The organism is Nesterenkonia sandarakina (assembly GCF_014138825.1).
Lineage (GTDB): Bacteria > Actinomycetota > Actinomycetes > Actinomycetales > Micrococcaceae > Nesterenkonia > Nesterenkonia sandarakina.
The window spans coordinates 1,480,468-1,537,227 of sequence record NZ_JACJIH010000001.1; the positions used below are offsets into that span (position 1 = coordinate 1,480,468).

Here is a 56,760-nt window from a genome sequence, read left to right on the forward strand (position 1 = left end):
TGATGTTCCCGACCCGGCGCCCGAAGTTGATCGATCCCAGACGCATGGACTCGACCACCTGGACCCCGGTGAAGGGCAGGATGCGGCGCGGGATCAGATCATCCAGCCGGGCACGCATGGCGACCACGAGCAGTCCGCCGAGGACGATCACCGCGGAGAGCATCAGTTCGGTGTTGAATCCGTGCCAGAGGGCGAACTCCGCCTCATAGGTCCCGGTCTGGGCGTCCTCGCCGGCGCGGGTGATCAGCCCGTCGAAGACGAAGGGGATGAAGCCGAGCACCAGGCCTGCGACGGCGGGCAGCAGCGCCGGGAGGTAGAAGCTGGCGGGGGCCTCGTGCGGGGTGGTGGGGTCGATGGGTTCGTGGTGTTCGTCCTTGGACCCGGCGCCGGTGTAGCTGGTGAATGCGCCGAGCACGATCCGCCCGCAGTAGGCGAAGGTGCCGATCGCGGCGAGCACCGCCATGAGTGTCAGCGTCCAGGTCAGGACGGTGGGCATATCCGCGGAGAGGAACCCTGCGAGCAGGTGCTCCTTGGAGACGAAGCCCAGCAGCGGCGGGACCCCGGCCATGGAGAGCGAGGAGATCAGGGTGATCACCAGCGAGATCCGCATGGTCTTGCTCAGCCCGTTGAGTCGGCGGATGTCTCGAGAATGCGCCTCGTGTTCGATGATGCCCACCATCATGAACAGCGCGGACTTGAACAGCGCGTGGGCGACCACGTGGATCGTGGCGGCCACCAGTGCGGTGGGGGTGCCGATGCCGATGACGGCGACCAGGAAGCCCAGCTGGGAGACCGTGGAGTAGGCCATGATCTCTTTGATGTCGTGCCGCTGCAGGGCGAAGAGCGCACCCATCAGGGCGGTGGTCAGACCGGCGCTGATCAGCAGCACCTGCCATAGCGTGGACTCTTCGAAGACCGGGGAGAACCGCAGCAGCAGGTAGATCCCGGCCTTGACCATGGCCGCGGCGTGCAGGTAGGCCGAGACCGGCGCCGGGGCGACCATGGCATCGGGCAGCCACAGGTGGAACGGGAACTGCGCGGACTTGGTGAAGGCGGCGAACGCGATGAGCACCGCGACCACCGAGGTGAAGGTGGTGTTCTCCGTCCAGGCGCTGTGCGTCAGCGCCTGGGACATCGAGGTGGTGCCGGTCTCCACGATGATCAGCAGCACCGCGGTGAGCAGGCCCAGCCCGCCGGCGGCGGTGATCAGCAGGGTGCGCTGCGCCGGGGCCGGAGCCTTGTCTCCGGAGCGGTTGATCAGGAAGAAGGAGCACAGTGTGGTGAACTCCCAGAACACGAAGAGCAGGATCAGGTCATCGGCGATGACCATCCCGCTCATCGCGAAGACGAACATCAGCATCCACAGGTAATAATCCGAGGTCTTCTTCTTGACCGAGAAGTAGCGGGCGGAATAGGCCATCACCAGCGCGCCGATGAAGAGGATCAGCAGCAGGAAGACCATCCCGAGCCCATCCAGGCGCAGACTCAGCCCGACGTCGACGGTCGGGATCCAGGGCAGGTGCTCCTCGAGCACTCCCCCGTCGAGCAGGGTGCTCAGCCACGGCAGCGTGGCCACGCCGATGCCGGTCAGCGCCACAGCGGCGAAGAATCCGGTGTCTCGACCGAGGGCGCGATGGACCAGGACCGAGAGCGGGACCAGGGCGAGGGTCAGCAGCAGGAGCACCATGAGGCTCATCGGCGGACCACCGCCGGCGCCCACGAGCGCATGGAAGGTCTTCGCGAATGCATGGGGCCTCCAGTCGGTGCGGGTGAAACGGCGCGGAAAAGCTCATCGCCGACCAGTCTTCCCGGCACACCAGTGATCGACTATATCTACCGAGCCGATCCCACAGCAATTGAGTCCAGCTCGTGGGGGCATGCCACGCGCGGCCGAGATTCGTGCTACAGCGCCGGTGCCGTGCCGTCGCCGCAGGCCTCTAAGCCCTCTGATGGCCGGGGGTGGTGCTCACTGCTCTGCGACGACGCCGCAGGCCACTCGGCTGCCGGCGTCACCGTCGGTGAGGGTCTGCGCATCGGGTCCGAAGTAGCGATCCGGAACGTTGCCATGATTGTCCGCCTGGGCGTGGATGATCACGGAGCGGCCTTCGGTGCCGAGCAGGTCCTCGGCGCTCAGCCGATCGCTGACCAGGCTGAGCCAGCCCGTCCGGTCCTGGTTGACCAACAGATTCGGCAGGTCTCCGGCGTGGTCTGGGTGGGTGACCGCCTCCGGCTCGGCCGGTGGCACGTCTTCGGAGAGGTCATCGAGGTCGGTCTCCGGCGATTCCTCCTCGGGGGCCTCCTCGCCGTCCACGATTCCCAGGTCCTCCTCCGCGGTGCCCACGAGGTGTCCCCCGGAGGACTCATAGTCGCCGAAGACCCCGGACTCTGAGCTGGACTGCGGTTCACACACGCCGCGCTCGTGGATGGTGATGCCGCGGAAGCCGGCGTCGAGGTCGAAGACCTCTGCCTCGACGAGCGTGCCGCCGTCGACCTCGGTGAAGCTCACCGTGCCGATCGCGTTCTGGGCCACGTCGCTGATCTCTGCGCTGGCGAAGGGCTCCTCGGTGCTGCCGGGGCCGGTGCCCTGACCCTCGTCGTCGGTCTCGCCGTCAGCGGGCTCGGCGGTGTCGACCTGCGCGGCGTCGTCCTGGGACCCTGCAGCCCCCTCGGTCTCGGGCTCAGACTCGGCATCGCCGCAGCCGGTGACCGCGAGCGCGGCGAGCAGCGCGATCCCGGTCAGCGACATGCCGCGGGACCTGCGGGCTGTGGACCTCAGAGGTGGAGTGCTCATGAGCGCACAGCTTACCGGGCACCCTCAGCGGGAGCTCACCGACCTCGGTTCAGGCGTGTGTATGGGTCTCAGCTGCGGCGATGCTGCGTGGTTCCAGCTGGAAGGTGGAGTGCTCCACGGCCACATCGAAGTGTTCGGCCACGCAGGTCTTCAGCCGGTTCAGGGTCTCAGGGACGCAGCCTTCGCGGAAGCAGGCGTCGTCGAGCACCACGTGGGCCGAGATCACCGGCAGCCCGGTGGCTACGGTGGAGGCGTGCAGGTCATGGACCTCCTGCACATGGTCCTGGGCCAGCATATGCGCCCTGACCTTCTCCAGGTCCAGCCCGCGCGGGGTGAACTCCAGCAGCACTCGGGCGGTCTCACGCAGCAGCAGCACCGCGCGCGGGATGATCAGCGCCGCGATCGCCAGCGCGGCCACGGCGTCGGCCTGCTGCCATCCGGTGGTCCAGATGACGACGGCGGCGATCATCACCGAGAGCGAGCCCAGCGCGTCCGCACTGACCTCGAGGAATGCCGCGCGCATGTTCAAGTTGGCCTTGCGGCCCGAGGCGAGCACCACCAGCGAGATGACGTTGCCCGCCAGGCCCGCCGCTCCGAAGAGCAGCAGCTCCAGGTGCAGGATGACCGGAGGGGCGCCGAGCCGGCTGATGCCTTCCACCGCGGCGTAGATGCCCACGCCCAGCAGCAACGTCGCCTGGATCAGGCCCGCCAGGATCTCGACCCGTCGGAATCCCCAGGTGCGCTGGGCCGTGGCGGCGCGGTACATCAGTCCTGCTGCGACCAGAGCCACGCCCAGACCGATGCTGTCGGTGAGCGAATGCACCGCGTCGGTGAGCAGCGCCAGCGAACCGGTCACCCAGGCGCCCAGTGCCTGGGCCAGGACGATCCCCAGGGTGATCGCGCAGGCAATCCCCAGCCGGCGGCGCTGCGAGCGGGCACGGTCGGGGGTCTCGGCGCTGCTGGTCAGCCCGTGGTCGTGGTGGTGCATGGTTCAGTCATTCTCCTCCGATCCGCCCGGGATCTCATAAGCTGCGAGCCAGACGCAGAAGCGTTCTCAGCAAGGCCGGTGCGCTAGAGTCACCACATGGTTGCTCAAAGAAACTATGTCATCAGCAATGCGCACATCCTGCCCATCAGTGGAGAGCCCTTCGACGGCTCGCTGGTGGTCACCGAGGGCAAGATCGCCGCCCTGGGAGCCGAGGTGGAGCACCCCAAGGGGCATCAGGTCATCGACGCCGCAGGCGGCTGGGTGCTGCCCGGACTGATCGACGCCCACGTGCACCTGGGCGTGCACGAGGAGGGCGAAGGCTGGGCCGGCGCCGATGTCAACGAGACCACCGACCCGGTGACCGCGGCCGTGCGGGCCCTGGATGCGATCAACCCGGCGGAGATCGGCTTCGCCGACGCCCGGGCCGCAGGCATCACCACGGTCAACGTCAACCCCGGGTCGGCGAACCCGATCGGCGGGCTCGCCGTGGCGCTGAAGACCCAGGGCCGGATCGTCGATGAGATGGTGCTGCGCTCGCCCTCGGGCCTGAAGTCGGCGCTGGGAGAGAACCCGAAGCGCGTCTACGGCGAGCGCAAGCAGACCCCGAACACCCGGCTGGGCGTCGCGATGACCATCCGGAAGGCCTTCACGGAGGCCAAGAACTGGCAGGCCAAGGACCCGGCGGACCGGCCCGGAGACCTGGTCTCGGATGCCTTGGCGATGGTGCTGGACCACGAGATCCCATGGCGGCAGCACTGTCACCGCGCCGATGACATCGCCACCGCGCTGCGTCTGGCCGATGAGTTCGGCTACGAACTCGTCCTGGACCACGGCACGGAGGCCTATAAGCTCGCCGACGTCATCGCCGAACGGGGCATCCCGGTGCTCTACGGACCCATGATCGTCTCGCGCTCGAAGGTGGAGGTCCGCGACCGCAGTCCCAAGGCGCCCGGAATCCTCACCCGCGCCGGAGTGAAGGTCTCGATCATCACCGATCACCCGGTGGTGCCGATCGAGTTCCTGATCCACCAGGCAGCCCTGGCGGTGCGCGAAGGGATGGACCCGGTCCAGGCGCTTCGTGCGATCACCATCAACCCGGCCGAGGTGCTCGGGGTGGCGGATCGGGTCGGGACCCTGGAGCCGGGCAAGGACGCCGATCTTGCGATCTGGTCCGGGGATCCGCTGGACACCAGGAACCGGGTGCGCCACACCTGGATCGACGGCGAGCTGGTCTTCTCCGAGGAACCCGCAGACTCGCAGGCCTGATCCGAGTGCCGGGCAGCCCGTGCGGGGGCTCAGCGCTCGGGGCTGGTCGCTGGTCCGGATCAGCCGACACTCACAACCGGCGGGGGTCTGGTGGCTGAAACCTGTGGGTGTTTGACTGGAGCCATGACTGAACCGCATACGCCAGCCGATGCCGAACAGCCCCTCTCCCCCTCGGGCTGCACCACAGGGACCCACGCCCAGATCACCGGTCAGGTCCAGGGGGTGTCCTACCGCGCCGCCGCGAAGGCCGAGGCCGATGACCTCGGGCTGATCGGCTGGGTCAGGAACACCGCCGACGGCGCGGTGGAGCTGCTGGTAGGAGGCGCCGGGCCGGCGGTGGATGCGTTGCTGCGCTGGGCCGAGACCGGACCCGAATCCGCCCAGGTGAGCGACGTCGATCAGCGCGAGGCCAGCGCAGAGGAGCTGGCCTCGCTGCCACAGGCCGGGTTCGAGATCCGCCGCTGACGGCGACGGCGACTCGGCGGCAACGCCCCCGACGGCATCGCCCCGTCGTCGTCGGCATCCTCCGGCAGCCCGCGGTCGGCACCCTCCGACAGGCGGGCGGTTGCATGAGATCACTGGACTGCTACGGTCGGAGGACAGCTCGCAGCGCCCTGAAGTCCATGACACGGGGACCATGGCCACCGGCGGCGAGCGGGAACACCTATGAGAGAACACTGACTGAATACGAAACCAGACACGGTCTCACGAGACTCGAGGAAGGTCGCGAATGACGACGACGATGAATCACCCAGCGGCACTGGCTGACCGCTACCCCACCCGCACCGAGACCGAGACCCAGGTCATCGCCCGCGAGGACGCGGTCGTGCAGGGTTCGGCGCAGGACGGCCCCCTGGACTCCGAGGAGCTCTCCAGCTTCGAGGAGAAGGGCTACCTCAGCATCGATCAGCTGATCAGCCCCGATGAGCTCGCTCTGTTCAAGCGCGAGCTCTCCCGGCTCGCCCAAGACCCTGCCGTGAAGCAGGACGAGCGCACCGTGGTGGAGGCGAAGTCCGATGAGGTGCGCTCGATCTTCGAGATCCACCGCACGAATGAGATCTTCGCGAAGATCGCCAACGATCCACGGGTCGTGGAGCGCGCCCGGCAGATCCTGGGCTCCGAGGTCTACATCCACCAGAGCCGGATCAACTACAAGCCCAGCTTCACCGGCAAGGACTTCACCTGGCACTCGGACTTCGAGACCTGGCACGCCGAGGACGGCATGCCCGCCCCGCGTGCGGTGTCCGTCTCGATCTCACTGACGGACAACTACTCCTTCAACGGTCCACTGATGATCATGCCGGGCTCGCACCAGCACTTCATCAGCGCCGTGGGCGCAACCCCGGAGGACAACCACGAGAAGTCCCTGGTCATGCAGGGCGCCGGAGTCCCCGACGCCGAGACCCTGACGGAGTTCGCCGATCGCTTCGGCATCGACGTGCTCGAGGGCCCGGCCGGCGGTGCCGTGATGTTCGACAGCAACTGCATGCACGCCTCCAACGGCAACGTGACTCCGTACTCCCGCTCGAACGTGTTCCTCGTCTACAACTCCGTGGAGAACCTGCCCACGGACCCCTACGCCGCGGCGAAGCCCCGACCAGAACACCTCGGGAGCCGGGACTTCACCCCCGCCGGCAGCTGACCCGGCCCACTCGGCGCCGGCACCGCATCAGCGCCGCGTCAGCAGCATGAAGGAGCGGCCCTGGTCATCAGACCAGGGCCGCTCCTTCATGTCCGGGGGTTCACCGCCTCAGAGATCCCACCGACCCAAAGGTCCCATCGCTATGCCATGTCCCATGGCTTTGAGCGGAAACAACGATGGGACACGGCATAGGCATGCGACGGACCGCCAAGGAGCCGGGAATGTCAGCTCCCGGGTGGTCAGTCCGCCGCGGGGGCAGTGAGCCCCAGCTCGGCCGGCAGCTCGGACGCTGTGCCCAGCAGGTGCTCGGCCAGGAAGCCGGAGACCACCTGGTACCAGATCTTCGCGTGCGAGGGACTGAGCACCCAGTGGTTCTCATCTGGGAAGTAGAGGAAGCGGTGCGCGGTCTGCCCATCCTCGTCCGCGGGCAGCCCGGACTTCGCGAGCAGCTCATACCAGAGCCGCAGACCCTCCCCGATCGGCACCCGGTAGTCCTTGTCCCCGTGGATGACCAGCATCGGAGTCACGATCTTCTCCACGTGCAGGTGCGGGGAATGCTCGGCCGCCATGTACTCATCGAGCTCATTGCGCCAGTAGGAGGCCATGTCCGTGGTGGGACCGAACTGGTCAAGCGCCCACAGCGAGGCGTGGGTGACGATCGCGGAGAACCGGTCGGTCTGTCCGGCGATCCAGTTCGCCATGTACCCGCCGAAGGAGCCGCCCATCGCCGCGGTGCGGGTGTGATCGATGTCCTCGCGCGCCTCGGTGGCGTCGGTGATGGACATCAGGTCGGTGAACGGGTGACCGCCCCAGGAGTTCCAGCCGCGCTGGACGAACTCCTGGCCATACCCGGTGGACAGGGCCGGGTCCGGCAGCAGCACCGCGTAGCCCTGTGCCACCATCAGCCAGGGATTCCAGCGCCAGGTCCAGGCGTTCCAGGAGTTCAGCGGTCCGCCGTGGATCCACAGCAGCAGCGGCGCCGGATCCTTCGCCGAGGCCTCGGCGGGCAGCGCCAGCCAGGCCCGCACCGGAGCACCGTCGTCTCCCACCGCGGTGACCTCACTCAGGGTGCCGGGCAGTTCGGGACGCTCATGGGGATTCGGCAGCCGGGTGGCCTCCCCGGTGGCCAGATCGATCGAGACCACCTCCTCCGGGTGCGCGTAGCTCGAGCGCACCCCGTAGGCGGTGTGACCCGCAGGGTGCACGAGGACGGCGGAGTAGGTCGCGTCCTCACTAGTCACCTGGTGCACCGCCCCGGACGCGGCGTCCACGCGGAACACCGGCCCGCGTCCACCCTGATCGGCCAGCGCGAGCAGCCCGGAGCCGTCCGGCAGCCAGGTCGCAGGGCTGAGCCACAGGTCCGCCTCGGCTGCGAGCCGGGTCAGCGCGCCGGTCTGCAGGTCCAGCAGGTGCAGCTGGGGCTGCGGCGCCCGCTCCGGGGTCGGCTGGGCCGAGCGCACGACGGCGGCGGTGCGGCCATCGGGGCTGATCACCCCGGCGCTGAAGATGTATCCCGGCTCATCGGCGATCATCCGGCGTTCCCCGGAGGCGACGTCCACCACGGCCAGTGCGGTACGCTGCCCGGCCCTGGCCTCGGGCACGATCACGCTGATCAGCACAAAGGAGCCGTCTGGGCTCAGCTGCACCTCGCCGCCGAATCGGGACCCGAGCCCCTCGGTGAGGTGGCGCAGGTTCACCGCCTCGGAATCTGCGGTGCCCGCTGCGGCGTCGTCGTCGGAGACCGGACTTGTCGCGGAGCCCGAAAGTGTTGCGGAGTCTGAGCTTGCCGCGGAGTCCGGGCTCGAAGCCGCCGCGGGCTCTGAGCCTCGGGTCGCTGCGGGCTCGAGTGCGAAGAGGCTGGGGCGGGCCGGGCCGAGGTCGTGGTCCCAGAACCGGACCGGGTATCCGGTGTGCAGGATCGCCTTCACGGAGGCGTCCTCGCGCCGGCTGTGCAGCTGCTCCTGCTCCTGTTCGCTGCTGGCTCCGGGCAGCAGCGGCGCACTGAGCAGGGTGACCGGGGCCTGCTGCGCGCAGTGCGGCTGGCTCACGCCACCGGCCCGGCGGGTCACCAGCTCCGCTTCGCCCCCCGCGGCGGGCAGCCTGTACAGCGCGGCGCCCTTCTGCTCAGGCTTCTCCCCCGGACGGGATGAGGTGAAATACAGATCCCCCGAGACGCTGAAGGCGGGGGCGGACTCCCCCTTGGCGCTGCGGGTGAGCCGCCGTGCCGGATGCTCCCCGGCAGGGTCGATCTCCCACAGGGCGGCGGAGTAGCCGTCCCCGGCGGTGTTCACAGTGGAGACCGAGGTGACCAGTCGGGAGCCGTCGGGGCTCAGGGTGAGTCCACTGAGCCGGGGGTGGGCGACGTAGTGGTCCAGGTCGGAGAAGATGCGCGAGCTGTGCTGTGTCATGACCTTGTTCTACCAGCGCTGCCCGCTACATGGTTGCATTGTGCAACTACCGGCGTGGTGTGAGCGGACTATCCTGGGTCCGTGACCCCCGATTCGACGCCTTCCCCTGATCCCCACGCGGCACCGACCTCCGGGACGGTGATCGGTGAGGATGGCCTGGCACGAACGCCCTGGGCGCTGGGCAGCGCCATGATGTGCCACTACTACGACACCGAGTGGGGGATGCCGGTCCGCGACGAGCGCGGCCTCTTCGAGCGGCTGAGCCTGGAGGGATTCCAGGCCGGGCTCTCCTGGTCCACCATCCTGGCCAAGCGAGAGAACTTCCGAGCCGCCTTCGCGGGATTCGATCCCGAGACGGTCGCTGGATTCACCGAGGCCGATGTCCACCGGCTGCTCGCCGATGCCGGGATCATCCGGCATCGCGGGAAGATCACCGCGACCATCGGCAATGCTCAAGCCACCCTGGCGCTGCGGGAGCGTGGCGGGCTGCCGGCGCTGGTCTGGTCCTATAAGCCCGAACAGACCCCCACGCCGGAGACCCTGACCGAGGTGCCGACCCGTTCCGCTGAGTCTGAGGCACTCTCGAAGCGACTCAAGGCTGAAGGCTTCCGGTTCGTGGGACCCACCACCGCGTTCGCGCTGATGGAGGCGATCGGGATGGTGGACACCCACCTGGTGGGCTCTCATCGGCGAGGCAGCTCCGGGGTGGCCTTCAGCAACCGGCCCGGCTGAGGCGACAGCCGCTACTGCGGGCGCTGGAGTTCGATGACCCGGTCCATGTCGTCGTCGGGAGCCAGCCGATTCCGGTCCACCTGACCGCATCTGGTGCAGCGGTGCAGCAGCAGGAAGCCTTTCTTTCCACTGTGATCGACCCCCACGGGAGCCATCTCGGCGCCGCAGTTCGCGGCGCGATCGCCTGGCGTGATGTCCACATGTCGGGAGTACAGGCAGTGCGGGCAGTGGTTGCGGTAGCTGCCCCCGCGCTGGGCCGGGATCGACTTGCCGCAGTGCAGACAGTCGAAGCCGGTGTTCTCGGCCTGCCTGCTCATGCCGCGGGTGAGTGCTGAGCCATCGCTGTGGTGTACATGCAGACCGTGGCCGCGGTGGCGACGTTCAACGACTCGGCGGCTCCGAAGAGCGGGATCGCCACACGATGGTCGGCCAGTTCACGCTCGGCGTGGGTCAGCCCGTGAGCTTCGTGTCCGAAGAGCCACAGCGTGCGGCTCGCAGGGGTGGCCAGCTCACCAAGCTGCTTCTCGCCGCGTCCATCGGCGGCGAGCACCTGGAAGCCGTGGGTGCGCGCGGCCTCGCTCAGGTCTGAGGCCTCGACGCCGGTGAAGATCGGCAGGTGAAAGTGCGAACCGGCTGCCGAGCGGACCACCTTGGGGCTCCAGGGGTCCACGGTCCCCGGGGAGAGCACGACGGCGCCGGCCCCGGCTGCGTCCGCAGTCCTAATGATCGTGCCGGCGTTGCCTGGGTCTTGAAGTCGCAGCATCGCGGCCACCTGCCCGGTTCCCTCCGCGATCTTCTGCAGCTGTGCATCCAGCGCCTCACGCTGGGCGGCGGCGTCGGGGATCCGGCAGACGGCGAGCATGCCCTGGGAGGTCTCGGCGTCACCCATGGCGCGCAGCGCCTCGCCGGTGGCCTCGCGCAGGAACACGCGGGCCTTCCCCGGCAGCTTGGCCTCGGGGTTGAAGAGCACGCCGCGCATCCGGTCCAGCAGCGCGAGCACGTCGGGGTGCCGCTGGAGCGCCGCGGGGTCGAAGTAGAGCGCGTCCAGCTCGGGGAACGGCTGCGGCCCCTGTTCCTGCTCCCACTGACGCAGCCAGATGGTCAGGGCTTCGCGCACCGGCTGAGGCCCTTCGGCGAGGAAGAGCCCCTGCTTCTGCCGTGCGGAACGTCCGGCCAGGGCTGCCACGCGGCGGACGCGGTCAGAGCGCGGGTTGTCGACGAGCTCGGGGTCGCTGTGCTGAGACATGGTTCTCTCTTCTTCTGCGTCGTGTCTTCTGCATCGTGGGGTGCGGGCACGCAGAAGGCGCCGCCTCCAGTGCGGAGACGGCGCCTTCGGCCATGCTGATCGAGTCAGACTCGAGCGGCGTTGACATCCTGCGGGAGCGCCTTGCGGGCGGTCTCGACGAGGACGCCGAAGGAGTTCGCGTCATAGACCGCCAGCTCGGCGAGCATGCGGCGGTCAACCTCGACTCCAGCGGCCTTCAGGCCCTGGATGAAGCGGTTGTAGGTCATTCCGTGCGAGCGGGCAGCGGCGTTGATGCGCTGGATCCACAGCCGCCGGAAGTCGCCCTTGCGCTTCTTGCGGTGCTGGTAGTTGTAGACGTACGAGTGCAGCAGCTGCTCTTTCGCCTTGCGGTAGAGGCGCGAGCGCTGTCCGCGGTAGCCGGAGGCCCTGTCCAGGACCTTGCGGCGCTTCTTATGGCCGTTGACGGCCCTCTTTACACGTGCCACGTGATGTCTCCTTGAGTCGTGAAGTCTTCGGTGATGATCGTGCTGAGGCTCAGATGCCCAGCATCCGCTTGATGCGCTTCTCGTCAGCCTTGGTGACCAGGCGGTCACCGGCCAGACGGCGCGTCAGGCGTGAAGACTTGTGCTCCAGGTAGTGGCGACGGTTGGCCTGCTGGCGCTTGAGCTTGCCGGAACCGGTCAGCTTGAAGCGCTTCTTGGCCCCGCTGTGGGTCTTCATCTTCGGCATGGTGCCGTTCTCCTTATGTCGTTCGGACCTGCAGCGCCTGTGCTCTCCAGCGCACGAGCTCGGGGCTCGTTGGCTGACGCGGCGGCGCAGAGGTGGGTCATCGAGGCGTGGCCGCCGCTGCCGAGGCAGCGACGCGGATCCACACCGTGAAACCCCTTTTGAGTGGCGGTGAGAGCACCCGCACGGGGCTCTCACGCAAACCAGCGCACCAGTCTACGCCATGAGACGGGTGCGCGGGTCCACCAGGATCAGCAGAAGGCCTCTAGAGGTTCTTCAGCTCATCCGGGAGATAATCGGCCATGGAGTTCGACAGCGGTGTCGCGTCCTTCTTCTCCGTGGGCAGTCGCTCTGCGTTCTTCCGCGCTCGGCGATCGTTCTTGACCTTGGGCGCCTCGGCTTCAGCCTCGGCCTCGGCCGGCTCCTGGTTCTTGGCCTGGTTCTTCGCTGCAGCCTTGGCCTCGGCCTTGGTCTTCAGCGGTCCGACGACCATCACCATATGCCGGCCGTCCTGGCGCGGGGAGGACTCCACGGCACCGAGATCGGCGACGTCCTGGGAGAAGCGCTGAAGAAGCCGCACCCCCATCTCGGGGCGCTGCTGCTCGCGACCACGGAACTGGATCATGGCCTTGACCTTGTCACCGGCCTCGAGGAAGCGGCGGGCGTGACCGACCTTGGTGTTGTAGTCGTGGTCATCGATCTTCAACCGGAAGCGCACCTCTTTGAGCACCGTGGTGCTCTGGTTCTTCCGGGATTCCCGAGCCTTGACCGCGGCTTCGTACTTGTACTTGCCGAAATCCATCAGCTTGCAGACAGGAGGTTTGGCCTGGGGCGCAACCTCAACCAGATCCAGATCGGACTCCGTGGCGAGACGCAGCGCGTCTTCGATGCGCACGACTCCCACCTGTTCCCCCTGGGGGCCGACGAGGCGGACTTCTGGTACGCGGATGCGTTCGTTGATGCGTGGTTCGCTGATCTGTCTAGCTCCTGTTGTGAGGAATTCGGTGAATGGAGAGACATCGGCCGGACCGCCGGACGAGCCCAACCGGGCTGTGATCGCCGTGTTGAGCGCGTTTAGCGCGGCTGATGAGACTGTGACAAGCTTACCAGCATGCACAGTGAGCAGAATAACCACGCCGAGGAATCCGATCTCGCCCAGGCGGTCAACCAGCGGTCACGCGACATCTCCGAGGTGCCGGCCGTGGAGCTGATCAACACCGTCGCCGTGCATCTGATGAGCGCCGCCGCGGTGAAGACCGGTCTCGCCGATGACCCCAAGGCCGATGAGCTCAAGGACCTCGACGAGGCCCGCAAGCTGATCACCGCGCTGGCCGGGCTGATCACCGCCGCCGCCCCCGAGGTCGGCTCCACCCACGCGGCGCCGCTGCGTGATGGGCTGCGCTCGCTACAGCTCGCCTTCCGCGAGGAGTCCAGCGTCCCGGATGCACCCGGCAAGGGACCCGGCGAGAAGTGGACCGGCCCGGTCAACTGAGGGTTTCATGAGAACTTGATGAGAGCAGGATGAGAGATCTCGGAAGAGACTCTCATAGTGTTCTCATCACTGCCTCACATGGGGTGACCACTATGGTCTTCCATGAGCATCACAGCAGTTCTCTACTCCCACGACTCGGTCGGCCTGGGCCACGCCCGCCGCAACCGGGCCCTGGCCCACGCCCTCGCGGCTGATCTGCCGCGACTGACCGGGCAGCCGGTGCGCGGACTGCTGATCGCCGGACACCCCGATGCGACCGCGGACTCGCTGCCGGAGGGCTGGGACTGGCTGGTGCTCCCCGGGTTCACGCGCACGCCGCAGGGCTATGCGTCGCGGAGCCTGGATGTGAGCAACGAACGGCTCTCGGCGCTGCGCAGCTCCACCGCCGCCGCCGCGATCAAGGCGATGGACCCGGATCTCTTCATCGCCGACCGACACCCGTTCGGAGTGGGCGGTGAGCTGCTGGACTCACTGCGCTGGCTGCACTCCCAGGGCACTCGCTGCGTGCTGGGCATGCGTGAGGTGCTGGACTCCCCCGCCGCCGCCCGCAAGGAATGGGACCGGATCGGCGGGGCCTCGGCCGCCGCTGCGTTCTACCACGCGGTCTGGGTCTACGGAGACCCCTCGGTCTACAACCCGATCAGCAGCGGCGAGATCCCGGCGCCGCTGGCCACTCGGACCAGGTTCACCGGCTATCTCAGCCACGGCCGCCCGACCGATGAGCTGACCGACGCCAGCGTCCGGGCACCGAAGCCCTATGTGCTCTCCATGGTCGGCGGCGGCTCCGACGGCGGCCGGCTGGCCCTTGCGGCCGCCCAGGCGCAGGTGCCGGCCGGTCACCGACACATCATCCTCACCGGACCGCAGATGCCGCCGGCAGACCATGACCGGGTGCAGCGCGCCGCGGCCTCCTCGCCCGACTCCGGCAGCGTCCAGGTCACTCGTCTGGCGCCGCATGTGCCACAGCTCGTCCGCGAGGCGGCCGCCGTCGTGTCCATGGCCGGGTACAACTCCACGGCCGAGATCATGGCCACCACCACGCCGGCCCTGCTGGTGCCCCGCGCCACCCGTCGCGCCGAGCAGCCGCGCCGGGCTCGAGCACTGGCCGCTGTGGGCGCCGTGGACACCCTCCCAGCCGAGGAGCTCACCGCGCAGGCACTGAGCCGCTGGCTCGCCGAGGCCGTGACCCGGCGCTGCGACCGCAGCGCGGTGGACCTCCACGGGCTGGCCAGGATCGGTGGCCTCGCCGCCGCGGAGCTCGCACTGGGCCCCGCCGCTCGGAGGTGCGCGAGAGCCGGCTCCCCCGCCGAGCGTCCTGCACCGGTGCGCGGCCCCGAATGGGCGTCCAGCGAGGACCACGTCCTCACGGCCGCCCCGCCACATCCGAGCCCAGCACATGCCGCGGCGCGCTGCGCCGCCACTCCCCTCTCACCATCAGCCGCCGAAACGAGGTTTGATTCCCATGTCCGCTGAGAACACCATCGCCGACTCCACGCGGAACCCGCGCGAGGGTTCCGCCGAGCACCTCACCGGGATCCACCGCGGGATGTCGAGGATCCCGACCGCAGACGGGTCTGCGGCACCGCAGAGGCAGGTCATCGGGTACGTGCTGAAGATGTATCCCCGATTCTCCGAGACCTTCATCGTCTCGGAGATCCTGGCGCGCGAGGCGGCAGGCGAGCAGATCGTGATCTTCTCGCTGCGCCCGAGCACCGATGCCCGGTTCCACCCGGAGCTGGCGCGGGTCAAGGCCCCGGTGATCCACGTGCCGCGCGGCTCCACCTCCGCGAAGCTCTGGGCGCAGCTCGGGCTCGCCGCAGCGTCCCCATCACTTCGAGAGGGCATGCAGCGCAGCCTCCCGGAGCTGCTCGCCGCCGGTCACGACGATGCGCAGCAGGCCGTGGCGCTGGCCCACGCGGCTCAGCAGGCCGGGGTGACCCACCTGCATGCGCACTTCGCCTCGATCGCCACCACGGTGGCGCGGCTGGCCGGGCAGATCGGCGGTCTGCCCTACTCCTTCACCGCACACGCCAAGGACATCTTCCATGAAGACGTCGATGAGCAGGAGCTGGAGTCGAAGCTGGCACAGGCGCATCACGCGATCACGATCTCCGGCTATAACCTCGATCATCTGCGCTCCCGCTTCCCCGCGGCGACCACCCGGCTGCACCTGGTGCGCAATGGTCTGGAACTCTCCCGCTTCCCGTACGCCCCGACGCGCGGGACGCTCCCGGCAGCAGACTCCGCCCATCCGCACGGTCCGGTCCGGCTGCTGGGGGTCGGCCGACTGGTCGAGAAGAAGGGATTCAGGCTGCTCATCGACGCGGTCTCCCGGTTGCGGGCACAGGGCGTTGAGGTCCAGGCTGACATCGCCGGTGACGGGCCCCTGAGGGATGAGCTCCAGCACCAGATCGACGACGCCGGCCTGCAGGGCTGGGTTCGGCTGCTGGGGCCCTGCACCCAGCAGGAGGTGGGAGAGCTTCTGGGCTCCCACGACGTCTTCGTGGCTCCCTTCGTCATCGGGTCCGACGGCAACGCCGATGGGCTGCCCACTGTGCTGCTGGAGGCCATGGCGCGCGGCATCCGCTGTGTGGCTGCCGAGGTGACCGCCGTGGGCGAGGTGGTGCGCAGCGGTGAGACCGGATGGCTGGTGCCCTCGGGTGACCTCGACGCGCTCACGCAGGCGGTGGCCGACGCTGCGGCCGAGGCCGTCGCAGCTGACCCGGCGAGGGTCAGGGTGCTGGACGCCGCACGCGCCATGATCGAGCACAGCTTCGACTCCGCTCTCCAGGCTCGTCGCCTGCAGGCGCTGATCCAGGATCCGCACGCCCCGGCGTCGCAGGACCGGTTCGCGAAAGTGCAGGTCTCGGCATGAGGATCGGCTACCTGCTCGCGGATCCAGGCATCGGCATCTTCGGCTCCAAGGGAGCCAGCGTGCACGCCCAGGAGATGATCCGGGCGTTTCGAGCCCTGGGGCACGAGGTCACCGTGTTCTGCACCAAACGTGGGGACAGACACGATGACCCGACGTCGGCCTCGGTTCCTTCTGACCTCACCGACCTGCCGGTCTTCGTGGTGCCGGTCTCCGGAGTCAAGACAGCCGCGGCCCGAGAGGTCGCGGTGGCGCGCGCCAGCGCCAGGATGGCCGAGCTGGCCGCCGAGGGAGACTTCGATCTCCTCTATGAGCGGTATTCGCTGTTCTCCACCGCTGGTGCCACAGCCCGACGGCGCGGCGTCGCCCCACTGGTGATCGAGGTCAACTCCCCGCTGCTGAGCGAGCAAAGGCTGCACCGCAGCCTCCACGATGAGCCCACCGCCGCACGCGCCACCCGGGAGTCCTTCTCCCGAGCCGACCTGCTATCCTGCGTGTCTGCCCCGGTGGCCGAGTGGGCGCTGGAGCTCCTGGGCACCGACACCACCTCTGGTGACCGGTCCCCCCGGGTGCGGGTCACCCCCAACGGGGTCGACCCGGCACGGTTCACCCCAGGACCTCGTGACCCGCAGAACCGCGTGATCATCGGCTTCCTCGGCACGCTGAAACCCTGGCACGGCACCGACCTGCTGCTGCGTGCCTTCGCCCGCGTCCTTCAGACGCAGCCTGGTTCAGGACCGCAGCCCGGACTGCGCATCATCGGTGGCGGCCCCGAGCAGGAGCATCTGGAATCCCTCGCCACAGAGCTCGGCATCGGAGGACGAGTGGAGTTCACCGGGCCGGTCTCACCGGCGCAGGTGCCCCAGCTGCTGGCCGACCTGGACATCGCGACGGCGCCCTATCCGGCTCCCGCGGCCCAGGCCGAACACTACTTCTCCCCCTTGAAGGTCTATGAGTATCTCGCCGCAGGGATCCCCGTGGTGGCCTCGGCGCTGGGGGAGCTTCCAGCGCTGCTGGAGGGCCGCCCGTCGACCGTAGAGCGGACCGGGATTCCAGGTGGCACCCGGGCCGAGGAGGAAGCACCCGCGGCCGGCGTGACGGTGACCCCTGGGGATTCCGAAGCGCTGGCCCGGGCGCTCACCCGACTCATCCAGGACCCAGCGCTTCGGGCGGACCTGGGAGCAGCCGGACGCAGACGCGTGGAGGCTGAGCACAGCTGGGTGCAGCGTGCACAGAGTGTGCTCGCGGCCGTGCCAGCCCGGGAGGTGACCTCACGATGAGTCGACGCTCCGAGGCCAAGTCCTCGCGCACCCTGCACCGCCAGGGACTGCGCCGCACCCTTGGCATGGTGCTGCCCCACCTGGGCGAACACAAGATGCTCATCACCCTCGGGCTGCTGGCCCTGCTCGGCGACGTCGCCTTCCGGGTGCTGGAGCCGTGGCCGGTGAAGTTCGCGGTGGACGCCGTCACCGAGGCGCTGGGGGCGCAGATCGACGAGACCATCGACTCCAGCCACAACGTCGAGGGAATGCTCACCTTCTGGGCCTTTTCTCTGGCGCTGATCGTGGGCGGACGCGCCTTCTGCAGCTACGCCTCCACGATCGCGTTCGCGAAGACCGGCGTGAAGGTCGCAGCACGGCTGCGGACCCGGGTCTTCGACCATATCCAGGCGCTCTCGCTGCGCTATCACTCCCGGGCCTCCATCGGTGACACCTCGCAGCGACTGGTCGGGGACATGGGACGGCTTCAGGAGGTCGCAGTCACCGCCGGGCTGCCGATGGTCGGGAACCTGCTGACGCTGCTCACGCTGCTGATCGTGGTGCTGATCCTCAACCCGCTTCTGGCGATCATCGTGCTGCTCACCGGCTCCGGATACCTGCTCTTCAGCCATGTGTTGAGTCCCAAGATCACCGCCGCCTCGCGCTCGACCCGCAAGGGTGAAGGCCAACTCGTCGGCGACGCGGCCGAGGCACTGGGCGCGATCCGGGTGGTGCAGTCCTACGGCCTGGAGGAGACCGTGGCCTCAGGCTTCGCCGCAGGAAACGCCAAGGCGCTCAAGGCCGGCATCAAGGCCCGCAAGCTGGCGGCCCGGCTTGAACGCTCCACCGACCTTCTGGTCGGGATCAGCACCGCCGTCGTCCTGGGGCTCGGTGGATGGCAGGTCCTGCAGGGGACCATGACGCCCGGAGACATGGTGCTGTTCCTGATGTACCTGAAGATCGCGATGAAGCCGCTGCGGGATATGGCGAAGTACACCGGCCGGATCGCTCGCGCCACCGCCTCCGGGGAACGCATCGCCGATCTGCTCGACGAGGAGATCGAGATTCGTGACCCGGACCGTCCACTGCCCCTGTCTCGCGCCTCCGGAGAGCTGACCTTCTGGAACGTCAGCTCCTGTGACCACCGTGGAGCACCGCTGTTCGAGAAGCTGAACCTGTCCATCCCACCGGGTCAGCGAGTGGGTCTGCTGGGGCCCTCCGGCGCGGGGAAGTCCACCCTGGCCGGGTACCTGCTGCGGCTCGCCGATCCGGACTCCGGCTCGGTGCTGGTCGACGGATGCTCCGCGCGCAACGTCACCCGAGCAGATCTCCGGCGCAACATCGCAGTCCTGCTCCAGGAATCGGTGCTCTTCAGCACCTCGGTCCGGGAGAACATCAGATACGGACGGCAGGACGCCTCCGACGCCGAGGTGGAGCAGGCCGCCCGGCGGGCCGGTGCCCACGACTTCATCATGGCCCTGCCAGAGGGGTATGAGACCGAGCTGGGCAACCGCGGTGACACGCTCTCCGGCGGTCAGCGCCAGCGCGTGGCGATCGCCCGGGCCCTGGTCCGCGACGCTCCGATCGTGCTGCTCGATGAACCCACCACGGGGCTGGACCCGGCCTCCCGCGGGGTCGTGGAGAACTCCATCCGAGAACTGACCCGCGGACGCACCACGGTGGCCATCACGCACGACCTCAGCATGATCCAGGGATTGGACCGAGTGCTGTGGCTGCAGGAGGGGCGCATCCTGGAGGACGGCAGCCCGGAGGAGCTGCTGGCAGATCCGCATTCGCAGCTGGCCCGGTGGGCGGCCACCCAGCGAGGTGCTGCAGAATCCGGCGGAGAAGGTCGGCTGAGCTCGGCAGCAGCCGCAGCCGCAGCCACACCGGCACCGGCACCGGCACCGAGGGAATCCGAGCAGACCGAGTGGGTGAGTCGATGAACGCCGCACATCCAGAGTGGACCGAGGCCGACGCGGCCGCCGCCAGGTCCGCCCAGCTCAGCGGGGCGCGCACACTGCTGGACTCCGGCGAGCTCTCCGCCCGGCTCGGCCGCTCGGTGACCATCTCCCGGGTCCGCATCAAGCCCGGACATTCCGTGGTTGCCGGATTCACCGGCGCAGACTCCGAGCCCGGCTGGGCGATGCTGACCTGGGATGCGGACAAGCTCGGCAAGGCCAGGCAGCGTGCCCAGGACAGCGTTCGAGCGGAGATGAACCAGGTGCCGTTCCTCGTCCACGCGGCGCGGCGGCCCTACCTCTTCAGCGGGAGCGTCTGGGCCGACCCGGTCTTGGCCAAGGACCTCACCGAGGCGCGGGCAGCGCTCAACGCGGAGTCCGGAGTGGACCGCCCGTGGACGTTCCTGCGCCAGAATCCGCGCCGTCGGGTGGTGGCCGTGGTGCCACCGGCAGGGCCCGGACACGGAGAGAAGGTCATCCGGGTCGCCGCAAGGAAGACCACCGCTGGCGCCCTGGCTGCCGCGCAGCGGTGGCGGGAGCTGGGGCTGCCCGTGGTCCGCAGCAGCCCGGTGGGAGGACGAGGCACCGCGCTCAGCGCCCCGCTGTGGGGATGGGCGGATCTGAGCACCCACCCGCATGGCCCGGCAGCGGCCACAGCTGGCGCCGCCGTGGGCGAGCTGCACCGGCTCACCTCCGCTCCGCACAGCTCTCCTGTGCCGAAGCGGTCAGGCACGGGGGCAAGCGCCGTCGCTCTGGTGGCGCCGTGGCTGGGACCTCGCGCTGACCGACTCGCACAGACGATCGAGCAGCGATTCGATCGGCTCGGGCCGGGCACGAGCAGCGAGCTCCACGGCGATCTCTCACCCGACCAGGTGGTCCTCGCGACTCCAGGAAGTCACAAGATCCGGCTCATCGATCTGGACCGGTCCACCATCGGAGACCCGATGCGGGACCTGGGCAGCTGGGCCGCCGCCTGCCGACGGCTGGGACACCCGGAGCTCGTCGAGGAGTTCCTGACCGGCTATCTCACTCAGACCAACGCTGACCTGCGCCGAGCGGCGGCCTGGGAGGCTTTCGCGCAGCTGCACGCCGCACCGGACGCGTTTCGGCTCCGGGAGGCGCACTGGCCTGCCGCGATGGAGCGGACGCTGGCACTTGGTGAGGAGGCGCTTCAGAGATGACCCCCATGCCCCTTCCCCCCGAGTTCCTCCCCGTCCCGGGATCCCGGATCCGGGTGACCCGAGCCTGGCCGGTGCCCGATAAAGATCGGCTCGGGATCGAATGTGAACAGGACGGTCAACGTCGGGCGGGGTTCTATGACCACGCCGGAGCCCAGCTGCAGCCTGTCGGGATTGACCGTCGGCTTCCCGGGCTTGAACCTGTCGCCTCCTCCGGCACCGTGGTCTCTCACCGGCCCGGGAAGCGCGCGGTCGTCCGAGATGGTACGAGCTACATCAAGGTGGTGCGCCCCGGGCGGGCTGCGGCGATCCTGGAGGGCATCCGCCGAGCCGGCGCGTTCACCGCGTCCTTCCGCACCCCCGAGGTGCTCGCCCAGGACGACTCCACCGTGACCTTCGCAGCATTGCAGGGAACAAGCCTGCACGACCCCTCGCAGTTCACCGCAGCGCACTGGAGACGGGCTTGGACCGAGGTGCTCGACGCCTGGGTCCATGCAGTGCTCCCCGGACAGTCCGCGGTGATCACACCCCCGGGTGGAGATCGCGGTCCCGCCGCGGAACCCGTGATTCCTCAGCACACGGCGCAGGATGAGGCCGAGGTGCTGCGGCGGTGGGCACGCCTGGTGACCCCCTACCTTGATCGCTCGGAACCATTGGAACGCCTGGCCCAGGAGGTGGCAGCCCAGCTGCAGCAGCTGCCGGAGGCACCGGTGCGACCCGCCCACCGGGACCTCCACGACAAGCAGCTGCTGTGGAGCCCGCAGGCGGGACCAGGCCTGCTCGATGTGGACACCGCCTGCCGTGCCGATGCTGCCCTGGATCTGGGGAACCTGCGCGCCCACGCACACCTGCGAGCGCTGCAGGGAGGATGGGGACCCCAGGAAGCACAGACCGTGATCACCGCGGTGGACGCCGCCGCGAGCCGACTCGAGGTTCCGGCCCGGCCTCTGGCGGTCTACGAACGCGGCGCGATCCTGCGGCTGGGCTGCGTCTATGCGGTGCGCCCCGGCTCCGGGAAGGTGGCGGCCCAGCTGCGCGAGGTCGCCGCCCAGCCCGGATTCAGATGAGAATCTTCTCATCCAGGTCTCACGGTGACCTCACCTGGACGGTCCACCATGGAAGCAGGATCTAGAATCGGAGAGCACGACGCGGATGCGAGAGGATGCGGGACCATGCCCAAGCAGAGCGGATGGATCATCACCGGAGCGCTGAGCATCGTTGCCCTCGGTGGCACGGCGGCGGTGGCAGGGCTGAGTGGACCGGCCCAGGGTCAAGACCTGGGCCCCGCCATGGAGGTGTCCTCGCCCAGCGGAGCCCCCAGCGCCACCCCGACCACCTCCGCCAGTCCCAGCGGCTCCGAGAGCGAGCAGACCGAGACCGGCGGCACCGCCAGCCCGAGCAGCAGCGCCAGTGCCACCGCGTGGCCGAGCCCGGTCACCGCGGCCACGGCACCGAGCCCCGCGTCTCCCGAGCAGCCCGAGCCTGTGCCCACCTCGGGGCCCACCACGGTCGCCCCGGCACCACCCTCGCAGTACCAGGCCCCCTTGGAGTCTGCACAGTCGTGGTCCAGCCCGGCCTCTGCCCAGAGCTGGTCGGCCCCCTCAGCAGAGAGCTGAGCGCGCGGCGGCTGTCCCAGCACCTGCCATACCCTCGACCCCGCTCCGACGGGCCCCTGGGGGTCAGATCTCGAGACGATACCCAACGCCACGGACCGTGCGGATCGCCTCGGCGCCGATCTTGGCGCGCAGATAGCGAACATAGACATCCACCAGGTTTGAGCCCGGGTCGAAGCTGTAGCCCCAGACCCGCTCCAGTAGCTGCTCCCTGGAGAGCACCTGTCCGGGATGCCGCATGAAGGTCTCGATCAGCGCGAACTCCCGTGAGGACAGGTCGTGCTGCTTCTCTCCCACGGTCACCTGACGGGCATGCAGGTCCAGGATGAGACGGCCCGCGCTCAAAGTCGTCGGCTCCTCGGCCGACCCGCCGCGCAGCCGCAGCCTGATCCTGGCCAGCAGCTCATCGATGCTGAACGGCTTGGCCATGTAGTCATCGGCCCCGGACTCGAGTCCGGCGACGGTATCGGCTGAGGTGCTGCGCGCGGTGAGGATGATCACCGGGGCTCGGAAGCCCTGACCGCGCAGCCTGCCGAGCAGCCGGAGCCCGTCCTCATCGGGCAGCCCCAGGTCCAGCACGGTGAGGTCCACGGAATGATGCAGTGCGAGCTCGAATCCCTCGGCCGCCGTCGCTCCGTGCAGGACCGCGTACCCCGCCGCGCGGAGTCCCTTCTCCACGAAGGACGCGATGCGGGATTCGTCTTCGATCAACAGGATCTGGGTCATGTGCGGCGATCTTCCTCTTTCGGGTCGGCCTCTCGCGGGTCAGCGTCTTTCGGGTCGGCCTCTCTCGGGTCGGCGCCGGGGTCCCGATCAGGCCCGAGAACTTCCGTGCCATCGGTGCCGAGATCTGCCCCGGCCGCGTCCATCCGGGGAAGCACCACCGTGAAGCGGGAACCCGCCCCCGGCGAGGACTCCAGCTCGACGACCCCGTCATGAGCCCGGGCGATTGCCTCGACGATCGGAAGCCCCAGCCCCGATCCTGGTTTGGACGGATCGGTGCGCCCGAAACGTTGGAAGATCCGTTCCTGGTCCGCGACGTCGATCCCCTCTCCCTGATCGCGCACGAAGAGCCGCAGCTGGTGCGCAGCCAGTTCGGTGCCCAGGGCGATCACCGAGCCGGGCGGTGAGAACTTGACCGCGTTCGCCGCGAGCTGCAGCCACGCCTGGGTGAGCCGCTCCCGGTCCACCCAGGCGGTTCCCTCGGCGCGGGTCTCCACGATCCACCGCCGGTCGCCGAGTGCCAGCGCCTTGTCATAGACCTCATCGGTCAGGGTGCCGATATCGGTCTCGGCGCGCTGCACGAAGCCTGGCTGGCCGGCCTGAGCCAGTGTGGTGAGATCGTCGATCACGCGGTTCATCCGCGTCAGCTCATCGAGGGTCAGCTCTCGGGTGGCAGTCACGTCGACGCGGTCTCCGACGTCGAGGACCTCGAGGTGGCCCCGGATGATGGTCAGCGGGGTGCGCAGCTCATGGCTGACGTCGTGGATCAGCCTCTCCTGCGCCGCGAATGAATCCTCCAGCCGATCCAGCATCTGGTTGACGGATTTGGTCATCTCGGAGAGATCATCGTTGCCGGTGACCGGGATCCGCTCGGAGAGGTCCTCGCGCCCGATCTGCCGCGCTGAAGACGCGAGCACGCCCACCGGATGCAGCAGCCGACCCGCGATCACACCCCCGACGATGGCCACCACCCCGAGCGAGAGCAGCGCCACGGCGGCATAGATCACGAACCCCTCGGAGAACACGCGCTTCTCCGCCGTGATGTCATACGCCATCACCAGCGCCCCGACCTGCTCGGCATCGGCTGCGGGATCGGTCGACGTCGACTCCCCCGGCGGCTCCGAGACGCTGCCGTGGACCGGAACGATGGCTGCACGGTAGCTGGTGAGCTCCGTGTCGATCGTGACCACGCTGGCACGCTGAGCCACCGCGTGCGGAGCCAGGGCGCGAAGCAGCTGCTGATCCTCCTCGAGCCGCACCGGGGTCACCGGAGATGTGTACGCGACCTCAGCATCGACCAGGCCGAGGATCCCCTCATTGCGCGTCGGGATGATCCGCTCCATCGCGGTGCGCACCAGCTCCGCCGGCGAGCTGAACGGCTCACCGGTCCCAGGGTCCACACCGACCTCGTGCAGGACCCGGAACTGCTCCGCGTCGGCGGCCAGCTCGGCGTCGATCCGACCCTCGACCTGTGCCTGCTGGATCGCGAACGCGGTATACCCGGCCGCCGCCAGGGCCAGTGCGGCGAGTCCGACGACGGCTGCGAGGATCCGTGCGCGCACGTTGAGCGGACCCGGTCTGCGGGCCCAGAAGCGCCGCGCTCCGGGAGCCCCGTCGGGGCTTCGCGTCCCGGCGTGCTCGGGACGGCTCTGCTCGTTCATAGTCGCCAGTTTCTCACTGAAGCCGCCGGGTTCGGGCACACCGGCCATGAGAGTTCTTTCATCTGGATGCGGGAGGATGACGGCATGGACACGCGCAACGAGCTGCTCACCGTGCTGCGCGGGCCCCAGGCCGAGACCCTGCTGCGGCAGTCCCTCCGCGCCTCCGGGATGCTGCTGCGCACCTGGGAATTGGAACAGGTCTACGCGCGGCCCGGAGCAGAGGTCTCCGCCCGTTACCGTGTGCAGTGCGCCCCGGCAGAGCGTGACAGCGCCCCGGGAGGACTGCCGGGGCTGAGCGAGTTGGCCGAGCCGGCTCAACTGAACGAGCCGGCTGAGCTGAGCAAGCCGACGGAGCTGACCATGATCGCCAGCACTGTGGAGCTGAGCGCCGAGCAGCGCGCGGGCATGGGCGCGGTGCGGGCAGAGTCACCGCAGGGCACGCTGCACCTCTGGGTGCATCCGGTGGATCCCGAGCTGCCCGGGCTGCTGCTCGTAGAACCAGACGGCGAGAAGCCTGCCGAGCGCGCAGCGCCCACCGAACTTCAGGTGCGGCTCAGCCGGGCCCTGGGCGAGCAGTCCACCGTGCAGGAGCTGCAGATGCTGGTGCTGCGACCGCTGCGCCGTGCCGTCTACCGGGCCGTGGTCTCCTCCCCGCGTGGCCAGCGGGTGGTCTACCTCAAGGTGGTCCGACCCTCCCGAGTGGCGCAGCTGCTGCAGCGCCACCGCTGCTCGGGGCTGATTCCGGGAATCGCCGATGCCGGGGACGGCATCCTAATCCTGGACCAGGCGCCTGGGCTTCCCCTGACCGAGCATCTGCACCGGGCCTGCCCACCCGCCCACGTGCATCCGCTGAATCCACGCGTGGCGATCTCGGCGCTGGAGACCCTGCGGCCGGAGGCGCTGGACCTCCCGGCCCGGGTGCCGCCGGCGCACCGACTCGCGGGCCTCGCCGAGTCTGCGATCGCGGTGGGGGCCGATCGGCGACGCGTCCAGCAGCTGTGTGCCGGCATTGAGGCAGCGCTGCGTCAGCCCCCCGGACCGCTCGTGCCCACGCACGGGGACTTTCACCCGGCGAACCTGTTCCTGGACGCGGCGGCAGAGCATCCCAGCGCGCTCATCGACGCTGACACGGTGGGGCCGGGGCATCGCGTCGACGACCTCGCCACCATGCTGGGGCACCTCTTCGCGCTGCCCAGCTTCGACGCCGAGGGATACGCAGGGGTCCCGGATTTCGCCGGGCGCTTCCACACCGCTTGCCTTCCGGACACGGATCCAGACGATCTCCATGCGCGCACCGCCGCGGTGCTGCTCTCACTGCTGCCGGGCACACGCAGCCCCGCACAGCAGAGGCACTACCTGCGCTGTGCTGAGGGGCTGCTGCGCGGGCTCACTCCTGGGGATCTGCTTCGCTGAGCCAGACCTGAGTGGGCCGGATGAACAGCAGCACCAGCGCCACCGCGGCGGGCAGCAGGAAGGCCAGCCCGATCGGACCCGCACCCGAGGAGAAGAAGCTGAAGGAGAGCACCACGATCAGCAGCTGAAGCACCATCGCGGGGGTGCGTGCTCCCTGGGCGCCGAGGAAGATCCGGAACCCGAGCAGCACCAGGATCAGGCCGAAGAGCACGTAGAGCACCACCAGCGCGATCTGACCGGCGGTGTCGAGGACCTCAGGCGGTGAGGCCACCGCCCCGGCGATAGTGCTGAAGGCCACGGCAAGTCCCTGGACGAAGAGGATCAGGAACAGCACCCACACGGTGAGCGGTCGGGGCCGGGCCTGGACGAAGCGCCGCGGCGGACGCGGGGCGTTGAAGTCCGGCTGGACGGAGTCATCTGAGGCCATCTCACCATTGAACCACTGCTGCACCCGGCGCGACGTGAAGCCCCGTCCCCGCCGACGCCACAGCAGCATCGCCCTGACCTGGGGCTTCTCTGATGCCTGAGAAAGCTGTGACAAAGTACACACTGTTTCGGGCCCATTTCGGCGGTGCGAAGTCTTGTTTGCCGGCCGTTAACATGCCAGCCTTGATTGCGTACTTAACCGGGATGGCAGAACACCTCACCCGAGGTCTGGAGTCCTAGAGTCATCCAGGCGCTGCGGAACACCCCCACTGTGGAACATTCTGCCGACTGGAAGCGATATGGCTCCTTGGATTCCACCCTGGAGACACCTGCCCGAGCCGCTCACATTGCGACTCGGTCAAGGATTCCCCGCTGAATGCCCAACGACCCGAACATCGGCGCCCGCGAGGCGCCCTAGGAGTAGTGATCCCATGGATTGGCGCAGCCGAGCAGCCTGCCTGGACAAGGACCCCGAGCTTTTCTTCCCCGTCGGCAACACCGGACCGGCGCTGCTGCAGATCGAAGAGGCCAAGAGCGTCTGCCGGCGGTGCCCCGTGATGGACACCTGCCTGCAGTGGGCCCTGGAGACCGGTCAGGACTCGGGAGTCTGGGGCGGGATGAGCGAGGACGAGCGCCGGGCGCTCAAGCGCCGGGCCGCACGCGCCCGCCGCGCCTCCTGAGGTTCACCCTCCGCTGTTGATCGTCGCGGCGAGGATCGGTGCACGCAGCTTCACCCGTGTCCCGCTCCTCGCCGTTTCTGTGCCCGCAGCATCTTCGGTGACCGCGGCCGCCTCTGCGCCAGCCGCCGCCCCTGTGCCCGCCGCCTCGCCCGAGCGGCCGCCGGCGCTCTCCCACTCGATGGAGCCCGAGAGCTCTCCCCGGACCAGGGTGCGCACGATCTGCAGCCCGAGACCGGGCTCCCACTCCTGCTCGGGCAGCCCCACGCCGTCGTCGGTGAGCTCCAGCTCCAGGCGCTGACGCCCCGCCGCGTCGGCGTGCCGCTGCACGCTCATGCTGACATGCAGCTCGCGATGCGCCGGATCCGGGCCGAAGCCGTGCTCCACCGCGTTGGCGACGATCTCGGTGATCACCAGTGCCAGCGGGGTGACCATGTCCGGCGGCAGCTGCCCGAAGCTGCCGTGCAGCGCCGTGATCACCTGCCGATCCGACTGGGCCATCTCCGCAGCCAGGTGCAGCTGACGGCGCATCAGCTCATCGACGTCAACCGTCTCCTCCAGACCCTTGGAGAGCGAATCGTGGACCATCGCGATGGTCTCCACCCGGCGCATCGCCCGGCGCAGCCCCTCCCGACCCTCCTGGGAGTCCATCCGGCGCGACTGCATCCGCAGCAGCGCCGAGACGGTCTGCAGATTGTTCTTCACCCGATGATGGATCTCCTTGATCGTGGCGTCCTTGCTCATCAGCTGCTTGTCCCGGCGGCGCAGCTCAGTGACGTCACGGCAGAGCACCAGCGCGGCGAAGCGTTCGCCGCCCTTCTCGGACCGGGAGCCCCGACGATCAGCGCCGCCAGCGACTGGTCCGGCACCAGCCAGCGACCTGGAGCCCTGGCGTGAGGCCCGGTAGAGCGGGATCGAGCGCAGCGTCACAGCCGCGCCGTGGGCCTCCAGCTCGGCGCGCATCGCACGGCGTCCGGTGAGCATCATCGGCTGCGACTCATCCACCGCCACCCCGGTGGCGCGCTGCAGCTCGGACCCGATGCCGGCCAGAGAACGTCCTTCCAGGGTGTCCGAGACGCCCAGTCGCAGCAGCGCCGAGACCGCATTGGGCGAGGCGAAGGTGATCCGGCCCTCGGCGTCCAGGCGCAGCAGCCCGTCCCCCACCCGCGGGGCACCCCCGTAGCCGGTGAACTCCTGGCTGACATCGGGCCAGCGACCCTCCGCCACCATCACCAGCAGGTCCTCGGCGCAGCGCCGGTAGGTCAGCTCCAGCCGGGAGGGGCTGCGCATCGCGGCCACCGCGAAGTGCAGCGTGATCACCCCGACCGTGCGCCCCCGGTGCAGCAGCGGGATCGCCTGCACCCGCATCCGCCCCGGCGAGGGCTGCCCCTGATCCGAGGAGTTCGTCTCCACCTGGGAGGTCCAGGCGCGCTCCACCATCGGTTTCAGATCCGCTCGGATCCGATCTCCGACCACATCCCGGTGGATCAGGGTCTGCGTGGTCGATGGCCGAGCCTGCGCCAGCGCGATGAAGGAGCGCTCGGCGGCGGAGAGGAACCCCTCCTCGGTGTGCGGGAACCAAAGCACCACATCCGAGAACGCCAGGTCTGAGAGCAGCTGCCAGTCCCCCACCAGGGCGTGGAGCCACTCCACGTCGTCCTGGGAGAGATGACGGTGTCCGACCAGCGGATCCTGGAAGACGGCCATATCAGGGCTCCTCGGAACTAGAGGTGAGGGAGAGGGTCAGCAGACGACGACGGCTCACGAGTCGATCAGGCCCCGCAGGTGCCGCAGCAGCACGGTCAGTGAGGCGATGTTGTCATCGGCCAGCGCGTCCACCTCGTCCACCAGCTTCTCGGCGCGGGCCAGCTTGGCGCCGTTGGCCTGCTTCCACTGCTCCAGCCGCTGCTCGGGCTCCGCATCCGAGGGGGTCGCCTCGAGCACGGCCCGGGTGATGTCTGCCATCGCCCCATAGAGCTCGTCGCGCTGAGCGCCGCGGGCCAGCGCCTGCCACTTGTCCTGCCGGGGCAGGTTGGTGATCCGGTTCAGCAGCGAGTCTGCGCTGAAGTCGGCGTAGACCGCGTAGTAGACCCCGGCGACCTCCCGGGAGTCCAGCTCCAGGTCCCGGGCCAGGGTGGCGATGTCCAGCAGCGAGAAGGCCTCGAAGAGCTGGGACACCCAGGTGGCCAGCTGCTCGGGCATGCCCGCCTGCAGCGCTTCGGCGTGCAGCTCGTCGACCCGACGGCGGTCCTCCCCGCGCAGATAGCTGGTGAGCTCGCCGTAGAGCGGGGCGATGTGCTCCGCGTAGGTCTCCACATCCTCGCGCACCGAGGTGCCGCGACTGACATGGTTGATGAACCAGCGCACCGCCCGGTCCAGCAGCCGGCGCATGTCCCGGTAGGTGTTCGCCCAGGCATCCCGGTCGAAGCTCACCGGCAGCTCGCGCATGGCGACGTCGAAGTCTTCCAGGGCGAAGAGCTCGCGCACCGCCACGAAGGACCGGACCACCTGCTCCTCCGCGGCGAAGGTCTCTTCGATGGCGCGGAACACGAACGCGGCGCCGCCGACGTTGATCACCTCGTTGGCCAGCACATTGGCGATGATCTCGCGATGCAGCGGGTGCCGGGAGAGCTGATCCTGGAACCGCTCGCGCAGCGCGGCCGGGAAGTAGTGGGCCAGGGTGTCTTCGAACCAGTCGTCGTCGGGCACGGAGTTCTCCACCAGGGCCGACTTGAGCTGGATCTTGGCGTAGGCGGCCAACACCGAGAGCTCCGGGGAGGTGAGGATCCGCTGATCATTGGCCGCGCGCTCGGCGAATCCGTCATCATCCGGGAGCACTTCGAGGTCCCGGTCCAGCCCGACGGTCTCCTCAAGCCAGCTGATCAGCCGCTGGAAGCTCGGTGACCACTCACCCACCCGGTGCCGATCGGTCATCAGCAGGGCGTTCTGGTCCCGGTTGGTCTCCAGCACCAGGGCGGCGACATCCTCGGTCATCGAGCTCAGCAGCTCGCTGCGCTCGGCGGCGTTGAGGTGACCGGAGTCCACCAGCTGATCGATCAGGATCTTGATGTTGACCTCGTGGTCCGAGCAGTCCACCCCTGCGGAGTTATCGATCGCGTCGGTGTTCAGCAGCACCCCGTTCTGGGCTGCCTCGATCCGTCCGGCCTGGGTCAGGCCCAGGTTGCCGCCCTCCCCGACCACCCGGGCGCGCAGCTGCGCGCCGTCGACCCGGATCGCGTTGTTCGCGCGGTCCCCGACCTGCTCGTGGGTCTCGGTGGAGGCCTTCACGTAGGTCCCGATGCCGCCGTTGTAGAAGAGGTCCACCGGCGCCTTCAACAGCGCGTGGATCAGCTCCGGGGGTGTGAGCCGGCTCTGCGACTCCGGCAGGTCGAAGCGTCGACGCATCGCCTCGGTGATCTCGATGGTCTTCGCGGTGCGCGAGAAGACCCCGCCGCCCTCGGAGATCAGCTCCAGGTTGTACTCCCCCCAGCCGGAACGCTGGGCGGTGAAGAGCCGCTGACGCTCCGCGAAGCTGGCGGCGGCGTCGGGGTCCGGGTCGATGAAGATGTGCAGGTGGTTGAACGCGGCGACGAGCCGGATGTGCTCGGAGAGCAGCATCCCATTGCCGAACACATCACCGCCCATGTCCCCGACGCCCATGACGGTGAAGTCCTCCTGCTGGGTGTCCAGGCCGAGTTCGGAGAAGTGCGACTTCACCGATTCCCAGGCGCCCCGGGCGGTGATGCCCATGGCCTTGTGGTCATAGCCCACCGAACCACCGGAGGCGAAGGCGTCGCCGAGCCAGTGCCCGTACTCCTGACTGATCTGGTTCGCAGTGTCGGAGAAGGTCGCGGTGCCCTTGTCCGCGGCGACCACCAGGTAGGCGTCGTCGCCGTCATGGCGCACCACCCGTTCCGGGTGGGTGATCACCATCTGCCCGTCTTGTTCGCTCTGGTTGTCGGTGATGTCCAGCAGGGCGCGGATGAAGACCTTATAGGCCTCCTTGCCGGCCTCGGCCCAGGCCCCGCGGTCCGCGGTCGGGTCCGGCAGCTGCTTGGGGAAGAAGCCTCCCTTGGCCCCGGAGGGGACGATCACCGCGTTCTTGGCCACCTGCGCCTTGACCAGGCCCAGAACCTCGGTGCGGAAGTCCTCGCGGCGGTCGGACCAGCGCAGCCCGCCGCGGGCGACCTTGGCGAAGCGCAGGTGCACGCCCTCGACCTGCGGGGAGTAGACCCAGATCTCGTGCGCCGGGCGCGGGGCGGGCGCGGCGTCGATGGTCGCCGGAGTCAGCTTCAGCGAGAGCCAGTCCCGGTTCTGGTAGAGGTTGGTGCGCGCCGTGGAGTCGATGAGGTTCAGCAGGGCGCTGAGCACCCGGTCGGCGTCCAACGTGCGGACCTGCTCCAGAGCCTCCATGACCCGCTCCCGCGCCGTCGCGCTCTGCGCCTGGCGGTCCCCTTCGAGGTCGGGATCGAATCGGGTCTGGAAGTAGTCCACCAGCGCCAGCGCCATCTCAGGGTTGGCCAGCAGCGAGTCCGCGACGAAGCTGTAGGAGTTGGTGCTGCCGAGCTGACGGTAGTACTTGGCGTAGGCGCGCAGCACGGTGACGTCTCGGATGCTCAGCCCCAGACGCAGCACCAGCTGCGAGAAGACATCGGACTCCGCGCGGCCGATCAGCACCTGCTGATAGGCCTCTTGGAGCAGACCGATGGTGGCCTCCGCGTCGACCGATTCCGGGTAGAACAGTCCCAGGTCGTAGAGATGGAAGGTCGCCCCGTCGGGGCAGTGCAGCGTGTAGGAGCGCTCGTCGAGGACCTCGAGACCGAAGTCATCGATCACCGGGAGGGTGTCGGTGAGCGTCTTGGGCTCGGTGAGGTAGAGCTTGAGCCGCATGTCCGCCGCGCCACCCTCCCCCGAGCGGTAGAAGCTCATCCGCGGCACAGGATGACCCTCGGCGACGGCCGCCTCGAGAGCCTCGAACTGGGCGGCATCGGCCAGCGCGTCCTGGACTTCGTAGAGCACCCGGTAGTCATCCGGGAACGCCTCGCCCCAGCGGGCGGCGACGTCGTGGGCCTGGGACGACGAGTAGCGCTCCCGCGCCTCGGCAGCGATTCCCTCAGACCAGGAGCGCACCGCCCGGGCCAGCCGCTGCTCCAGCTCCTGCACGGTGCCGACGGGCTCTGCGGCGTCGTCGGCGAGGCGGAGCCGGAAGAACACCCGAGCCAGCACCGAGTCGGTGAGCCGGACGTTGAAGTCGATGGATTCCGCCTGGATGTAGTCCAGCAGCTCCTGCTCGATGCGCCGGCGCACCGCAGTGTTGTAACGGTCCCTGGGCAGGTAGACCAGGGCGGTCATGAACCGTCCGTAGTGGTCCTTGCGCAGGAACAGCTTGACCCGGCGCCGCTCCTGGAGCTGCATGATCTGCCAGGTGGCCTGCTCGATCTCATCGATCTCCATCTGCAGCAGCTCGTTGCGCGGATAGGTCTCGAGGATCTGCATCAGGTCGGTGCCGGAGTGGGAGTCCGGGGCGAACCCGGAACGGCGCAGCAGCTGCTCGGCGCGGGAGCGCAGCAGCGGGATGTTCACGATGGATTCGCTGTAGGCCCGCTCGCTGAAGAGCCCGATGAACCGGCGCTCACCCTTGACCGTGCCGTCGGCGTGGAAGGTCTTCACCGCCACATAGTCCATATAGGTGCGTCGGCGCACCGTGGAGCGCGAGTTGGCCTTGGTGATGACCAGGGCGCGGCGCTGTCCGGCGCGCTGCCGGCCGGCGGCGGAGAGCTCGGTGGAGCGCCGGGTGATCGGCTTGCCGTTCTTATCGGCGAGGATCCCCAGGCCGGTCCCGGTGATCGGGTCCAGGTGCACGGAGCCGTCGGGATACTCGGCGAGCTCGTATTCCCGGTAGCCCAGGAACAGGAAGTTCCCGGCGCCCATCCACTGCAGCAGATCGGAGGACTCCTGAGACTCCGGCAGATCGCCGGCCTGCCGCAGCGATCCCCCGGCGTCCTTGACCCGGGCGATCATCCGGTCCTGGTCCCGGTGGCTGACCTCCACGTCATGCAGGATCCGGTGCAGCCCGCTGACCAGGGTCTGCGCGTCCTCCTCCGAGATCACGCGGTCCAGCTCGATGGTGATCCAGGATTCGATCTTGACCAGGTGCTGCTCGTCGAAGATGGCCCTGAGGTTGGGCAGGGTCTGGGTGTCCCCCGAGGACACCCCGCGGTGCTCGGAGGGCAGGGACTTCACCGAGACCAGCCCTCCGTCGCTGGTGCTGCGACTGCTGAGCAGGATCGGGTGCACCACCAGGGAGATGCCGTGGCCGTGCCGGGTCACCTCGGCGGTGACCGAGTCCACCAGGTAGGGCATGTCATCGGTGACGACCTGCACCAGACTCTGACCGCCGACGCCGACCACGTGGACCACCGGGGAGGAGTCGGTCCGGGTCTCAGCCAGCTGAAGGTGCTCCCGCACCCGCTGCTGCTGACGCTCCGCGCTGACCTGCTGGCGGTCCTCGCTGGCGATATGGGCGTAGTAGGCATCGGTCAATGTCTCAAGATCGGCGTCATTGCTGGTCCAAAGAATTGTCTCGGCGGGCATAGGTGCTCTCGCTCTTTCTGCTGATATGAAGTGCGCGCAGACCCGCGCCCAGTAGGGCCGGCTGCGCGTTGCCTGTGCCGCTCAGCCTACCGTCTGCCGCTGCGGAGGAGGCCGCGCCGGCGCACCGGAAGATCGACGCCGGCCAACCGTGCGATGCCCCGGCGCAGCGGCGAGTTCGGAGCCGCCTCGGCCAGGATCTGCCCGGTCAGCAGGGCGGCATCGCAGCCGGCCGGGTCCCAGGGCAGGAACGCCGCGATGGGCGCGGCCGGGCCGATCCGCAGCCAGGTCTGGCTGATCTGGTCCCGCGGGGAGCGGCCTATCACCTCGCTGCGCACCTTGTTGATGACCACCTCCGGCTGGACCCCCGGGACGCCGCCGAGGCTGGGATCAAGGGCCTCGACCGCCTTGACCAGACGCGGAAAGTTCACCGGATCCGCCGCCCCGACGACGAGCAGCCTCTCGGCCAGGCGCAGGCAGGCCAGGGTCGCCGCGTTGCGCTGCGGCGCTGCGGTGTCGAAGCTGAGCTCCTCGTCCTCCTCCACCGGGGCTGCCACGTCTATGATCACATGCTCGTAATGGACACGGACCAGTTCGAGCACCGCGGTGAGGCTGCGCTCCCGCAGCTCCGGCCAGCGCTGGGAGCGTGGGAGCCCGGAGAGCAGGTCCAGCCGGACGCCGCCGATCTGGACCACCGTGGTGGCGGCGTGCAGCGCGGCGACGTCGAGCCTGCCCAGGTCAGCGGCTCGGCAGACCCGTGCCAGGCCGGCGGTCTCCTCCATGAGACCCAGCTGGGCCACCAGCGAAGCCGCCACCGTATCGGCGTCGAGCAGCAGCACTGAGCTCCCGTGCAGGGCCAGCTCGGCGGCAAGGTTCACCGCCACGGTGCTGCGCCCGGGACTGCCCGGGGCACCCCAGACCACAGTGATGCCACCGGCGCTGCCGGACCCGCTCCCCGACGCCGCATCGTGGAGATCCCCGAGCCCCACCGCGGTTCTGGTCTGGGTGGTCTCTGCTGCCTCAGCCGTCTCTGTCGCCGCGGCCGCTCCTGCTGATGTTGGGGTCTCGGCTGGAGTCGCGGTCTCGGCTGGCGCAGCATTGCGACCCTCAGCCCTCGCGTCTCGGCGCGCCGCGGGGCTGGGCCGTTCTGGAAGGAACGGTGCTGGGCTGGATTGTTCTGGGCTCGGCTGTTCTGGGCTCGGGAGTTCACGGCGGTGGTGCACCTGGGCTGCGGCATAGGGGAAACCGTTGCTGTGACCCGGCGTGGGACCGGCCGAACCCGGATCCGCGTCTTCGGCTGCCTGGACTCCCCTCAGGGCCAGTGCCAGATCCGAGGCGCTGACCTCGTCGGGGAAGCTGCGCACACCAAGTCGCTGCAGGCGCCCCCGCTCCTGGGCGATGTGCGAGATGACGACGACGTTCCGACCCTCCCCCTGGAGCTCGTGGAGCACCGTGGCTGTGAGCTGATCGGTGTCCCCGATGATCAGCGCGGCGTCGGCTCGGCCCGCGCGGCACACCGCGATCAGCTCGGGCAGGTCAGCGCAGCGACGATCGATCGAGACCGGGCCCTGCAGCCCTTCTACTGCGGCGATGTGGTCCACACCGAGTCGACCCATGGTGACCACGGAGCATCTGCTCATCTAGGTCTCGTCCTCCGGGTCTGGGTCCGAATCCGGGTCCGAATCTGAGTCTGAATCTGGGTCGGAGTCCGGATCTGGATCCGATTCCACTGCTGGTTCTGGGTCCGGCTCCCCCGCAGCCCCGGCCGGGACCACCGACAGCGTGGATGCAGAGCTGGTGGCGCCCAACAGCGCAGGCAGCTCCTCAGGGTCCACCAGCAGCTCGACGGTGACCCGCTCCTGCGTGCCGAAGGTGGTGTTGGACTCGGTGATCTCCGAGACCTGGGCGCCTGCGGCGAGCTGCTCGACCGCGACCTCTTCCTGTGCGCCCAGCGCTCCGGCGTCTGCGGCCCAGACGTCGACCAGTCGACCTGGCTCCACGCCCCTGGCGAGGGTGTGCTCCACCGTGATCGTCATCGCCTGACGTCCCTGCGGATCATCCTCGGCCACAGCACGGCGAGGGATCAGCTCTCCCTCATCGACCATGGCGATGAGCTCGGCGTCCTCCGGCAGTGCACCGCTGGCAGGGAGGTATGCCTCGGAAAGCTCATCGATCTGCACCTGGACCACGCGGAGGTCCTCCACGGAGAGCCGGTCCCCCACGGCGAGCAGCCGGTCTGCCGCGTAGACCGGGGTGGTGCGGTTCTGTGTGGTCACCAGGGCGATCACACCAGAGACGGAGAGCGCCACGATCAGCACCCCGACGAGCAGCCGCGGATCCCGCCAGCTCGGTGCGCGCAGCCGCTGGGCTGCAGGCCCGGGCCGCGACGCGGCGGAGTGCGGCGGCTGCGGCCTGGAATCGGGGCTCCGCGTGGACTGGGGCTCAGGCATGGTGTCTCCCTGGCTGACGGCCCGCCGTCACGGGCGCACAGGCATCAGCGTAGATACCGGCTCCTCAGAAGACAACGGGTCCGGTGAAATCTGTGCAAAAGGCCGATCACATCTCCGGGGTGCAGAACTCTGGCCTCAGGACTCAGACGTGGAAGAATGGGAGAAACGACACCAAACGACACGTCGAAACACGGAGGATCACGATGCGACGGTTCCTGACCCTGCCTGATGTGGCGGAGGCGTTGAACATCTCCATGTCGCAGACCCGCGCCCTCATCAAGACCGGGGACCTGGAGGGGATTCAGATCGGGGGTCGCGGTCAGTGGCGGGTCGAGGAGGCCAAGCTCGACGAGTACATCGAGCGCCAGTACGCGGCGCAGCGCGAATCCCGCTCTGCAATCGCCTCCACCCCCGCACCGGGGACACCGCAAGAACACACCCCGCGCACCACCGCGTCCTGAGTCGGGGGCCCGACTAGTCCAGATCAGGCCCCTCGCCGCGGAACCATGCCACGGCGTGCAGCGGGATGGTGCGTGCCGCGCGCCCGGCGTCGGCCCGACTCCTCCCTTCCGCACTCACCGGCACGATGTCGACGAAGTCCCGACCGGCGGTCGCGATCAGCCCCGCGGCCAGAAGCCCGTGCACCCCGATCACGCTGACCTGCGCCCGATCCCGGGCCAAGCTGCGCAGAGGCGCCATGATGCCCAGACGTCGTCGGGCCGCGCTGGGTTCGCTCCGGGCCGCCGCGCGAGCCATTCCCTCGACCGCGAGGATGCTCCTCAGCGGCACCAGGACGCTGTGCTGCGGGAGAGCGCCCGAGAGCCAGTCAGAACCGACCGCCTCGATCCGCACATCGAGCCGCTGACCACCCCAGACATGTAGGCCCAGCTCTCGATGCCGATGCGCGCGCAGACGCTCGGCGAACTCCACCCGAGACGCTTCAAGCCGGGATGCCTCGGCCAGCGCTGCATTGAACTCAGCGGTCTGCGCCGCCTCCAGCTGCGTCTCGAGATCGGCAAAGAGTGCTTCCCAGCGCATTTCGGTCTCACCTCCGCGACTTGCTGCCTGGGCTGAGGCTACAGGACTCCTCCCGAACCCCCTTGAAGACCCGGGACAACTCGGTACACTCTAAATACACCCAGTGATATCAAACAGCACTAAAAAACTCGGGATGGGTCCCATGGATATGACCAGAACACCAGCTGACACTTCGACGTCGAGCGGCTTCGTCTCGGAGACCCGGCTCAGAGACCTGCTGCTGAGCATCGCGCTCATCGGGAGCGGACCCGCGCTGTGGCACTTCGGCACTATGATCCTCGCGGGGCAGCCCGATCTCGAGGGATCCTTTGCGCGGCTGCAGCACCAGCACGGCATCGATGCCGCGGAGACGGCACTCGGGCTCCTCGCTGCCGCGGCGGGACTGTGCGTCAGCGGCGCCACCACCGTCGCGGTGCTCGCGGTCCTGGCTCAGCAGCTTGCCCAGCGGTGCGGTGCCTGGAAGCTGGAACGACGGCTGGCGCTCTTCAGTCCTGAGTTCATGCGCCGCAGCGCTGCACTGGTGGTGGCCGCGGGGGTGGGACTGAGCAGTGTGGCGGCCGAGGCCTGGCCCCGATCCACTACGACCGAAACCGGGCAGGGCATCGGGGTTGCAGACTCGGTGCTGTTCGACCCCGCCGCGCCGGGTGAGGTGACCCGGCCGGGACCCACCCGGCCCGTGATGACTGAGCCCGGCGTGGCGTCTGAGATCCGCACCGCGTCTGAGATCCGGACCGCGCCTGAGGTGAGCCATGCGCCTGAAGACGATCGCCACCTTGACCCGGAGCGGCGGGCCGACTCGACACAGCCGCCGTCGGGCCTGTTCACCCCCGAGCTGCCCGGTGCCGAGCGGCTTCAGGGCCTGCCGCAGCGTGACACCTCGGCACCGGAGCAGATCGTGGTGCGCCTTGGGGATTCGCTGTGGGACATCGCCGCGGACCACCTGGGCCCAGACGCCACCGATTGGGAGATCGCAGCAAGCTGGCCCAGGTGGCACGCAGTGAACCGCGACCGGATCGGCGCCGATCCCGGCATCATCCTGCCGGGAATGATCCTGACCGTCCCGGGCAGCTGACGACGGCCTCACAAGCACAGGAACCAGCACCAGCACCAGCACCAGCACCAGCACCAGCACCAGAGCATTCGACCCACAGGGAGAGATCATGTCCGTCAGTCCAGCCGAACCGCAGCCCTACTCGTCTCCCGGCTCTCGCGGCGCAGCCCAGGAGGATCCCATGGCGGCGCTGCGCGCCTTCCTCGACGGTGACCCCCAGCTGACCGGGCGCACCACGGTGGTCGCGGCCCCGGGGTCGTCGTGGCGACGAGAGGCTCCCGCCGCTGCATCGCCTTATCGGCTCCGCAGAGAGGATGAGGTTCCGGCACTGATCCGCCGACTGCGCGGAGAACGCGAGCCCGCGGCGGCCCGTCGACCCCCGGGTGAGCCACCCACCACACTGGCCACCTATCGCGAGGAGCACCGCCAGATCTGCGCGATCGCACGCATCGTCTGCCAGGTGACAACAGAGGTGCTGCAGGGTCTGCGCCCGGCCAGGCAGCTGCAGCGGTGGCTGGATCTCGAGGTGCAGAACAAGGTGGCAGAGCGCGCCGTGCTGCTGGCTGAGACCCGCAGACGCGCGGACGCGACCCCGGACCCTGCGGCGCGATCCCGGCAGGCGTCGCCGAGGACGATCCCCCGTCCCCAGCCGTTGACCTTCGGGCATCTGCGCGCCGAACGCGTCACCCGCGGCGCCTGGGAGGTCTCGGTGGTGTTCGGAGACGGCCGCCGGATCCGGGCCTGCGCGCTGCGACTCGAAGCCCACCGGCGGCGCTGGCGCGTCGTCGCGATGGAGCTGGGATGAGCCGCCTGCTCCGGGCTCAGCCCTGGGTGGCGGTGGTGTCCTGGAGTCCGGGAACGCGAAGCCGCTGGCCGGCGGCGAACATCCGACCGTCCTTGACTCCGGGCAGGTTCGGAGTGGCCGTCTCGGGAGCCTTCGCGGTGACCTCGGCGCTGAAGAGCAGCCGCACCGAGTCCTCACGGACACTGTCGGCCATGGTCTGGAAGAGCAGGAACCCTTCGCGCTGGTACTCCACCAGCGGGTCACGCTGAGCCATGGAGCGCAGCCCGATCCCGGATTTCAGGTAGTCCATCTCGTAGAGATGCTCCTGCCATTTCTCATCGATCACGCTGAGCAGGACCCGGCGCTCGAGCTGACGGATCGCGGTCTCGCCGATCTCAGCAGCCTTGGCCTCGTAGGCGACCTTGGCGTCGGAGATCAGCTCCCGCTTGAGCATCTTGGTGTTGAGCTGATCGATGCCGCCTGCTTCTTCGACCAGATCCTCGATGCTCAGCGACACCGGGTAGAGCGACTTCAGCTCCTCCCAGAGCGCCTCCAGATCCCAGTCCTCCGAGGAGGAGGCGGTGGTCTTCTCCTCGATCATCAGGCTCACCGCATCCTCGATGAAGTGCTGCACCTTCTCGTGGACGTCGTCGCCCTCAAGGATCCGGCGCCGGTCGGAGTAGATGGCCTGGCGCTGGCGGTTCATCACGTCGTCGTACTTGAGCACGTTCTTGCGGGTCTCGGTGTTCTGACCCTCACGCTGCTGCTGGGCGTTGGCGATCGCGGAGGACACGAACTTGTGCTCCACCGGGATCTCGTCGTCCATGGCCTTGGAGTTCATGATGCGGGCCGCAGCGGCCTGGTTGAAGAGGCGCATCAGGTCATCGGTCAAAGAGATGTAGAACCGGGACTCCCCGGGGTCACCCTGGCGCCCGGAACGTCCGCGCAGCTGGTTGTCGATGCGACGGGACTGGTGCCGCTCGGTGCCCAGCACATAGAGCCCACCCAGCTCACGGACCTCATCACCCTCGGACTTGGTCTCGGCCTTGGCCTTGTCGAAGACCTCGTCCCACCGCGCCTCGTAGGCCTCTGCGTCCTCCACCGGGTCCAGTCCCAGCTTCTCCATCTCGCGGACCGCGTTGAACTCGGCGTTGCCGCCGAGCATGATGTCGGTGCCTCGGCCTGCCATGTTCGTGGCCACGGTGACCGCACCCTTGCGGCCGGCCTGGGCGACGATCGCGGCTTCATGCTCGTGGTTCTTCGCGTTGAGCACCTCGTGGCGGATGCCGGCCTGGGCGAGCTTCTTGGAGAGGTACTCCGACTTCTCCACTGACTCGCTGCCCACCAGAATGGGCTGGCCCTTCTCGTGGCGCTCCACGATGTCCTTGATCACCGCATCGAACTTCACGACCTCGTTCTTATAGACCAGGTCGTTGTGGTCCACGCGCTGCCGAGTACGATTCGACGGGATCGGGACCACGCCGAGCTTATAGGTGGACATGAACTCGCCGGCCTCGGTCTCGGCCGTGCCGGTCATCCCGGAGATCTTCTCGTAGCTGCGGAAGTAGTTCTGCAGCGTCACCGTGGCTCGGGTCTGGTTCTCCGGCTTGACCCGGACCTGTTCCTTGGCCTCGATGGCCTGGTGCAGCCCCTCGTTGTAGCGGCGGCCCTTGAGGATGCGTCCGGTGTGCTCATCGACGATGTGCACCTCGCCCTGGGAAACCACGTAGTCGGTGTCTCGACGGTAGAGCTCCTTGGCGCGGATCGCATTGTTGAGGTACTGGATCAGGGTGGTGTTCTGAGTCTCGTAGAGGTTCTCGATGCCGAGATAGTCCTCGACCTTGTCGATCCCGGATTCCAGGACGCCGACCGTGCGCTTCTTCTCGTCGACCTCATAGTCCTCGTCGATGTGCAGCTTCTTCACCAGGGTCGCGAAGTCGGTGTACCAGCGCGAGATGTCTCCGGAGGCCGCGCCCGAGATGATCAGCGGGGTGCGGGCCTCGTCGATGAGGATCGAGTCGATCTCATCGATGATCGCGTAGTGGTGCTCACGCTGGACCAGATCGTCCAGGGACTGCGCCATGTTGTCGCGCAGGAAGTCGAAGCCGAATTCGTTGTTGGTGCCGTAGGTGATGTCCGCGGCGTAGGCCTCGCGGCGCGCGGCGGGCTTCAGATCGTTGGTGATGGTCCCGACGGTGAGTCCCAGGAAGCGGTAGACGCGTCCCATCAGATCCGCCTGGTACTTCGCGAGGTAGTCGTTGACGGTGACCACGTGGACGCCCTTGCCGGTGAGCGCGTTCAGATACGCCGGCGCCGTGGCCACCAGGGTCTTGCCCTCACCGGTGCCCATCTCCGCGATGTCTCCCAGGTGCAGAGCCGCGCCGCCCATCAGCTGCACGTCGTAGTGCCGCTGACCCAGCGTGCGGTCTGCCGCCTCACGCACCGTGGCGAAGGCCTCGGGCAGCAGGGAGTTCAGCGACTCGCCGTCGCGCAGCCGCTCACGGAATCGCTCGGTCTCGGCGCGAAGCTCGGCGTCGCTGAGTTCCTTGAACTCGTCCTCCAGGAGGTTCACGGCATCCGCATAGGAGCTCAGTGTCCTGAGGACCTTCTTCTCCCCGGTCTTGAGGATTCGTTCAAGCAGAGTGGGCACAGCCAGTTCTCCATCAGTGTCTACTGGTTCGGCGGAGACCCACGATAGGCATGGATCCCCCATCTGTCATTCTACGCGCTCCGCTCAGCGGACCCGGAACTGGAAGACAGCTCACAGCGTCGAGGGGCGGATTCTCCGAACGCCTTCACCCGTAGAGCGATGAAGTGCCCGGAGAATCCGCCCCTCAACGGAAGCGTTGACGAGAAGCTCAGGAGGCCTGGTAGGCCAGCTCCTCGATCACAGGCTCGTGCTGGTCAGTGCTGTTCTGATCCAGCGAGATCACTCCGTAGGTCCAGCCGCGGCGGCGGTAGACCGCTGAGGGCTGACCCGTGGCGGCGTCCACGAAGAGGTAGAAGTCGTGGCCGACGAGTTCCATCGCGTCCACGGCTGCGTCGACGCTGAGCGGCTTGGCCGGGAAGACCTTGCGCCGGATCTTGATGCTTGATTCCGCCGCATCCTCGGTGGGCGGCACATCATCGGCGGCCTCCGCGTCGAGGACCTGCTCATAGAGCGGGCGGTCCGTGGCGGCCGGCGGGACGCTGGCCATGGCGGCGGCCACATCGGCGGCCCCGTTGTGGGAGGCGTGGGCGCGGGACTTCTTCTTGTCCAGGGTGCGCCGGAGACGCTCGGTGAGTTTGTTCAGGGCAATCTCAAAGGCGGCGAACTTGTCACCGGCCTGCGCCTCGGAACGAATGACCTTGCCCCGGCCGATGACTGTCAGCTCCACGGTCATGCTGGTGTCGGCTCGGCGGTGGGAGTTCTCGCTGGAGACCTTGATCTCCAGGCGATGCCCCTTATCGGTGAGCTGCTCGATCTTCTCGAGCTTGCCCTCGACGTGCTCCTTGAAGCTGGCGGGGATCGCGATATTTCGGCCAGTGAAGTTGACCTGCAGAGTCATTCTGTCCTCCTCGTATCCGATATCAGACACAGCGGGGACGGGAACACTCTTCCCCTCGCCGCTGCGATGGGACTCTAAGAAGTACCCATACCTCAGACTAGTTCCCCGGGGCGATCCACGTCACCATTTACGCCTCGGGCGAAGCTCTCACCAGCGAAGATTCCATCGCGGCCCCAGGTCCAGGGGCCGCGGCGAAGACCGCTGCACCGTGGACCCTCGCCCCGGCGCAGGAGAGCACCCGGTGCAGCTCAGCCAGCGTGGATCCGCTGGTGAGCACATCGTCGACCAGCAGCACCTCAGCACCGGGCAGCAGCGCCCGGCCGCGCCGGGTGAGGGCGATGCTGCCCACCGAGCGGCGACGCCTGGCCTGCGCGCCTCGGGACTTCTGCCGGGCGTGCCGCGGGTTCAGCGAGCCCAGCGTGGCGGTGCGGGAGGGTCGCACCAGCCCCGGCCCGGGCCGCAGCCTCCGGCCCCGGTGGTCCAGTTCGCCCCCGGTGGCGCCGAGGGCGTGCCGGAGCAGGACCTGGACCGGATCGAATCCTCGACTCAGCCGGGAACGCAACGACGACGGCGGGCTCACCAGCCACCAGACCCGCGGCCGCACCGCACCGGGTTCCGCCCCCGGTGCCGCCTCGGGTTCGAGCGTGGGTTCTGGTCCGGTTGCTGGCCCAGCTGCTGGCCGGGGCTCCGCCAGGGATTCGGCCCCGGCTGCTCGCCCGAGTGCCGGCCCGTGCGCTGGCTCGGGCGTTGGCGCCCCCGACTCGGCGGCGCGCTGCAGGGCCAGGCGCAGCGCTCGGGCGAGCCCGGGCCCCAGTGCAGCGCCCAGACCGATGGCCCCGTGATCCTTGAAGGCCAGCACGGACCGGGCGACCAGCGCCTCATAGCGGGCGGCCGCGCTGACCGGCAGCACGGTCATCTCCTGCTCCTCGAGCAGCAGCGGCAGGGCCAGCGCCTGTTCTTCGGCCGCAAAGGGAGCACGGGTGAGCAGGTGCAGATCTTCGGCACACGGCGGGCAGAGCGCCACATCCTGCTCAGCGCACCCGATGCACCACACCGGAGACAGCATCCCAGCCGCCGAGGAGACCGCTGCCCGGAGTCCGGCGCCCAGCGGAGCGAACCAGATCCGGTCCAGGGCCCGGACGAGTTCGGCGGAGACTGGGGAGCTTCGAGTCATCCTGTGAGCATGCCGGAGCGAGCATCCGGTCGGATCGCCTCGAGCCCCGCTGGGGAGATCGGGCGCTGCGTGGCTGCCTCGAGCCGGGCTGGGGAGAAGCAGCGCCGTCTCAGATCAGCACCCCGTCAGGCCGGCGCCGTCTCAGCACGGCGGCGCGCCCCCGGGAGCAGCTCAGCCGCGGAAGGCCAGATCGCGCACCTCGACGTCCTCCAGGACCACCCAGGTCTCTCCATTGCTGGAGAGGTTGTAGAACGGAACGTCCACGGTCTCGGCGAAGAGATTGCTCTGGCCTTCACCGGCGGAGATGTTCAACAGTCCCAGCAGCGGGCTGTCCACGCGGTTGGAACCGGTCAGGGTGACCCGTTCCGGGGTCATGGGCTCTTCTTCGGAGTTCGCCCAGACGTAGAGCGCATCGGGGCCCTGCCAGCGCACCTCTTCGAGCTGCACGGAGGTCGCAAGCCGCATCGGCTGTCCGAGTCCGCGCGGGATCCCGGAGGAGTCACGAATGACACCGGCGACGTAGAGGTCACGCTCGCCGTCGTCGTCGAGGATCATCGCCGCGCGGGCGCCGTCCTGGGCGATGCGCAGCGAGGTGATCGTGCGGTCCTCCAGCCAGTCGGCGCTGACCTCTGTCGAGTTCGGCTCCAGAGATTCGTCATAGGCGACCGCGTGGACGGTGGCGTCCTCCCCCTCGGCTGAGGCAGTCCAGGTCCAGCCGTAGTTGTCCATCGAGGGCCGGGTGAGGTTCTCGGCCTCGAGCACCGGGTCCTCTGCCCGCTCCGGGCGAAGGTGATAGAGCCGGTCACCAGCACCGTTGAGGAAGGCGAAGACGTCCTCCGAGGAGGTCCCGGGGAACGCCGGAGCCTGCGGGTCGAGATCTGAGATGTCGGGGAGGCCCCCGATCGAGAGTGTCACCTGATCATTCTGCCGGACCAGGGTGTCGTCCTGGATGCCCACCTGGGTGGAGTCCACCTCGGGGGCCACCTGGATGTCCAGTCGGTCCTCCTCCGGCAGGTCCTCACGCGCCGGGATGTCGAGCTCGCTCTGCGCCACGGTGATCTCGACCTCGTTGATCCGGGTCAGCGAGGTCAGCGCCAGCTCCAGCTGCTCCTGCATCAGGGCACGCTCAGCCGGCCCGGCGTCGGCCACACCCTCCGGTGCGAGATCCACGGCGGCGATGCTGTCCTCCACCGGGACCGAGGCGCGCTCGAGCTGGGCCGAATCGGAGAAGGCCGAGACCACGGCGGGTTCCAGGTAGGGCGCCGGCCCAGCGAGCAGCGCGCTGACGATCTCCGAGGAGATCCCTGGACGGTTGAGGAACCAGCGCTGGTCCGGCACCGCGTAGCGCAGCTCCGGGTCGAAATAGTAGAGGGTGTGCGCCTGGAAGGCCTGCTGGAAGCTGCCCTCGTTGAGCATGGTGCCGTCCGGGGCCTCGGTGATCCGCCACTCCCCCTCGATCTCCTCCAGCGTGAAGTCCATGACCTCTGTGGAGTCCTCGGGCAGGCGGGTCAGGATGCCGGCCTCGTCCACCACCGAATCGACCTGGAAGGGCGCGCTCCAGGTGTCGTCTCCGGAGGCCAGCACCGGAGGCTCGGAGGAGTAGACCACGGTGCGGGCGTCTGGACGCCATTCCCGGGCGGCCTCCGGGGACATGAACTCCCGGGCGATGGCGTAGTCGTCCTGGGCGCCGGCCCCGGCGCGGATGAATCCGGAGACGATCTGTTCTGCGCTGGCTCCGGTCTGCGGCGGCTGCGCCTCCAGGGCGTAGGCGAGGTCCCGGCTCGATTCCGGCGCCGAGGTCCCCACCGGCCCATCGGTGGGCAGCATCGGCGAGCAGGCGCTGAGTGTGAGCATCACGGCGAGCAGCGCGGTGATCAGGGCGAAGAACCGACGGCGGATCATGCCTCACCCCGCTTCGGCTGGTAGAGCGCCTGTTCGTTGACCCGGTCGTGCTCGGGCTCCTCGACGCCGAGGTCCTGGATGTTTTCGATGCGATACCGATCGGTGGCCCGGTAGACCGGGGGCAGCGCCATGGGCGAGGCGCGGTAGGGCACCGACTGGCGGCGCGGGAGCACCAGCCGGAAGCAGGAACCCTGGCCCTTCTGCCCCCAGGCGTCCAGCGCTCCCTGATGCAGCCGGGTGTCCTCCGTGGCGATGGACAGACCCAGCCCGGAACCTCCGGTGGTCCGGGCCCGTGCCGGGTCGGCGCGCCAGAAGCGGTCGAAGACGTGGGCGACCTCCGAGGGGCTCATGCCGATCCCATGATCTCGCACGGCGATGCCCACCGCAGTCGGGCTCGAGGAGACGATCACATCCACCGGGCGGGCCTCGGCGTGTTCGATCGCGTTATTGATCAGATTGCGCAGGATCCGGCTGATCCGACGGGCGTCGACCTCGGCGATGAAGTTCTCCCCCTGGACCACCAGGCCCAGCGGTGTGTTCGAGCTCTCGGCCAGCGGCTTCGAGCTGATCAGCACCTCCCGGGTGAGGGCGAGCAGATCCACCTCGGCGGTGGCCAGCTCGGCGGCGCCGGCGTCGAACCGGGACATCTCCAGCAGGTCCGCGAGCAGCGCCTGGAACCGTTCCACCTGATGGTGCAGCAGCTCGGTGGAGCGCCGATTGATCGGATCGAAGTCGTCGCGAGATTCATGCAGCACCTCCGCGGCCATGCGCACCGTGGTCAGCGGGGTGCGCAGCTCGTGGGAGACGTCAGAGACGAAGCGCTGCTGCATCTTGGAGAGGTTCGCCAGTCGGGTGATCTGCTCCTGCAGGTTCGAGGCCATCCGGTTGAAGGAGAGGCCCAGGCGCGCGATCTCGTCCTCCCCGCGCACCGCCAGGCGCTGATCCAGCTGCCCGTCGGCGATCCGCTCCGAGACCTCGGCGGCCTGCGAGACCGGGCGCACCACCGACCGGGCGACCCAGCCGGCGATGGCCATGTTGATCAGCAGGATCGCGATCCCGGCGACCAACATGGTCCGGAACACGAACGCCACATTCTCCTGGACCGGGGAGAAGTCGTAGACGAAGTAGAGCGCGTAGGGGTTGCCCTGGATGTCGACCTGGGTGCCGAAGGCCACCCCGGGGACCTCGGAGGCACCATTGCGTTCAAGCGAGACGGCCTGCCAGTACTGCCCGGTGCCTCCGGCCACGGCCTCATCGAGCTCCTCGGAGATGTCCTGGGCGCTCAGCCCGGGGGACGTGATGCCGTCCACGTAGAGGTTCTCTCCGACCTCCAGAGGCTGCAGCGAGAATTCGCGCTGGATCTGCGCCGTGGAATTGTCTACCTCATTCAGGATCGACAACACGTCCTGCTGCGCCTCAGATCTGCTCGTGGTGCTCAGCGCCGCGAAGCTGCTCCGGATGCTGTCCAGGCCGACGGCGGCCTCCTGCTCGGCCTGGTCGAAGCGCTCCTGGAAGAGCCCGGAGGTGACCTGCTGCACCAGGAAGGCCGCCACCGCCATGGTGCTGAGCATGGTCAGCAGCCCGGTGAAGAAGACCGCGCGGATCAGCAGCGAGCGCGCCCAGAGCCGGGGCAGCCCGCTGATCCTGCGCGCGGTGCCGGCCAGGCTGCGCTTGGCGCCGGGCCGCTCCCCTGAGCTTGCCGCGGTCTCTGCCGAGGCAGAACTGTCCGCCAGGGGATCCAGGGCGCGGTCCCTGATCACCGGGATGCTGCCGGTGGAGGTGGCCGAAGACCGCGAGGCAGCCCGGTCCGCGGAGTTCTCAGCCTGGCCAGGAATGACTACCCCTGCCCCCCGGCCTTATAGCCGACGCCGCGCACGGTCTGCACGATCTCGGGGTTCTCCGGGTCCTTCTCGATCTTTGACCGCAGCCGCTGCACGTGCACGTTGACCAGGCGGGTGTCGGCCTGGTGCCGGTAGCCCCAGACCTCTTCGAGCAGCATCTCGCGGTTCCAGACCTGCCAGGGCTTCTTCGCCAGCGCCGTGAGCAGATCGAACTCCAACGGGGTCAGCGAGATCCGATGCTCCCCGCGCCGGACCTCGTGGCCGGCGACGTCGATGCTCAGGTCACCGATCTTCAGGCTCTCCCCGTCGGGGCGGGCGTTATGGTCCGCCGGCCGCAGCCGAGCGCGCACCCGAGCGACCAGCTCCGCGGGCTTGAACGGCTTGGGCACATAGTCGTCGGCCCCGGCCTCCAGGCCGCGCACCACATCCGCGGTGTCCGACTTGGCGGTGAGCATGATCACCGGGGTGTCGGCCTCATCGCGGATCTCGCGGCAGACCTCGATGCCGTCCTTGCCCGGCAGCATCAGGTCGAGCAGGACCACATCGGGCTTGGAGCTGTGGAAGGTCTCCAGGGCGTCCTCACCGTTGAAGCAGAATGTGGGCTCGAATCCTTCATTGCGCAGCACAATGCCGATCATCTCTGCGAGCGCTTCGTCGTCGTCGACGACCAGGATTCTGGCTTTCATCTGCTCTCCATCCATAGGGGTCCTGCCGCGCAGAGCGTCACGCGCACGCAGGTTCGGGCCCAGTTCCATGCGGCACCGCACCCAGGATATATGAGAGCGGTAGGCTGGGCGCAGAGGGCACTCGCGCAGACGCGCTTGAGGAGGGACGATGATCCGCACAGCGGAGACACACCGGGATGCTCGGCGCTCGCCGGGCCATGCTCCGGCGCCTTCGAGCGCCTCCGCGGAACAGCCTCTGCAGCCCGGGGCGATCTTCCCGCTGCGCCGGATGGTCGCCGATGAACTCTTCAGCGCCGCCGTCGCGGTGATCCGTCGCTCGCCCAAGGCTGTGCTGGGGGTCCCGTTCCTCGCCGGGCTGGTGAACTTCGGACTCACCCTGATCATGATGCTGGTGCTGCCCTCCTCCTCCTATATGCGCATGCTCACGGACCCCGGCGCGTTCGAGGACCCTGATCTGGCGCTGGGGGTGGCCACGGACGCGGCGTTCCTCTGGGTGAGCTTCGCCGGCGCCGCGGTGACCTCCCTGGTGATCGCGGTGGCCACCGCCTATATGGTGCTGCCCACGCTGCGCGCCTCCTATGGGCTGCACACCGGGATGGGTCAGACCGTGCGGCTGCGCTGGGGCCGGCTGGGCCCATGCGTGGTCAACCTGCTGGTGCTGGGACTGCTGCTCAGCGTGGTGGCGCTGCCGGTGTTCGTCTTGGCGGTCCTGCTGCTGGTGATCACGCTGTTCCTCGGCGCCGTGGTGGTGCTGCCGGGACTGTTCCTGCTCATGTGCTGGGTCACCGCGGCGGTGATGTATGCCCCCTTGACGGTGGTGGTGGAACGGCTGGGACCCCTCGCCGCCATCGCCAGGTCCTGGCGGCTGAACCGGGGACGCTGGTGGCGCAACATCGGGCTGGTGGCGCTGCTCTACGTGATCCTGGGGCTGGTGTTCACAGTCGCCTCGATGCCCCTGATGCTCACCGTGGCCCTCTCCGAGCTGCTCGCCGGTTCGACCTCCCCCGGGGGCGAGTGGGCCGGTTTCGCGGTGTTCGCGCTGACCGAGCTCTACGGCACGGTGCTCTCCACGCTGTTCATCGGGGTGGTCGGCACGGTGATCTCCCTGATGTATCTCAATGCCCGGATCCGCCAGGAGGCACTGGATGTGACGCTGCTCGCCGCCGCGGACCGGGCCGCACGGCGACCCGGCGCCCCCCGACTAGATGCGCCTGAGCCGAACACCCCGTGGGCCGCCGAGCCACCCATGTGGACCCCCACCGACCGCCTCGTCCCAGGATCCACCGAGCACCTCCACGAGCACTTCGCGGAGGTGAGCCGCGATGCAGCCCGAACCCGATGAGGCACGTCGACTCTTGGAGCGCGAGCTCAGCGACCCGCGCTATCAGCGGGACGCGACCGGGCCCTTGCGCGAGGCCGCAGACCGGTTCTTCGGCTGGCTGGACCAGCTGAGCCTGAACCTGGGACCGGTGAACCTCCCGCTGGGTCCGGTGCTGCTGCTGGTGCTGCTGCTGGCCGCGGTGGTGCTGTGCATCGTGCTGGTCCGGCCCCGGCTGCAGCGCGGTGCCGACTCCGAGGAGCTGCTTGCCAGCCCCGCCGGGGTCACCGCGGATGAGCTGCGCCGACGCGCCGAGTCTCACGCCCAGGCCGGCCGTTTCGACGAGGCCTGCAGGGAGTTGTTCCGGTCCGTGATCCGCGCCGCCGAAGAGCGTCAGGAGCTCGCTGAGCAGGCCGGGCGCACCGCGACCGAGGCGGGCGCCTCGCTGGCCCGGGCGCACCCGACCCAGGCGCGGGAAGCCATGCGCGCCGCAGAGCTGTTCAACTACTCCCGCTACGGCGGCCGGTCGCTGCAACGCTCGGACTATGACGCGCTGCTGGACCTTCAGCAGCGGCTGCACGCCTCCCAGAGCGCGGGCTCACCCGCCGAGGCGGCCGCCCCCAGCGCACCCGAGGCCTGGACCGCCCCGGAGCGTCCGGGGGTGCCCCGATGACGACGACGGCGACGCTCGGCTCCGCGCTGCGCAGCGGCTACCAGCGCTGGCAGTTCTGGCTGTTGCTGCTGGTCCTGGGCCTGCTCTCCGTGGCCCTGGTCCAGTCGCTCAGCGACGAGGACATGGACCGGTTCGGCCTGGAGAACACCTCCCTGGACGGGTATGCGGCGCTGGCCGAGGTCCTCGACGACGAGCAGGTGCAGATCCACCCGGCGCCCTCCGCAGAGATCACCCGCGAGCTGCTCGGCGAGCACCCGGACGCTCCTCTGGTGGTGCTCTCCACCGGTGAGGTCCCCGACGAGGCTTTCCTGGAGCGGCTGCGCGACGGCAGGGACCGAGAAGTGGTGCTGCTCAGCGAAGGACCCGAGCTGCTCAGCTCGCTCTACCCCGATGGCCCCGTGAGCTACGCCGGGGCTCATCCCGGTGGCGGCTCCGGCTCCGCGCTTCAGGCCGGCACGCAGTGTGGCGTGGACGCCGCGGTCAACGCCTCCACGGTGCAGGCCCCCGGCGCACTGTTCACCGGCGCCGGGACCGGCTGCTTCCCCGTCTCCTCCGGCGATGCCGCCGATGCCGGAGAGGCCGCGGGGGAATCCGCGGCGGCCGGTGATCCGCAGATGCTGGTCGAGACCGACGCCGGGATCCTCTTCGGCGCCCCGGCGGCCTTCACCAACCAGAACATCACCGACGCCGGGCACGCGGCGCTGGCGCTGTGGCTCTTCGGTGCCGAGGATGACCTCATCTGGTACACCCCGATGGGCCTGGACACGCTGGAGGATCAGCAGTGGGCCTCCCCGATGGACTTCTTCCCCGGCTGGGTCCTCCCGCTGACCTGGTGGCTGCTGCTGTGCGTACTGGTGATGATGCTCGTGCTCGGGCGACGCCCCGGCCCGGTGATCGGCGAGCCGCTGCCGGTGCAGGTCCCTGCGGCCGAGACCGCCGAGGGCCGCGGCCGGATGTATCAGAGCGCCAACGCGGTCACCGCCTCGGCCCAGACCCTGCGCAGCGCGCACCTGATCCGGCTCGCCCGGCTGCTGCGCCTGGGAACCGCCCCGCATCAGGCGAGCATCATCAGCGCCGCCGCCCGTGCGGTCCACCGAGACCCGGCCCAGCTGGGCGGACTGATCAACACAGAACCTCGCAGCAACGCCGACCTCGTCGCCTACGCCCAGGCCCTGGCGCAGCTGGAGGATGAGGTCCGCAGCGCCGCGTTGAAGCATCATCCCGGCGGCCGAAGCGCCGCACCCGAGCCCACACACCTGAACCACCAGCAAGGGAAGAACACCAGCGATGACTGAACCGCACCCGGCCGCCACGCAGAACCATCAGGCCGCCTACGATCCTGCACCTGAGACCGTCCACCCGCGCTCCGATCAGGGAGCACACCAGCTGCGGGAGAAGTTCCACCAGGTCCGCGTGGAGGTGGCCAAGGCGGTGGTCGGTCAGGACGCCGCCGTGACCAGCGTGCTGATCGGGCTGCTGGTGCGCGGGCATGTGCTCCTCGAGGGTGTGCCCGGGGTGGCCAAGACGCTGCTGGTCCGCGCGATCTCGGCCTCGCTGAGCCTGGACACCTCCCGGGTCCAGTTCACCCCGGACCTGATGCCCGGTGACGTCACCGGTTCCCTGGTCTATGACTCCAAGACCGGGGACTTCAGCTTCCGCGAAGGACCGGTGTTCACCAACCTGCTGCTCGCCGACGAGATCAACCGCACCCCGCCGAAGACCCAGGCCTCGCTGCTGGAGGCCATGGAGGAGCGGCAGGTCTCGGTGGACGGGATCAGCCGTCCGCTGCCTGACCCGTTCCTGGTCGCCGCCACCCAGAACCCGGTGGAGTACGAGGGCACCTACCCCCTGCCCGAGGCCCAGCTGGACCGGTTCCTGCTCAAGGTGCACCTGGATCTCCCGCAGCGCGGCGAGGAGATCGAGGTCATCCGCCGCCATGCCGCCGGATTCAATCCCTCCGACCTCGCCGACGCCGGTGTCCGCGCCGTGGCCGGGGCCCAGGACGTGCTGGCCGCTCGCGCCCAGGTCCGGCAGGTCGCCATCGCCGGTGAGGTGCTCGCCTATATCGTCGACCTGGCCCGGGCCACCCGGGAGACCCCGAGCTTCCAGCTCGGCGTCTCCCCCCGCGGGGCCACCGCCCTGATGAACGCCTCACGCGCCTGGGCGTGGCTCTCCGGTCGGGACTTCATCACCCCGGACGACGTCAAGGCGCTCGCCCCGGCCTGCCTGCGGCACCGAGTCTCGCTGCGCCCGGAGGCGGCCATGGACGGGGTCAGCATCGATGACGTGCTGCAGTCCATCCTGGCCACCGTCCCGGTCCCGCGCTGACCGGCCCGAGATGATCATCGCTGTCACGGACACCCGGCTGCACCCGGCCCCGGGGAGCCCGCCATGGTGCTGACCCGACGCTTCCTGTACCTGACGCTGGGGCTGAGCGCCGTCGTCGTCGTCTTCCCCGACCCAGCCACGCTGCTGGGCTGCGCGCTGATCCTGGTCCTGCTGGCCGCCGTGGACATGGTGCTCGCGGGATCCCCGCGCAGCGTGCGGGTGGAGCGGGTGCCCACCACCGCGGTGCGGCTGGGGCAGCCGACGACGGCGAGCACCGTGCTGCACCACCGCGGCGCACGCGCGCTGCGCGGCCAGGTCAAGGACGGCTGGCAGCCCTCCGCCGGGACACGCTCACCGATCAGCCCGATCCAGCTCGCGCCGGGACGCTCCGGGGCGGACTCGGAGACGGCGCCGCCCGGAGCGAGCCGCCGGATCGACACCGCGCTGCGGCCCACCCGGCGCGGGGACCTGCACAGCGAGCATCTGAGCCTGCGCTCGATCGGTCCGCTGGGCCTGGCCGGACGCCAGGTGGTGCACCGGGTGCGGCACACCCAGCGGGTGCTGCCGCCGTTCCATTCCCGACGCCACCTGCCCTCGAAGCTGCAGCGGCTGCGTGAGCTCGACGGGGCCACCGCGGTGCAGATCCGTGGGGCCGGCCATGAGTTCGACTCGCTGCGCGACTACGTCCGCGGCGACGATGTCCGCTCCATCGACTGGCGCGCCACGGCCCGGAGACAGTCCTCGCAGGGGCAGCACCTGGTGGTGCGCACCTGGCGCCCGGAACGCGACCGGCGCGTGATCCTCGCCCTGGACTCCTCCCGCACCTCCGCGGTGCGGATCGAGGACGAGCCGCGGCTGGACTCCGGGATCGAGGCGGCGCTGCTGCTCGGCGCGCTCGCCGCCGGGGCCGGGGACCGCGTGGACTGCTTCTCCTTCGACCGCGGGATCAGCTCCCAGGCACGCTCCGGGATGCGCGGGGACCTGCTGCACCAGATGGCCGAGGCGATGTCCGTGGTGCAGCCGCGCCTGGTCGAAGCCGACTTCTCCCAGCTGCCGGGGCAGATCCGTTCGATCAGTTCGCAGCGCAGCCTGCTGGTGGTGCTGACCTCGCTGGACTCAGGCTCTCTGGAGGAAGGGCTGCTGCCGGTGCTCCCGGCACTGACCCAACGGCACCTGGTGGTGCTCGCCGCGGTCCGGGATCCCGAGCTGGATCGGCGAGCGCAGGCCCGGGAGACCGCCGGGGAGGTCTACCGGGCGGCCGCCGCGGAGCGGGCGCTGATCGAGAAGGAGGCACTGCGCCGGCAGCTGGCCTCCCTCGGAGTCGAGGTCGTCGAGGCCACCCCGCACCAGCTGCCTCCGCAGCTCGCGGACACCTATATCCGGCTCAAGGCCTCCGGTCGGCTCTGACCGGCGGGAATGCACCGACCCCCTGGGTTGCTGAATACTGGGGTCCATCAGCGCCGCATCGGCGGCGCGCCTGATCGTCAATCGGAAAGTCATCTCATGAAGGTATTGGCAGCCATGTCCGGCGGAGTGGACTCCGCCGTGGCCGCAGCCCGCGCCGTCGAGGCCGGACACGAGGTCGTCGGGGTCCACCTCGCGCTGAGTCGGATGCCCGGGACGCTGCGCACCGGGTCACGGGGCTGCTGCACCATCGAGGACTCCTCCGACGCGTGGCGGGCGTGTGAGAAGCTCGGCATCCCGTTCTACGTCTGGGACTTCTCCGATCGATTCAAGGCCGACGTGGTGGACGACTTCATCAGCGAATACGCCGCCGGGCGCACCCCGAACCCGTGCATGCGCTGCAACGAGAAGATCAAGTTCGAGGCGCTGCTGGACAAGGCGATCGCCCTGGGCTTCGACGCCGTGGCCACCGGGCACTACGCCAAGGTCTTCCGCGACGCCGAGGGCACCCCGGAGCTGCACCGCGCGGCCACCTGGACCAAGGACCAGTCCTATGTGCTCGGGGTGCTCACCACTGAACAGCTCGAGCACTGCATGTTCCCCCTCGGGGAGACCCCGTCGAAGGATCTGGTCCGCGCCGAGGCCGCCGAACGCGGTCTCTCCGTGGCCAAGAAGCCGGACTCCCATGACATCTGTTTCATCCCGGACGGGGACACTCGGGGCTGGCTGGCCGAGCAGATCGAGCTGCGCAACGGACCGATCCTCGACGCCGAGGGTGAGCAGATCGGTGAGCATGAGGGCTCCGAGGCCTACACCGTGGGCCAGCGCCGCGGACTCAAGCTGGGCCGCCCCGCCCCGGACGGCAAGCCGCGGTTCGTGCTGGAGATCCGGCCCAAGGAGAACACCGTGGTGGCCGGTCCGCGTGAGCTGCTCGAGATCGACCGGCTCACCGGGATCCGGCTCTCATGGGCGGGCCGCCCGGTGCCCGAGGCTCACACCGGTGACTGGTTCTTACTTGATCTGCAGATCCGCGCCCACGCCGATCCCGTGCCGGCCCGGGCCCGGGTCGAGGCCGAGGACCCGCAGACCGAAGACGGCGCCCCCCGGCTGATGGTGGAGCTTCAGGAACCTCTGCAGGGCGTGGCTCCGGGTCAGACGGCCGTGATGTACCAGGGCACCCGGGTGCTGGGGCAGGCCACGATCGACACCGCGCGTTCGAAGAACTACCAGCCGGTGGGCGCCACCGGCCAGTAGGCTGGGTCCATGAGCACTGATCCCCGCGCCGGTGAGGCCGCCGCCCAGGTAGAGCCCGAGATCCTCGACGAGCTGCTGTCCATGCGGGCCAGCATCGACAACATCGACGCGACCCTGGTCTACCTGCTGGCCGAGCGGTTCAAAGCCACCCAGCGCGTCGGGGTGCTCAAGGCCAAGCACCGGCTTCCCGCGGCAGACCCGGCCCGTGAGAAGAACCAGATCTCCCGGCTCAAACGACTCGCCGACGAGGCGCAGCTGGACCCTGAGTTCGCGGAGAAGTTCTTGAACTTCATCATCGAAGAGGTCATCCGGCACCACGAGGCGATCTCCGGCGCCACCACTGCAGCGCCTGGGACATCAGCGGCGGAGACCTCGGCGGCGCAGTCCTCCCGGACCGGTGCCGGCGCGCAGGCCTCCGAGGCCCCGGTCGAACGCGGATGATCCTGCGCAGCGCCGCCGTCGGCGTGATGCCCGGGACGAACCTGCTGCGCAGCGCCGAGCTCCAGGCCGCCGAGCTGCCGGCACCGCATCTTCCCGGGCTGCCCGAACTGCCCGGGCGGGGCCTGCACTCTCAGCTGATGGGACGCAGCCTCGCCCAGCTCGCCGAGCTCGCCACCGAGCTGACCTCCTACGGCTGGCGGCTGACTCAGCGCCCCGGCGCCGATGATCAACGTGCCCGCGGCTGGCTGCGCTCCGATGTGGACACCCTGGCCGATCTCCGCGGTGAGCGCCGCGAGTCCGGCCTGGACCCCGTCGCCGAGGACGGGCGCGGCGCTCCCCTGGTGCTCGAGCTGCTGGGACCGCTCAGCCTGATGGCCGGACTGGCGCTGCCCTCCGGGGAGAAGGTGCTCACCGATCACGGCGCGCGCCGGGATCTGGCTGCCTCGCTGGCGACCGGGGCCGCGGAGCACCTGAGCCACGTGCGCAGAGCCTGCGCGCCGTCGTCGTTGACCGTGGTCCTCACCGAGCCCGACTACACCCGCGTCCGCGGCGGGCTGATCCCCACGGTCAGCGGGTACCGCACCATCCGAGCGCTGGAGCGGGAGGAGGCACGGGGGCATCTGGGCGCCATGATCGAGACGCTGCAGCACGCCGGCGCGGATGAGGTCCTGCTGGATCTGGGCGGCCGCGTGGAGGCCGAGCACATCCAGGACTTCCGCGCGGACCGGGGCCCGCGGGCAGACGGTTTCGGGGTGGATCTCACCACGATGCAGGCCCCCGGCTGGGAGCGCACCGCCGAGCTGGTGGAATCCGGAGCCAGCATGCTCGCCTCCATGCTGACCTCCGCGGAGACCGCCGCCGCGGCTCGTCTCGGGTCGCCCGAGGCGGCCCGTCGCGGGGAGACCCAGCTGCCGCAGGTCAGTGAGTTGGCGCGGCGGCTGCGCGGTCCCTGGGAACGACTCGGGATGCCGCTGGGTGCCCTGGAGAGCTTCCTTCTGGTAGGTTCCGCGGACCGGCACGGCACGGAACCAGCCCGGTCGCGGTCCGCCGCGCTGACCGAGCCCGCCGCCATGCGGGTGATCACCCGTGTGCGCGACGCCGCCGAGGCGCTGCGTGAGCAGGTGCAGCAGGCCTGAGCGGCCGCGCCGCCGGGCGCACCCGAGGCAGACCCGGCCCGGTCCCGAATCAGCCCAGTCCCGAATC

The 56,760-nt window shown here is 69.0% G+C and carries 48 protein-coding genes (1 of these 48 only partly in view); 24 read left to right on the plus strand and 24 right to left on the minus strand.

The annotated features are described in order from the left end of the window. The 3 genes from HNR24_RS06735 to HNR24_RS06745 form a co-directional block, all read right to left on the minus strand. On the minus strand, positions 1-1,687 hold the 5' portion of the coding sequence (locus tag HNR24_RS06735; protein ID WP_232301748.1) for a DUF4040 family protein. Its footprint begins 1,289 nt before the window's first position; only the first 1,687 of its 2,976 coding nucleotides appear in the window; the start codon lies at positions 1,685-1,687; its stop codon lies beyond the left edge, outside the window. 279 nt (positions 1,688-1,966) lie between these two features. After that, the gene (locus HNR24_RS06740) at positions 1,967-2,791 is read right to left on the minus strand and encodes a superoxide dismutase family protein (protein WP_182495389.1); all 825 of its coding nucleotides are present in this window, start codon (positions 2,789-2,791) and stop codon (positions 1,967-1,969) included. A gap of 49 nt (positions 2,792-2,840) precedes the next feature. Beyond that, positions 2,841-3,779, minus strand: coding sequence for a cation diffusion facilitator family transporter (locus HNR24_RS06745; protein ID WP_058888472.1), 939 nt, complete (start codon positions 3,777-3,779; stop codon positions 2,841-2,843). 96 nt (positions 3,780-3,875) lie between these two features. Here HNR24_RS06745 and HNR24_RS06750 point away from each other — a divergent pair, with 96 nt between their 5' ends. The 3 genes from HNR24_RS06750 to thpD all read left to right on the plus strand — a co-directional run bounded on the left by HNR24_RS06750 (position 3,876) and on the right by thpD (position 6,687). Continuing rightward, a complete protein-coding gene (locus tag HNR24_RS06750) occupies positions 3,876-5,045 on the plus strand; it encodes an amidohydrolase (RefSeq protein WP_058888471.1) in 1,170 nt (389 codons plus the stop codon). A 123-nt stretch (positions 5,046-5,168) separates the two neighbouring features. Next, on the plus strand, positions 5,169-5,510 hold the full coding sequence (locus tag HNR24_RS06755) for an acylphosphatase (protein ID WP_083504783.1): 342 nt from the start codon (positions 5,169-5,171) through the stop codon (positions 5,508-5,510). A 277-nt stretch (positions 5,511-5,787) separates the two neighbouring features. Beyond that, positions 5,788-6,687 carry an ectoine hydroxylase gene (thpD, locus tag HNR24_RS06760; protein WP_058888470.1) on the plus strand — a complete coding sequence of 300 codons (900 nt, stop codon included), beginning with the start codon at positions 5,788-5,790 and terminating at the stop codon, positions 6,685-6,687. A 239-nt stretch (positions 6,688-6,926) separates the two neighbouring features. Here thpD and HNR24_RS06765 read toward each other — a convergent pair whose 3' ends face one another. Next, positions 6,927-9,095 carry a S9 family peptidase gene (locus HNR24_RS06765; RefSeq protein ID WP_182495390.1) on the minus strand — a complete coding sequence of 723 codons (2,169 nt, stop codon included), beginning with the start codon at positions 9,093-9,095 and terminating at the stop codon, positions 6,927-6,929. 189 nt (positions 9,096-9,284) lie between these two features. On the opposite strand from HNR24_RS06765, the gene HNR24_RS06770 reads away from it, so the two are divergent. After that, positions 9,285-9,827: a DNA-3-methyladenine glycosylase I gene (locus HNR24_RS06770; protein WP_232301775.1), complete on the plus strand. Its 543-nt coding sequence runs from the start codon at positions 9,285-9,287 to the stop codon at positions 9,825-9,827. A gap of 11 nt (positions 9,828-9,838) precedes the next feature. On the opposite strand, the gene HNR24_RS06775 is transcribed toward HNR24_RS06770, so the two are convergent. The 5 genes from HNR24_RS06775 to infC form a co-directional block, all read right to left on the minus strand. Beyond that, positions 9,839-10,144, minus strand: coding sequence for an RNHCP domain-containing protein (locus HNR24_RS06775; RefSeq protein ID WP_058888467.1), 306 nt, complete (start codon positions 10,142-10,144; stop codon positions 9,839-9,841). Continuing rightward, positions 10,141-11,073: a TrmH family RNA methyltransferase gene (locus HNR24_RS06780; protein WP_058888466.1), complete on the minus strand. Its 933-nt coding sequence runs from the start codon at positions 11,071-11,073 to the stop codon at positions 10,141-10,143. Before HNR24_RS06780 ends, HNR24_RS06775 begins: the two co-directional genes overlap by 4 nt. Before the next feature lie 104 nt (positions 11,074-11,177). Further along, on the minus strand, positions 11,178-11,558 hold the full coding sequence (rplT, locus tag HNR24_RS06785) for a 50S ribosomal protein L20 (RefSeq protein ID WP_058888465.1): 381 nt from the start codon (positions 11,556-11,558) through the stop codon (positions 11,178-11,180). 49 nt (positions 11,559-11,607) lie between these two features. After that, on the minus strand, positions 11,608-11,802 hold the full coding sequence (rpmI, locus tag HNR24_RS06790; protein ID WP_058888464.1) for a 50S ribosomal protein L35: 195 nt from the start codon (positions 11,800-11,802) through the stop codon (positions 11,608-11,610). Between the two features lie 262 nt (positions 11,803-12,064). Beyond that, a complete protein-coding gene (gene infC, locus HNR24_RS06795) occupies positions 12,065-12,775 on the minus strand; it encodes a translation initiation factor IF-3 (RefSeq protein WP_179442924.1) in 711 nt (236 codons plus the stop codon). Positions 12,776-12,910: 135 nt separating this feature from the next. On the opposite strand from infC, the gene HNR24_RS06800 reads away from it, so the two are divergent. The 7 genes from HNR24_RS06800 (at position 12,911) to HNR24_RS06830 (ending at position 21,628) form a co-directional block, all read left to right on the plus strand. Then, positions 12,911-13,291 carry a DUF1844 domain-containing protein gene (locus HNR24_RS06800; RefSeq protein ID WP_058888462.1) on the plus strand — a complete coding sequence of 127 codons (381 nt, stop codon included), beginning with the start codon at positions 12,911-12,913 and terminating at the stop codon, positions 13,289-13,291. Between the two features lie 102 nt (positions 13,292-13,393). Beyond that, positions 13,394-14,764, plus strand: a complete 1,371-nt coding sequence (locus HNR24_RS06805) for a glycosyltransferase family protein (RefSeq protein ID WP_083504781.1) — start codon at positions 13,394-13,396, stop codon at positions 14,762-14,764. 73 nt (positions 14,765-14,837) lie between these two features. Then, positions 14,838-16,166, plus strand: a complete 1,329-nt coding sequence (locus HNR24_RS06810) for a glycosyltransferase (protein ID WP_182496122.1) — start codon at positions 14,838-14,840, stop codon at positions 16,164-16,166. After that, the gene (locus HNR24_RS06815; RefSeq protein ID WP_182495391.1) at positions 16,163-17,443 is read left to right on the plus strand and encodes a glycosyltransferase family 4 protein; all 1,281 of its coding nucleotides are present in this window, start codon (positions 16,163-16,165) and stop codon (positions 17,441-17,443) included. Before HNR24_RS06810 ends, HNR24_RS06815 begins: the two co-directional genes overlap by 4 nt. Further along, entirely contained in the window at positions 17,440-19,368 is a 1,929-nt protein-coding gene (locus HNR24_RS06820) for an ABC transporter ATP-binding protein (protein WP_083504780.1), read from the plus strand. The genes HNR24_RS06815 and HNR24_RS06820 overlap by 4 nt, the downstream gene beginning before the upstream one ends. Beyond that, positions 19,365-20,564, plus strand: a complete 1,200-nt coding sequence (locus HNR24_RS06825; RefSeq protein WP_182495392.1) for a phosphotransferase family protein — start codon at positions 19,365-19,367, stop codon at positions 20,562-20,564. The genes HNR24_RS06820 and HNR24_RS06825 overlap by 4 nt, the downstream gene beginning before the upstream one ends. Further along, positions 20,561-21,628, plus strand: a complete 1,068-nt coding sequence (locus HNR24_RS06830; RefSeq protein ID WP_182495393.1) for a phosphotransferase family protein — start codon at positions 20,561-20,563, stop codon at positions 21,626-21,628. Before HNR24_RS06825 ends, HNR24_RS06830 begins: the two co-directional genes overlap by 4 nt. A gap of 203 nt (positions 21,629-21,831) precedes the next feature. Here HNR24_RS06830 and HNR24_RS06835 read toward each other — a convergent pair whose 3' ends face one another. Genes HNR24_RS06835 through HNR24_RS06845 form a run of 3 tightly spaced genes read right to left on the minus strand, consistent with a single transcriptional unit; the run spans position 21,832 to position 24,558 of the window. Further along, a complete protein-coding gene (locus tag HNR24_RS06835) occupies positions 21,832-22,200 on the minus strand; it encodes a hypothetical protein (RefSeq protein WP_058888458.1) in 369 nt (122 codons plus the stop codon). Between the two features lie 40 nt (positions 22,201-22,240). Continuing rightward, positions 22,241-22,900 carry a response regulator transcription factor gene (locus tag HNR24_RS06840; protein WP_058888457.1) on the minus strand — a complete coding sequence of 220 codons (660 nt, stop codon included), beginning with the start codon at positions 22,898-22,900 and terminating at the stop codon, positions 22,241-22,243. Next, a complete protein-coding gene (locus HNR24_RS06845; protein ID WP_182495394.1) occupies positions 22,897-24,558 on the minus strand; it encodes a sensor histidine kinase in 1,662 nt (553 codons plus the stop codon). Before HNR24_RS06845 ends, HNR24_RS06840 begins: the two co-directional genes overlap by 4 nt. Positions 24,559-24,642: 84 nt before the next feature. On the opposite strand from HNR24_RS06845, the gene HNR24_RS06850 reads away from it, so the two are divergent. Continuing rightward, positions 24,643-25,971: a phosphotransferase gene (locus HNR24_RS06850; protein ID WP_182495395.1), complete on the plus strand. Its 1,329-nt coding sequence runs from the start codon at positions 24,643-24,645 to the stop codon at positions 25,969-25,971. Here HNR24_RS06850 and HNR24_RS06855 read toward each other — a convergent pair. After that, positions 25,946-26,398, minus strand: coding sequence for a hypothetical protein (locus tag HNR24_RS06855; RefSeq protein ID WP_182495396.1), 453 nt, complete (start codon positions 26,396-26,398; stop codon positions 25,946-25,948). The two genes, HNR24_RS06850 and HNR24_RS06855, sit on opposite strands and share 26 nt — an antisense overlap. Positions 26,399-26,828: 430 nt before the next feature. Between HNR24_RS06855 and HNR24_RS06860 the strand changes: the two genes are divergently transcribed. Continuing rightward, positions 26,829-27,077, plus strand: a complete 249-nt coding sequence (locus tag HNR24_RS06860) for a WhiB family transcriptional regulator (protein ID WP_036474112.1) — start codon at positions 26,829-26,831, stop codon at positions 27,075-27,077. Positions 27,078-27,080: 3 nt separating this feature from the next. Here the strand turns inward: HNR24_RS06860 and HNR24_RS06865 are convergent, their stop codons facing one another. From HNR24_RS06865 to HNR24_RS06880, 4 genes are all read right to left on the minus strand, one after another. Further along, complete coding sequence (locus tag HNR24_RS06865) at positions 27,081-28,781, minus strand: sensor histidine kinase (protein ID WP_083504779.1); 1,701 nt, start codon at positions 28,779-28,781, stop codon at positions 27,081-27,083. A gap of 54 nt (positions 28,782-28,835) precedes the next feature. After that, positions 28,836-33,668 (minus strand): NAD-glutamate dehydrogenase, encoded by a 4,833-nt coding sequence (locus tag HNR24_RS06870; protein WP_083504778.1) that lies wholly within the window; start codon positions 33,666-33,668, stop codon positions 28,836-28,838. Positions 33,669-33,754: 86 nt separating this feature from the next. Next, a complete protein-coding gene (locus HNR24_RS06875; protein ID WP_058888453.1) occupies positions 33,755-35,305 on the minus strand; it encodes a CpaE/TadZ family protein in 1,551 nt (516 codons plus the stop codon). Next, on the minus strand, positions 35,306-36,115 hold the full coding sequence (locus HNR24_RS06880; RefSeq protein WP_058888452.1) for a hypothetical protein: 810 nt from the start codon (positions 36,113-36,115) through the stop codon (positions 35,306-35,308). Positions 36,116-36,318: 203 nt separating this feature from the next. On the opposite strand from HNR24_RS06880, the gene HNR24_RS06885 reads away from it, so the two are divergent. Further along, a complete protein-coding gene (locus HNR24_RS06885; protein WP_058888451.1) occupies positions 36,319-36,576 on the plus strand; it encodes a helix-turn-helix domain-containing protein in 258 nt (85 codons plus the stop codon). 13 nt (positions 36,577-36,589) lie between these two features. Here the strand turns inward: HNR24_RS06885 and HNR24_RS06890 are convergent, their stop codons facing one another. Next, positions 36,590-37,153 (minus strand): hypothetical protein, encoded by a 564-nt coding sequence (locus HNR24_RS06890; protein WP_058888450.1) that lies wholly within the window; start codon positions 37,151-37,153, stop codon positions 36,590-36,592. Positions 37,154-37,301: 148 nt separating this feature from the next. Here HNR24_RS06890 and HNR24_RS06895 point away from each other — a divergent pair, with 148 nt between their 5' ends. Then, positions 37,302-38,225: a LysM peptidoglycan-binding domain-containing protein gene (locus HNR24_RS06895; protein WP_058888449.1), complete on the plus strand. Its 924-nt coding sequence runs from the start codon at positions 37,302-37,304 to the stop codon at positions 38,223-38,225. A gap of 88 nt (positions 38,226-38,313) precedes the next feature. Continuing rightward, positions 38,314-39,009, plus strand: a complete 696-nt coding sequence (locus tag HNR24_RS06900; RefSeq protein WP_182495397.1) for an Rv3235 family protein — start codon at positions 38,314-38,316, stop codon at positions 39,007-39,009. 16 nt (positions 39,010-39,025) lie between these two features. Here the strand turns inward: HNR24_RS06900 and secA are convergent, their stop codons facing one another. The 6 genes from secA to mtrA form a co-directional block, all read right to left on the minus strand. Then, entirely contained in the window at positions 39,026-41,638 is a 2,613-nt protein-coding gene (secA, locus tag HNR24_RS06905; protein ID WP_083504777.1) for a preprotein translocase subunit SecA, read from the minus strand. Between the two features lie 208 nt (positions 41,639-41,846). Further along, positions 41,847-42,536: a ribosome hibernation-promoting factor, HPF/YfiA family gene (hpf, locus tag HNR24_RS06910; RefSeq protein WP_182495398.1), complete on the minus strand. Its 690-nt coding sequence runs from the start codon at positions 42,534-42,536 to the stop codon at positions 41,847-41,849. Between the two features lie 127 nt (positions 42,537-42,663). Continuing rightward, the gene (locus tag HNR24_RS06915; protein WP_182495399.1) at positions 42,664-43,710 is read right to left on the minus strand and encodes a phosphoribosyltransferase family protein; all 1,047 of its coding nucleotides are present in this window, start codon (positions 43,708-43,710) and stop codon (positions 42,664-42,666) included. Between the two features lie 171 nt (positions 43,711-43,881). Next, on the minus strand, positions 43,882-45,612 hold the full coding sequence (locus HNR24_RS14260) for an LpqB family beta-propeller domain-containing protein (protein ID WP_182495400.1): 1,731 nt from the start codon (positions 45,610-45,612) through the stop codon (positions 43,882-43,884). Then, the gene (mtrB, locus tag HNR24_RS06925) at positions 45,609-47,372 is read right to left on the minus strand and encodes an MtrAB system histidine kinase MtrB (RefSeq protein WP_310735400.1); all 1,764 of its coding nucleotides are present in this window, start codon (positions 47,370-47,372) and stop codon (positions 45,609-45,611) included. The genes HNR24_RS14260 and mtrB overlap by 4 nt, the downstream gene beginning before the upstream one ends. A 77-nt stretch (positions 47,373-47,449) precedes the next feature. Further along, complete coding sequence (gene mtrA, locus HNR24_RS06930) at positions 47,450-48,139, minus strand: MtrAB system response regulator MtrA (RefSeq protein ID WP_058888845.1); 690 nt, start codon at positions 48,137-48,139, stop codon at positions 47,450-47,452. 148 nt (positions 48,140-48,287) lie between these two features. Between mtrA and HNR24_RS06935 the strand changes: the two genes are divergently transcribed. The 8 genes from HNR24_RS06935 to HNR24_RS06970 all read left to right on the plus strand — a co-directional run bounded on the left by HNR24_RS06935 (position 48,288) and on the right by HNR24_RS06970 (position 56,693). Then, positions 48,288-49,481: a DUF7847 domain-containing protein gene (locus HNR24_RS06935; protein ID WP_182495401.1), complete on the plus strand. Its 1,194-nt coding sequence runs from the start codon at positions 48,288-48,290 to the stop codon at positions 49,479-49,481. Continuing rightward, complete coding sequence (locus HNR24_RS06940; protein WP_182495402.1) at positions 49,462-50,130, plus strand: DUF4129 domain-containing protein; 669 nt, start codon at positions 49,462-49,464, stop codon at positions 50,128-50,130. The genes HNR24_RS06935 and HNR24_RS06940 overlap by 20 nt, the downstream gene beginning before the upstream one ends. Continuing rightward, positions 50,127-51,425, plus strand: coding sequence for a DUF4350 domain-containing protein (locus tag HNR24_RS06945; protein WP_182495403.1), 1,299 nt, complete (start codon positions 50,127-50,129; stop codon positions 51,423-51,425). The genes HNR24_RS06940 and HNR24_RS06945 overlap by 4 nt, the downstream gene beginning before the upstream one ends. Continuing rightward, on the plus strand, positions 51,418-52,458 hold the full coding sequence (locus HNR24_RS06950; protein ID WP_083504776.1) for an AAA family ATPase: 1,041 nt from the start codon (positions 51,418-51,420) through the stop codon (positions 52,456-52,458). The genes HNR24_RS06945 and HNR24_RS06950 overlap by 8 nt, the downstream gene beginning before the upstream one ends. Positions 52,459-52,521: 63 nt before the next feature. Further along, a complete protein-coding gene (locus tag HNR24_RS06955; RefSeq protein ID WP_182495404.1) occupies positions 52,522-53,865 on the plus strand; it encodes a DUF58 domain-containing protein in 1,344 nt (447 codons plus the stop codon). 96 nt (positions 53,866-53,961) lie between these two features. Beyond that, entirely contained in the window at positions 53,962-55,116 is a 1,155-nt protein-coding gene (gene mnmA / locus HNR24_RS06960; protein WP_182495405.1) for a tRNA 2-thiouridine(34) synthase MnmA, read from the plus strand. Between the two features lie 9 nt (positions 55,117-55,125). Further along, on the plus strand, positions 55,126-55,557 hold the full coding sequence (locus tag HNR24_RS06965) for a chorismate mutase (protein WP_182495406.1): 432 nt from the start codon (positions 55,126-55,128) through the stop codon (positions 55,555-55,557). Beyond that, complete coding sequence (locus HNR24_RS06970; protein ID WP_182495407.1) at positions 55,554-56,693, plus strand: uroporphyrinogen decarboxylase/cobalamine-independent methonine synthase family protein; 1,140 nt, start codon at positions 55,554-55,556, stop codon at positions 56,691-56,693. Before HNR24_RS06965 ends, HNR24_RS06970 begins: the two co-directional genes overlap by 4 nt. Positions 56,694-56,760: the final 67 nt, after the last annotated feature.

Bases quoted from the DNA above. Each gene is read 5' to 3' on its own strand.
- HNR24_RS06965 (WP_182495406.1), top strand. From the start codon at position 55,126: ATGAGCACTGATCCCCGCGCCGGTGAGGCCGCCGCCCAGGTAGAGCCC.
- HNR24_RS06815 (WP_182495391.1), top strand. From the start codon at position 16,163: ATGAGGATCGGCTACCTGCTCGCGGATCCAGGCATCGGCATCTTCGGC.
- HNR24_RS06915 (WP_182495399.1), bottom strand. From the start codon at position 43,710: ATGACTCGAAGCTCCCCAGTCTCCGCCGAACTCGTCCGGGCCCTGGAC.
- HNR24_RS06840 (WP_058888457.1), bottom strand. From the start codon at position 22,900: ATGACCCAGATCCTGTTGATCGAAGACGAATCCCGCATCGCGTCCTTC.
- HNR24_RS06845 (WP_182495394.1), bottom strand. From the start codon at position 24,558: ATGAACGAGCAGAGCCGTCCCGAGCACGCCGGGACGCGAAGCCCCGAC.
- HNR24_RS06900 (WP_182495397.1), top strand. From the start codon at position 38,314: ATGTCCGTCAGTCCAGCCGAACCGCAGCCCTACTCGTCTCCCGGCTCT.
- HNR24_RS06870 (WP_083504778.1), bottom strand. From the start codon at position 33,668: ATGCCCGCCGAGACAATTCTTTGGACCAGCAATGACGCCGATCTTGAG.
- hpf (WP_182495398.1), bottom strand. From the start codon at position 42,536: ATGACTCTGCAGGTCAACTTCACTGGCCGAAATATCGCGATCCCCGCC.
- HNR24_RS06860 (WP_036474112.1), top strand. From the start codon at position 26,829: ATGGATTGGCGCAGCCGAGCAGCCTGCCTGGACAAGGACCCCGAGCTT.
- rpmI (WP_058888464.1), bottom strand. From the start codon at position 11,802: ATGCCGAAGATGAAGACCCACAGCGGGGCCAAGAAGCGCTTCAAGCTG.
- HNR24_RS06780 (WP_058888466.1), bottom strand. From the start codon at position 11,073: ATGTCTCAGCACAGCGACCCCGAGCTCGTCGACAACCCGCGCTCTGAC.
- HNR24_RS06940 (WP_182495402.1), top strand. From the start codon at position 49,462: ATGCAGCCCGAACCCGATGAGGCACGTCGACTCTTGGAGCGCGAGCTC.
- HNR24_RS06750 (WP_058888471.1), top strand. From the start codon at position 3,876: ATGGTTGCTCAAAGAAACTATGTCATCAGCAATGCGCACATCCTGCCC.
- HNR24_RS06820 (WP_083504780.1), top strand. From the start codon at position 17,440: ATGAGTCGACGCTCCGAGGCCAAGTCCTCGCGCACCCTGCACCGCCAG.
- HNR24_RS06885 (WP_058888451.1), top strand. From the start codon at position 36,319: ATGCGACGGTTCCTGACCCTGCCTGATGTGGCGGAGGCGTTGAACATC.
- mnmA (WP_182495405.1), top strand. From the start codon at position 53,962: ATGAAGGTATTGGCAGCCATGTCCGGCGGAGTGGACTCCGCCGTGGCC.
- HNR24_RS06935 (WP_182495401.1), top strand. From the start codon at position 48,288: ATGATCCGCACAGCGGAGACACACCGGGATGCTCGGCGCTCGCCGGGC.
- HNR24_RS06830 (WP_182495393.1), top strand. From the start codon at position 20,561: ATGACCCCCATGCCCCTTCCCCCCGAGTTCCTCCCCGTCCCGGGATCC.
- HNR24_RS06865 (WP_083504779.1), bottom strand. From the start codon at position 28,781: ATGGCCGTCTTCCAGGATCCGCTGGTCGGACACCGTCATCTCTCCCAG.
- thpD (WP_058888470.1), top strand. From the start codon at position 5,788: ATGAATCACCCAGCGGCACTGGCTGACCGCTACCCCACCCGCACCGAG.
- HNR24_RS06755 (WP_083504783.1), top strand. From the start codon at position 5,169: ATGACTGAACCGCATACGCCAGCCGATGCCGAACAGCCCCTCTCCCCC.
- HNR24_RS06810 (WP_182496122.1), top strand. From the start codon at position 14,838: ATGTCGAGGATCCCGACCGCAGACGGGTCTGCGGCACCGCAGAGGCAG.
- HNR24_RS06765 (WP_182495390.1), bottom strand. From the start codon at position 9,095: ATGACACAGCACAGCTCGCGCATCTTCTCCGACCTGGACCACTACGTC.
- HNR24_RS14260 (WP_182495400.1), bottom strand. From the start codon at position 45,612: ATGATCCGCCGTCGGTTCTTCGCCCTGATCACCGCGCTGCTCGCCGTG.
- HNR24_RS06800 (WP_058888462.1), top strand. From the start codon at position 12,911: ATGCACAGTGAGCAGAATAACCACGCCGAGGAATCCGATCTCGCCCAG.
- HNR24_RS06955 (WP_182495404.1), top strand. From the start codon at position 52,522: ATGGTGCTGACCCGACGCTTCCTGTACCTGACGCTGGGGCTGAGCGCC.
- HNR24_RS06825 (WP_182495392.1), top strand. From the start codon at position 19,365: ATGAACGCCGCACATCCAGAGTGGACCGAGGCCGACGCGGCCGCCGCC.
- HNR24_RS06805 (WP_083504781.1), top strand. From the start codon at position 13,394: ATGAGCATCACAGCAGTTCTCTACTCCCACGACTCGGTCGGCCTGGGC.
- HNR24_RS06855 (WP_182495396.1), bottom strand. From the start codon at position 26,398: ATGGCCTCAGATGACTCCGTCCAGCCGGACTTCAACGCCCCGCGTCCG.
- HNR24_RS06745 (WP_058888472.1), bottom strand. From the start codon at position 3,779: ATGCACCACCACGACCACGGGCTGACCAGCAGCGCCGAGACCCCCGAC.
- HNR24_RS06970 (WP_182495407.1), top strand. From the start codon at position 55,554: ATGATCCTGCGCAGCGCCGCCGTCGGCGTGATGCCCGGGACGAACCTG.
- HNR24_RS06740 (WP_182495389.1), bottom strand. From the start codon at position 2,791: ATGAGCACTCCACCTCTGAGGTCCACAGCCCGCAGGTCCCGCGGCATG.
- HNR24_RS06895 (WP_058888449.1), top strand. From the start codon at position 37,302: ATGACCAGAACACCAGCTGACACTTCGACGTCGAGCGGCTTCGTCTCG.
- HNR24_RS06775 (WP_058888467.1), bottom strand. From the start codon at position 10,144: ATGAGCAGGCAGGCCGAGAACACCGGCTTCGACTGTCTGCACTGCGGC.
- HNR24_RS06950 (WP_083504776.1), top strand. From the start codon at position 51,418: ATGACTGAACCGCACCCGGCCGCCACGCAGAACCATCAGGCCGCCTAC.
- HNR24_RS06875 (WP_058888453.1), bottom strand. From the start codon at position 35,305: ATGAGCAGATGCTCCGTGGTCACCATGGGTCGACTCGGTGTGGACCAC.
- HNR24_RS06850 (WP_182495395.1), top strand. From the start codon at position 24,643: ATGGACACGCGCAACGAGCTGCTCACCGTGCTGCGCGGGCCCCAGGCC.
- HNR24_RS06890 (WP_058888450.1), bottom strand. From the start codon at position 37,153: ATGCGCTGGGAAGCACTCTTTGCCGATCTCGAGACGCAGCTGGAGGCG.
- HNR24_RS06770 (WP_232301775.1), top strand. From the start codon at position 9,285: ATGATGTGCCACTACTACGACACCGAGTGGGGGATGCCGGTCCGCGAC.
- HNR24_RS06945 (WP_182495403.1), top strand. From the start codon at position 50,127: ATGACGACGACGGCGACGCTCGGCTCCGCGCTGCGCAGCGGCTACCAG.
- HNR24_RS06880 (WP_058888452.1), bottom strand. From the start codon at position 36,115: ATGCCTGAGCCCCAGTCCACGCGGAGCCCCGATTCCAGGCCGCAGCCG.
- mtrA (WP_058888845.1), bottom strand. From the start codon at position 48,139: ATGAAAGCCAGAATCCTGGTCGTCGACGACGACGAAGCGCTCGCAGAG.